Annotated in this window: 55 protein-coding genes and 1 pseudogene (2 of these 56 only partly in view); 27 read left to right on the top strand and 29 right to left on the bottom strand. The window is 44.9% G+C overall.

The features are described from left to right. Positions 1–1612 carry the 3' portion of an RluA family pseudouridine synthase gene (locus ATB78_RS15320; RefSeq protein ID WP_061009109.1) on the top strand. Its footprint begins 68 nt before the window's first position, so the window shows 1612 of its 1680 coding nt (coding positions 69–1680); the start codon falls outside the window, past its left edge; its stop codon occupies positions 1610–1612. An 84-nt stretch (positions 1613–1696) separates the two neighbouring features. On the opposite strand, the gene ATB78_RS15315 is transcribed toward ATB78_RS15320, so the two are convergent. The 9 genes from ATB78_RS15315 to ATB78_RS15275 all read right to left on the bottom strand — a co-directional run bounded on the left by ATB78_RS15315 (position 1697) and on the right by ATB78_RS15275 (position 12834). Then, positions 1697–3037, bottom strand: coding sequence for an MATE family efflux transporter (locus tag ATB78_RS15315; protein WP_005434790.1), 1341 nt, complete (start codon positions 3035–3037; stop codon positions 1697–1699). Between the two features lie 210 nt (positions 3038–3247). Then, positions 3248–4270, bottom strand: coding sequence for a substrate-binding domain-containing protein (locus ATB78_RS15310; protein WP_061009108.1), 1023 nt, complete (start codon positions 4268–4270; stop codon positions 3248–3250). 134 nt (positions 4271–4404) lie between these two features. Further along, the gene (gene ugpC, locus ATB78_RS15305; RefSeq protein ID WP_061009107.1) at positions 4405–5499 is read right to left on the bottom strand and encodes a sn-glycerol-3-phosphate ABC transporter ATP-binding protein UgpC; all 1095 of its coding nucleotides are present in this window, start codon (positions 5497–5499) and stop codon (positions 4405–4407) included. Continuing rightward, a complete protein-coding gene (locus ATB78_RS15300; protein WP_061009106.1) occupies positions 5499–6848 on the bottom strand; it encodes a GH1 family beta-glucosidase in 1350 nt (449 codons plus the stop codon). The genes ugpC and ATB78_RS15300 overlap by 1 nt, the downstream gene beginning before the upstream one ends. Before the next feature lie 23 nt (positions 6849–6871). Beyond that, positions 6872–7756: a carbohydrate ABC transporter permease gene (locus ATB78_RS15295; protein ID WP_005434781.1), complete on the bottom strand. Its 885-nt coding sequence runs from the start codon at positions 7754–7756 to the stop codon at positions 6872–6874. Position 7757: 1 nt separating this feature from the next. Then, on the bottom strand, positions 7758–8747 hold the full coding sequence (locus ATB78_RS15290; protein WP_020195084.1) for a sugar ABC transporter permease: 990 nt from the start codon (positions 8745–8747) through the stop codon (positions 7758–7760). Between the two features lie 60 nt (positions 8748–8807). Then, on the bottom strand, positions 8808–10055 hold the full coding sequence (locus ATB78_RS15285) for an extracellular solute-binding protein (RefSeq protein WP_005434765.1): 1248 nt from the start codon (positions 10053–10055) through the stop codon (positions 8808–8810). Positions 10056–10077: 22 nt separating this feature from the next. After that, the gene (locus tag ATB78_RS15280; protein WP_020195082.1) at positions 10078–11082 is read right to left on the bottom strand and encodes a LacI family DNA-binding transcriptional regulator; all 1005 of its coding nucleotides are present in this window, start codon (positions 11080–11082) and stop codon (positions 10078–10080) included. Between the two features lie 423 nt (positions 11083–11505). Further along, a complete protein-coding gene (locus ATB78_RS15275; RefSeq protein ID WP_061009105.1) occupies positions 11506–12834 on the bottom strand; it encodes a carbohydrate porin in 1329 nt (442 codons plus the stop codon). Between the two features lie 447 nt (positions 12835–13281). On the opposite strand from ATB78_RS15275, the gene ATB78_RS15270 reads away from it, so the two are divergent. Beyond that, a complete protein-coding gene (locus ATB78_RS15270; RefSeq protein ID WP_061009104.1) occupies positions 13282–14472 on the top strand; it encodes a GGDEF domain-containing protein in 1191 nt (396 codons plus the stop codon). Positions 14473–14544: 72 nt separating this feature from the next. Here ATB78_RS15270 and ATB78_RS15265 read toward each other — a convergent pair whose 3' ends face one another. After that, positions 14545–14826 carry a hypothetical protein gene (locus tag ATB78_RS15265; protein WP_038894988.1) on the bottom strand — a complete coding sequence of 94 codons (282 nt, stop codon included), beginning with the start codon at positions 14824–14826 and terminating at the stop codon, positions 14545–14547. A 139-nt stretch (positions 14827–14965) separates the two neighbouring features. After that, entirely contained in the window at positions 14966–15250 is a 285-nt protein-coding gene (locus tag ATB78_RS15260; RefSeq protein ID WP_005434752.1) for a pyrimidine/purine nucleoside phosphorylase, read from the bottom strand. Between the two features lie 220 nt (positions 15251–15470). Between ATB78_RS15260 and ATB78_RS15255 the strand changes: the two genes are divergently transcribed. Next, complete coding sequence (locus tag ATB78_RS15255; RefSeq protein ID WP_061009103.1) at positions 15471–15974, top strand: DUF2850 domain-containing protein; 504 nt, start codon at positions 15471–15473, stop codon at positions 15972–15974. 405 nt (positions 15975–16379) lie between these two features. Then, the gene (locus tag ATB78_RS15250) at positions 16380–18920 is read left to right on the top strand and encodes a glycosyl hydrolase family 18 protein (protein ID WP_061009102.1); all 2541 of its coding nucleotides are present in this window, start codon (positions 16380–16382) and stop codon (positions 18918–18920) included. A gap of 118 nt (positions 18921–19038) precedes the next feature. On the opposite strand, the gene ATB78_RS15245 is transcribed toward ATB78_RS15250, so the two are convergent. Beyond that, a complete protein-coding gene (locus tag ATB78_RS15245; protein WP_038894993.1) occupies positions 19039–19893 on the bottom strand; it encodes an alpha/beta hydrolase in 855 nt (284 codons plus the stop codon). Positions 19894–20015: 122 nt separating this feature from the next. After that, a complete protein-coding gene (locus ATB78_RS15240) occupies positions 20016–20606 on the bottom strand; it encodes a TetR/AcrR family transcriptional regulator (RefSeq protein ID WP_061009101.1) in 591 nt (196 codons plus the stop codon). Between the two features lie 628 nt (positions 20607–21234). Here ATB78_RS15240 and ATB78_RS30120 point away from each other — a divergent pair. From ATB78_RS30120 to nhaD, 11 genes and pseudogenes are all read left to right on the top strand, one after another. Continuing rightward, positions 21235–21400 (top strand): annotated as a pseudogene (locus ATB78_RS30120) (IS110 family transposase); the annotation flags it as partial. Between the two features lie 541 nt (positions 21401–21941). Then, positions 21942–22097 carry a hypothetical protein gene (locus tag ATB78_RS29470; RefSeq protein ID WP_155647813.1) on the top strand — a complete coding sequence of 52 codons (156 nt, stop codon included), beginning with the start codon at positions 21942–21944 and terminating at the stop codon, positions 22095–22097. Between the two features lie 129 nt (positions 22098–22226). After that, a complete protein-coding gene (locus ATB78_RS15230) occupies positions 22227–23150 on the top strand; it encodes an HEXXH motif-containing putative peptide modification protein (RefSeq protein WP_061009099.1) in 924 nt (307 codons plus the stop codon). Then, complete coding sequence (locus ATB78_RS15225) at positions 23131–24087, top strand: ThiF family adenylyltransferase (RefSeq protein WP_061009098.1); 957 nt, start codon at positions 23131–23133, stop codon at positions 24085–24087. Before ATB78_RS15230 ends, ATB78_RS15225 begins: the two co-directional genes overlap by 20 nt. Further along, complete coding sequence (locus ATB78_RS15220; RefSeq protein WP_061009097.1) at positions 24065–25096, top strand: YcaO-like family protein; 1032 nt, start codon at positions 24065–24067, stop codon at positions 25094–25096. Before ATB78_RS15225 ends, ATB78_RS15220 begins: the two co-directional genes overlap by 23 nt. Next, positions 25083–25865: a hypothetical protein gene (locus ATB78_RS15215; protein ID WP_061009096.1), complete on the top strand. Its 783-nt coding sequence runs from the start codon at positions 25083–25085 to the stop codon at positions 25863–25865. The genes ATB78_RS15220 and ATB78_RS15215 overlap by 14 nt, the downstream gene beginning before the upstream one ends. Before the next feature lie 9 nt (positions 25866–25874). Beyond that, positions 25875–27050 (top strand): HlyD family efflux transporter periplasmic adaptor subunit, encoded by a 1176-nt coding sequence (locus ATB78_RS15210; RefSeq protein ID WP_081096603.1) that lies wholly within the window; start codon positions 25875–25877, stop codon positions 27048–27050. Positions 27051–27054: 4 nt separating this feature from the next. After that, on the top strand, positions 27055–28728 hold the full coding sequence (locus tag ATB78_RS15205; RefSeq protein ID WP_061009094.1) for a peptidase domain-containing ABC transporter: 1674 nt from the start codon (positions 27055–27057) through the stop codon (positions 28726–28728). Between the two features lie 39 nt (positions 28729–28767). Continuing rightward, a complete protein-coding gene (locus ATB78_RS15200) occupies positions 28768–29262 on the top strand; it encodes a GNAT family N-acetyltransferase (protein WP_061009093.1) in 495 nt (164 codons plus the stop codon). Positions 29263–30100: 838 nt separating this feature from the next. Further along, entirely contained in the window at positions 30101–31126 is a 1026-nt protein-coding gene (locus tag ATB78_RS15195; RefSeq protein WP_061009092.1) for an acyltransferase family protein, read from the top strand. A 420-nt stretch (positions 31127–31546) separates the two neighbouring features. Beyond that, positions 31547–32977 carry a sodium:proton antiporter NhaD gene (gene nhaD, locus ATB78_RS15190; protein WP_132698209.1) on the top strand — a complete coding sequence of 477 codons (1431 nt, stop codon included), beginning with the start codon at positions 31547–31549 and terminating at the stop codon, positions 32975–32977. Positions 32978–33003: 26 nt separating this feature from the next. Here the strand turns inward: nhaD and ATB78_RS15185 are convergent, their stop codons facing one another. Next, positions 33004–33399 (bottom strand): GFA family protein, encoded by a 396-nt coding sequence (locus tag ATB78_RS15185; RefSeq protein ID WP_061009091.1) that lies wholly within the window; start codon positions 33397–33399, stop codon positions 33004–33006. A 218-nt stretch (positions 33400–33617) separates the two neighbouring features. On the opposite strand from ATB78_RS15185, the gene ATB78_RS15180 reads away from it, so the two are divergent. Beyond that, positions 33618–34226 (top strand): YitT family protein, encoded by a 609-nt coding sequence (locus tag ATB78_RS15180; protein WP_061009090.1) that lies wholly within the window; start codon positions 33618–33620, stop codon positions 34224–34226. 83 nt (positions 34227–34309) lie between these two features. Here ATB78_RS15180 and ATB78_RS15175 read toward each other — a convergent pair whose 3' ends face one another. From ATB78_RS15175 to ATB78_RS15165, 3 genes are all read right to left on the bottom strand, one after another. After that, positions 34310–35131 carry a hypothetical protein gene (locus ATB78_RS15175; RefSeq protein WP_061009089.1) on the bottom strand — a complete coding sequence of 274 codons (822 nt, stop codon included), beginning with the start codon at positions 35129–35131 and terminating at the stop codon, positions 34310–34312. Positions 35132–35239: 108 nt separating this feature from the next. After that, entirely contained in the window at positions 35240–35722 is a 483-nt protein-coding gene (locus ATB78_RS15170; RefSeq protein WP_061009088.1) for a methylated-DNA--[protein]-cysteine S-methyltransferase, read from the bottom strand. Then, complete coding sequence (locus ATB78_RS15165) at positions 35719–37086, bottom strand: AlkA N-terminal domain-containing protein (RefSeq protein WP_061009087.1); 1368 nt, start codon at positions 37084–37086, stop codon at positions 35719–35721. Before ATB78_RS15165 ends, ATB78_RS15170 begins: the two co-directional genes overlap by 4 nt. A gap of 203 nt (positions 37087–37289) precedes the next feature. On the opposite strand from ATB78_RS15165, the gene ATB78_RS15160 reads away from it, so the two are divergent. The 3 genes from ATB78_RS15160 (at position 37290) to ATB78_RS15150 (ending at position 39006) form a co-directional block, all read left to right on the top strand. Next, positions 37290–37493 carry a hypothetical protein gene (locus ATB78_RS15160; protein ID WP_020195070.1) on the top strand — a complete coding sequence of 68 codons (204 nt, stop codon included), beginning with the start codon at positions 37290–37292 and terminating at the stop codon, positions 37491–37493. A gap of 349 nt (positions 37494–37842) precedes the next feature. Further along, complete coding sequence (locus ATB78_RS15155; RefSeq protein WP_061009086.1) at positions 37843–38286, top strand: DoxX family protein; 444 nt, start codon at positions 37843–37845, stop codon at positions 38284–38286. A gap of 24 nt (positions 38287–38310) precedes the next feature. Beyond that, positions 38311–39006 (top strand): pirin family protein, encoded by a 696-nt coding sequence (locus ATB78_RS15150; RefSeq protein WP_061009085.1) that lies wholly within the window; start codon positions 38311–38313, stop codon positions 39004–39006. A 126-nt stretch (positions 39007–39132) separates the two neighbouring features. On the opposite strand, the gene ATB78_RS15145 is transcribed toward ATB78_RS15150, so the two are convergent. Further along, a complete protein-coding gene (locus ATB78_RS15145; RefSeq protein ID WP_009696587.1) occupies positions 39133–40026 on the bottom strand; it encodes a LysR family transcriptional regulator in 894 nt (297 codons plus the stop codon). A 148-nt stretch (positions 40027–40174) separates the two neighbouring features. On the opposite strand from ATB78_RS15145, the gene ATB78_RS15140 reads away from it, so the two are divergent. Beyond that, positions 40175–40528, top strand: coding sequence for a DUF413 domain-containing protein (locus ATB78_RS15140; RefSeq protein ID WP_005434702.1), 354 nt, complete (start codon positions 40175–40177; stop codon positions 40526–40528). Between the two features lie 145 nt (positions 40529–40673). Here the strand turns inward: ATB78_RS15140 and ATB78_RS15135 are convergent, their stop codons facing one another. Next, positions 40674–40925, bottom strand: a complete 252-nt coding sequence (locus ATB78_RS15135) for a DUF3081 domain-containing protein (protein ID WP_009706732.1) — start codon at positions 40923–40925, stop codon at positions 40674–40676. 375 nt (positions 40926–41300) lie between these two features. On the opposite strand from ATB78_RS15135, the gene nagB reads away from it, so the two are divergent. Further along, positions 41301–42101, top strand: a complete 801-nt coding sequence (gene nagB / locus ATB78_RS15130; protein ID WP_005434699.1) for a glucosamine-6-phosphate deaminase — start codon at positions 41301–41303, stop codon at positions 42099–42101. A gap of 118 nt (positions 42102–42219) precedes the next feature. Here the strand turns inward: nagB and ATB78_RS15125 are convergent, their stop codons facing one another. The 8 genes from ATB78_RS15125 to ATB78_RS15090 all read right to left on the bottom strand — a co-directional run bounded on the left by ATB78_RS15125 (position 42220) and on the right by ATB78_RS15090 (position 49281). Next, a complete protein-coding gene (locus ATB78_RS15125; RefSeq protein WP_050913769.1) occupies positions 42220–43086 on the bottom strand; it encodes a glycerol kinase in 867 nt (288 codons plus the stop codon). A 151-nt stretch (positions 43087–43237) separates the two neighbouring features. Then, a complete protein-coding gene (locus ATB78_RS15120) occupies positions 43238–43666 on the bottom strand; it encodes a hypothetical protein (protein ID WP_005434695.1) in 429 nt (142 codons plus the stop codon). Between the two features lie 183 nt (positions 43667–43849). Continuing rightward, the gene (locus ATB78_RS15115; protein WP_005448899.1) at positions 43850–44731 is read right to left on the bottom strand and encodes an L-ribulose-5-phosphate 3-epimerase; all 882 of its coding nucleotides are present in this window, start codon (positions 44729–44731) and stop codon (positions 43850–43852) included. 8 nt (positions 44732–44739) lie between these two features. Further along, positions 44740–45387 carry a 3-keto-L-gulonate-6-phosphate decarboxylase UlaD gene (locus ATB78_RS15110; RefSeq protein ID WP_005434690.1) on the bottom strand — a complete coding sequence of 216 codons (648 nt, stop codon included), beginning with the start codon at positions 45385–45387 and terminating at the stop codon, positions 44740–44742. A gap of 5 nt (positions 45388–45392) precedes the next feature. After that, positions 45393–46214 carry a Cof-type HAD-IIB family hydrolase gene (locus ATB78_RS15105; protein WP_005434688.1) on the bottom strand — a complete coding sequence of 274 codons (822 nt, stop codon included), beginning with the start codon at positions 46212–46214 and terminating at the stop codon, positions 45393–45395. A 4-nt stretch (positions 46215–46218) separates the two neighbouring features. Then, on the bottom strand, positions 46219–46911 hold the full coding sequence (locus ATB78_RS15100) for an L-ribulose-5-phosphate 4-epimerase (protein ID WP_061009084.1): 693 nt from the start codon (positions 46909–46911) through the stop codon (positions 46219–46221). Between the two features lie 9 nt (positions 46912–46920). Then, positions 46921–47397 (bottom strand): PTS sugar transporter subunit IIA, encoded by a 477-nt coding sequence (locus ATB78_RS15095; protein ID WP_061009083.1) that lies wholly within the window; start codon positions 47395–47397, stop codon positions 46921–46923. A gap of 123 nt (positions 47398–47520) precedes the next feature. Beyond that, positions 47521–49281 carry a PTS ascorbate-specific subunit IIBC gene (locus ATB78_RS15090; protein ID WP_005434683.1) on the bottom strand — a complete coding sequence of 587 codons (1761 nt, stop codon included), beginning with the start codon at positions 49279–49281 and terminating at the stop codon, positions 47521–47523. A gap of 387 nt (positions 49282–49668) precedes the next feature. Here ATB78_RS15090 and ulaR point away from each other — a divergent pair, with 387 nt between their 5' ends. Together ulaR and ulaG are read left to right on the top strand one after the other, a co-directional pair. Continuing rightward, complete coding sequence (gene ulaR, locus ATB78_RS15085; protein ID WP_005448893.1) at positions 49669–50424, top strand: HTH-type transcriptional regulator UlaR; 756 nt, start codon at positions 49669–49671, stop codon at positions 50422–50424. A 124-nt stretch (positions 50425–50548) separates the two neighbouring features. Beyond that, positions 50549–51616 (top strand): L-ascorbate 6-phosphate lactonase, encoded by a 1068-nt coding sequence (gene ulaG / locus ATB78_RS15080; RefSeq protein ID WP_005448892.1) that lies wholly within the window; start codon positions 50549–50551, stop codon positions 51614–51616. A 282-nt stretch (positions 51617–51898) separates the two neighbouring features. Here the strand turns inward: ulaG and gltS (ATB78_RS15075) are convergent, their stop codons facing one another. Then, complete coding sequence (gene gltS, locus ATB78_RS15075; protein ID WP_061009082.1) at positions 51899–53125, bottom strand: sodium/glutamate symporter; 1227 nt, start codon at positions 53123–53125, stop codon at positions 51899–51901. A gap of 447 nt (positions 53126–53572) precedes the next feature. Here gltS (ATB78_RS15075) and ATB78_RS15070 point away from each other — a divergent pair, with 447 nt between their 5' ends. The 4 genes from ATB78_RS15070 to ATB78_RS15055 all read left to right on the top strand — a co-directional run bounded on the left by ATB78_RS15070 (position 53573) and on the right by ATB78_RS15055 (position 56349). Beyond that, complete coding sequence (locus ATB78_RS15070) at positions 53573–53944, top strand: GntR family transcriptional regulator (RefSeq protein WP_009706721.1); 372 nt, start codon at positions 53573–53575, stop codon at positions 53942–53944. Beyond that, positions 53941–54798, top strand: a complete 858-nt coding sequence (locus ATB78_RS15065; protein ID WP_005434679.1) for an ABC transporter ATP-binding protein — start codon at positions 53941–53943, stop codon at positions 54796–54798. The genes ATB78_RS15070 and ATB78_RS15065 overlap by 4 nt, the downstream gene beginning before the upstream one ends. Beyond that, on the top strand, positions 54798–55628 hold the full coding sequence (locus ATB78_RS15060; RefSeq protein ID WP_005448888.1) for a hypothetical protein: 831 nt from the start codon (positions 54798–54800) through the stop codon (positions 55626–55628). Before ATB78_RS15065 ends, ATB78_RS15060 begins: the two co-directional genes overlap by 1 nt. A 202-nt stretch (positions 55629–55830) precedes the next feature. Continuing rightward, positions 55831–56349, top strand: coding sequence for an RNA methyltransferase (locus ATB78_RS15055; protein WP_005448887.1), 519 nt, complete (start codon positions 55831–55833; stop codon positions 56347–56349). Positions 56350–56439: 90 nt separating this feature from the next. On the opposite strand, the gene gltS (ATB78_RS15050) is transcribed toward ATB78_RS15055, so the two are convergent. After that, on the bottom strand, positions 56440–57671 hold the 3' portion of the coding sequence (gene gltS, locus ATB78_RS15050) for a sodium/glutamate symporter (protein WP_005443440.1). The gene runs 4 nt beyond the window's last position; the window shows 1232 of its 1236 coding nt (coding positions 5–1236); its start codon lies off the right edge, out of view; it ends in the stop codon at positions 56440–56442.

Genomic DNA, 57671 nt, shown 5'->3' with positions numbered 1-57671 from the left:
GTTTACGTTTCCGTTCTACTACACGCCTCACCCATTGTGTGTGTTGGCTGCCGAGCAATTGCAGCAGCACCTAATGACACAAACTGATTTCGAACACGATTTCGGTCTTGAGGATGAGCAAAACGGACGCGGTAAAATGTTCGGTGTTTTGCTAGTACGTAACCCGCAAGGTGAGCTTGGCTACTTCAGTGCTTTCTCTGGCAAGATTGCCGATCAAAACTTGCTTCCGGGTTTTGTTCCACCCGTATTCGACATGCTGACAGAAGAAGGTTTCTTCCGAGGTGAGACAGATGCCATCAATGCTGCGAACGCGGAATACAAAGCCTTTGCTGCCAACCCAGAACTGGCACAACTAAAAGCAGAAATCAAAGCAGACCGTGAAGCGTACCAGCAAGAAGAAAATGCCCATCGCCAAGTGATGATTACCGGTCGTGCCGAACGCAAACAACAGCGCAAACAAGGCGAACAAACACTGAATCCAGAAGAATTGAAAACACTACTGGATGATTTGGGTAAACAGAGTGTGGCTGAGAAAAATGTCCTCAAGTACCTCAAACAAGCTTGGGACGAAAAGCTGGCAATCAAAGAAGCACGCTTAACCGAGTTAGAGCAAAAACTGGCGGAACTTAAAGAGCAACGCAAAGACTTGTCTAATGCTCTGCAGCACAAACTGCATAAGCAATACCGCTTCTTGGACAACCTCAGCGCCGAGCGCGATTTGGTGGATATTTTTGCTCCTACCACCAATCCAGTACCACCAGCAGGTGCAGGTGAATGTGCAGCGCCAAAACTGCTTCAGTTCGCATACAAATATGGTTATCAGCCACTTGCCTTGGCGGAGTTTTGGTGGGGCGTATCGCCGAAATCTGAAGTACGTCAGCACAAGAAGTTCTACCCATCTTGCAACAGCAAATGTCAGCCGATTTTGGGGCACATGCTGCAAGGCTTGGATGTGGAGCCAAACCCATTAGCAGAGAACTGGGCGGAAGATAAAGAGCTGGAGATTCTCTTCCAAGACGAAGCCATGGTGATCGTCAACAAGCCTTCGGGCCTGCTTTCCGTTCCGGGCAAAACCATCAAGGATTCAGCGTACACACGCCTGCAAGCGATGTTCCCAGATGTCGAAGGGCCGTTCGTGATTCACCGCTTAGATATGGCGACGTCGGGAATTCTCGTATTTGCCTTAACCAAACGCGCCAACAAGAGCCTGCAAAAGCAGTTCATCACTCGCGGCGTACAGAAGCGCTACATGGCACTGCTAGAAGGTGTATTAACCGAGCCTGAAGGTGAAATCTCGCTACCGATGCGTGGCGACCCAGATGACCGTCCACGTCAACTAGTGTGCTTTGAACACGGTAAGCCTGCTGAAACTTACTGGCAGCTGATTGAAGTAAAAGACGGACGCAGCAAGGTGTACATGTACCCGAAAACAGGACGAACCCACCAGCTCCGTGTACACAGTGCTCACCACATGGGTTTGAACATGGCGATGGTTGGCGACGGCTTGTATGGCGAGAAAGCCGACCGTCTGCATTTGCACGCGGAGATGTTGGAGTTGGACCATCCGTACAGCAAAGAGCGTATGTGTTTCCAAGCAGAGTGTGAGTTTTAAAGCGACTTATCCATGCAGAATAAATAGCAAAAAGGCACTGAATTTCAGTGCCTTTTTTACGTTTTAGAGCGAGAAAGGATAAGGTTAACTTACCTTAAACTTGGTCCACACTTGTGAGCGCCAGCGTCTTGCCATGATGATGCCGCGTACCCATTCATCCAAAGCAATCGCCATCCACGCACCAATCACGCCGTAGCCCAAGTGAATACCCAAGATGTAAGAGAACACTACACCCAAGCCCCACATGCTGAGAATACCCATCTGTACTGGGAACTTGATATCACCAGCGCCTTTCAGTGCCGAGATGAAGATCAAGTTAAACACGCGGCCAGCTTCTAACACGATAGACCCCATCACTAAGGCACCTGCCAATGCCAAGATTTCTGGCTGATCGGTAAACACGCTCAAAATCTCTTCGTGGAACAGGTAAATCAAGCACGTTGCCGCCGTTGATGCAGCAAAGCCGACCAAGAAGTAGATCTGCACGCGTTTCAGAATGCTGCTTACCCAACCTTTACCGATGTAGTAACCCGTCTGGATTTGAGCCGCCTGACCGATTGCTAGCGCAAACGCGAAAGAGAAACGGGCGATATTTTGCGCATAAGTAAACGCGGCTAGCGACGATGTACCCATTTGCACCACAAAGTAGACGATACAGATCTGCGCCATGTTGTAAGACAGCACTTCACCCGCGTTCATGCCACCGATTTTTAGGATCTTCTTGAACACGTCTTTCGGCACTTGTTTGAGCTTGGACATTGGTAATTCAATGCTGCTGCGTTTCAAAATCACGCCCAACAATAATGTACCAATGACTTGGCTCACGACTGTCGCTACAGCAACACCTTCAACGCCATACACAGGCAAACCAAACGGCTGGTACAGCGCAATGTAGTTACCGATGATGTTGAACACACCAGAGATTAGGTTCACCACCATTGGCGAGCGTGAATAACCGTGGCTACGCAGAATCGTGGTAAAGACAATACCGATAGTGACGTTGAACGTCATCGCACCGCTGATCAGCAAGTATTCACGCGCATATTGCTCAACTTGAGCCTCTAGCCCGTAATACGGCAAAAAGAACACCGCGCCAATCACGGCCAACACACTCAAGAAGGCACCTACGATCACCGACAAAGCGATACTGGCAACACCGACATCAACGGAGTCTTTCTCACGCCCTGCGCCATTGTATTGCGCGATCAAGATACCCGTGCCGCTGCTGACAAAGGTAGAAACGATGATCAGGAAAAACGTTAATTGTGTGATTACCCCAACCGCAGACACGGCTTTGTCTGAGTAACCACTCAACATGAATACGTCACTGGTTCCTAAAGCCGTCCGTAGCAAAATTTCGACAAGTATCGGCCAAGCCAATGCCACGATGGACATACGTTGGTTGATATTCTGGCTTTTAGGCATGTGTTTTGGACCTTTCCTACAACTAAAACTGCCCCACAGATAACTGTGAGGCAGTTCAAAAAATTAGATTTCTTAGAATTTGGCTATTTTGATAATTGTGCACTTAATCACCAAAATGCAGGCGCGAATTCTAGACGGAGTTTGGTCACAAATACAACAAGATTTCGTCGAGTTTCGGAAAATATTTTCTAATGGGTTTGGCGACTTATCTCAACTTGATTGACGGAACTTAGACACCGTTGATTGGCGGACAATCAGATCGATCGGCGGTAGACGCACTTCATGCCTTTCACCACTCAATAAATTGAGAATGGACTCGGCACAAATGGCTCCAACTTCTTCAATCGGCTGTCTCAGTGTGGTAAGCGCAGGCGTGAAATATTGTGAGGTCGGTAAGTCATCAAAGCCGATCACAGACACATCCTCTGGCACACGAACGTCGTGGTCATGCAGAGCCTTTATCGCCCCGTAAGCCGTTTGGTCATTGGCAGCAAACAACGCAGAGAAATGCACTTTAGATTCGAGCAATTCCACCGTTTTTTGATAGCCAGACTCACTGCTGAAATCACCTTGTTTGACTAATTTTGGCATCACCTTAATGCCTGCCTCTTGCAGAGCGTTCTTGTAACCAACAAAGCGAGCAACCGCATCTGGTTGATTCAAAAGCCCTTTGATATGAGCGATGTTCACGTGGCCTTGTTGCATCAAATGCAGTGTCGCCATGTATCCGCCCAATACATTATCTATATTTATGGATTTAACCTTATCCCCAATGACATTGTATCCAACCGCGACAACAGGAATTCGCTGGGCATATTCCAAAATCTGCTCTTCCGTCAAACTGCCCGTCACGATGATCACCCCATCCACATTACTTTTCGCTAAATACTCCAAAGCGTGTGATTCGAGTGTGCGCTGCCAGTGCCCGGTAGCAATCACCAATGAGTAACCCTGCGCATTAAGCACCTTCTCCATATCGTTCAGGATTCGACTGGTGTGTGGACTCTCAGGATGTTGAATAAGTACGCCAATGGTCATCGAACGCGTATTGGTGCCCTGACCCATTTGATAATTTGGTTTATACCCCAGTGACTTGATCGCTTTTTCTATGTTTTGGCTTTTATCATCAGAGACAAAGGTCGTGCGATTGAGGAAACGTGATACGGTGCTCGGTGACACACCCGCCAACTTGGCCACATCGTAGATGGATGCCGCTCTTTTTTTCTTTTTCATTGTAGGAATTTCCCCAGCAAGCTAATAACAAAAATATAAGTTGCAGCGGGGGACGAGACAACATTTTGATATGGGAAATGAGAGCTAGATAAGTCGCCAGTACGCAAGCGCGCACTGGCTTTCATATCGGGGATTTAGAATGTCGCGAGCGAGTTTTCACTCAGTGCATCAAATAGGTGAATCGCATCCAAATCCAAGTACAGAGTCAGCGTATCCACATCCACTTCTGCCGCTTGCGTTTCAACCATAAGCGGCTGACCTGCGATTTCTGTTTTCAGTAGGATACTCGCGCCCAATAGCTCCTTGTCTTTGATTTTGACTGGGAACGGCAACACGCGGTCGTGATCGACCTGTTCGGCACGCAGATGGATGTCGGTTGGACGAACACCAAAGTGCAATGCTAAATTCTTCGAAGCGTGTGCTTTGAAACGCTCAGGCAGAGGAATACGAACATCACCCAGTTCGACTTCCCAATTGCCCTCTTCACCAACCAGCTTTGCATCCAACATATTCATTGATGGGTTACCAATGAACTGCGCCACAAACTTGTTTGCCGGACGTTGGAACACTTCTGTCGGTGTGCCGACTTGAGCCACGTAACCGTCTTTAAGAATCACGATGCGATCCGCCAATGTCATCGCTTCAATCTGATCGTGAGTTACATAAATTGTGGTGGTTTTCAGCTCGCGATGCAGTTGCTTGATCTCTTCACGCATCACGCCACGTAGCTTGGCATCTAGGTTCGATAATGGCTCATCAAACAAGAACACCTTAGGCGTGCGAACCATGGCGCGTCCCATGGCAACACGTTGACGTTGGCCACCAGACAGCTCTTTTGGTTTGCGATCTAACAGTGCGTCCAACTCAAGCATCTTCGCCGCTTTACGCACTTCTACATCGATTTGGTCTTTTGGCATGCCTTTCAGTTTCAGTGCAAAAGCGATGTTCTCGTAAACCGTCATATGTGGGTAAAGCGCGTAGCTTTGGAACACCATGGCAAGGTCGCGGTCTTTGGCATCGATTTTGTTCATCAGCTTATCGCCAACGTAAATCTCACCGCCAGTGATGCTTTCCAAGCCCGCTAGCATGCGTAGCGTAGTCGACTTACCGCAGCCCGATGGACCAAGGAAAACCACAAACTCACCATCTTGCACTGTGAAGTCGAAGTGTTTCACGACCTCGACATCATCGTAGGATTTCTTGATGTTTTTGAATTCGACTTTTGCCATTACTGGTTCTCCTCTGCTCGATCCAGCAGCATATTACGGTAAGCAATTGCGCTCGCTTTTAAGGTGCGCTTTTGCGTTTGGTAATCCACGTGAACAATGCCAAAACGCTGCTTATAACCGTAGGCCCACTCGAAGTTATCCATTAGGCTCCAAGCGAAGTAACCATCCACATTCACACCCGCTTTAATCGCAGCATCCAACGCTACTAGGTGCTGCTGGAAGTAACGCACGCGCTGCTCATCATTCACTTCACCATCAATGCAATGGTCATCACCTGCTGCGCCGTTTTCAGTGATGTAAAGTGGTGGCAAGTTCGGGTAACGGTCGTTCAAACGCAGAAGCAAATCTGTCAGTGCTTGAGGGTGAATCTCCCAACCAATGAATGTGTGCTCTTGTTCTGGTTGAGGTACCGTTTCAATATCGCCATTTTCGTTGTAGCGCACCACACAACGGGTGTAGAAGTTAATGCCGATAAAATCCAAATCGGTCTGGATGATGTCGAGATCGCCTTCCAGAATCATTGGCATGTTGTGCGATTGGCGCTCTAAGACAAGCTGCGGATATTCCCCTTTCAATACCGGATCCATAAACCAGTGGTAACCTTCCGCATCGCTGTACTCTGCCGCACCGATGTCTGCTTCGCTGTATGGGTAAGCGGGTGTCGCGTTGAACACACAACCGTGCATCGCATTTGGTGCGTTCTTGCGCATGTGTGGAATCGCCAGACCATGTGCCAGCATCAAATGGTGCGCAGACAAGAAACCTTCACGCTCGCCCTTAAGGCCAGGAGCATGTTCACCCCAACGGTAGCCTAGATAAGCAGAGCAAAACGGTTCGTTCAATGTCGCGTATGAATCAATCTTATCACCGAAGTAAGCACTAACTACCTTCGCGTATTCCTCAAACTTGTAAGCCGTTTCTCGGTTTAGCCAACCACCTTTGTCTTCTAGGTATTGCGGTAGATCCCAGTGGTAAAGCGTAACGAAAACCTTCAAACCGCGAGCGTGACACTCATCGATGATTTGCTCGTAAAACTTCAAACCTTCTTCATTCACTTTGCCATCTTCAGGAATGATGCGCGGCCACGCCATTGATAGACGGTAAGCGCCCACACCTAAGCCTTGAATCATCTCGATGTCTTGCTTCCACAAATGGAAGTGATCACATGCCACGTCGCCATTATCTGCGTTATCAACTGCGCCTGGCTTATTGCAAAACGTGTCCCAAATCGAAGGCGTACGACCACCTAGCTGAGCACCACCCTCAATCTGATAAGAAGAGGTTGCGACACCAAATAAGAACTCTGGGCTACGTAATTTTGAATCTTGTGGTAGTTGGAATTTATTCATTGTTATAAAACCTTTTGTTTCGCTTAGCCCTTGACGGCACCAGAGGTCAAGCCGCTGATCATCTGTTTTGAGGCAAATAAGTAAGTAATCACTAACGGTAAAATGGAGATGGTGGTTCCGAGCATCACCGCTCCCCACGGCGTATTCGGAATACCTTGCACGCTTCGCAGTGCCTGCGTAATCACGTAGTTTTCTGGCGTTGTCAGTACCACAAGTGGCTGCATGAACATGTTCCAGAAGAAGACAAACTGCACGATAGCTAGGGTTGCGAGCGCAGGTTTCATCAGTGGCAATACCACGCTCCAGTAAGTTCTAAATTCACCCGCGCCATCGAGCTTCGCCGCTTCTAACAGCTCTTTCGGAATCGATGCCACTACGTGTTGACGCATCAAGAAGATGCCAAATGGTGTGGTCGTGAACGGTAACCAAACGGCAAGGTGGTTATCGAGCAAGCCGAGGAATTTCACGATCATGAAGTACGGGATCAAGCTCAGTACAGGTGGAATCATCATCGAGCCAACCAGCATGCCAAACAGCAAGTTTTTGCCCTTGAACTTGTACACCGCAAACGCATAACCGCCCATGCTACAAAACAGCAGTGAAATCGTGGTACCTAGGAAAGCAATGTAGATGGAGTTAAACATCGCCTGCCAAAACGGCATGATTTCCAGTAGCTTTGCGTAGTTCACCGCAAGGCTGTCACCAATCGCAAAGCTGATGCCTGTACCAAAGATTTCAGTACGGTCACGCGTCGATAGCAACGCAGACCAAATGAACGGGAACACGGTCATGATGGCAGACACCACCAACACAGTGCCGAGCATCACCATCAATATCTTGGTAAAGATCTCGATGCTGCGGTCGCTTGGACGCCAACGCTGCGCCGCAGGTAAGGTAGTAGTGTTCATCTTATTGCTCCCCTAGACCTTTCTTACCGAAGAAGAAGAATTGAATTGCTGTACAGCCTGCAATCAAGGTAAACAGCAGCCATGAAATCGCTGACGCTGTGCCCATCTCTAACCATTCCCAACCCACTTTGTAGAGGTACATAGAGATGGTTAAACCAGACTGACCTGTACCACCCGTACCGCGCGTTAGGACGAAAGGTTCTTCGAACAACTGCAAGTTACCGATGATGGTCATGGTGACCGCAAAGAAGATGAATGGACGAATCATTGGCAGCGAAATGCTCCAGAATCGACGCCATGCGTTTGCACCATCCATGCGTGCCGCTTCTAAGATGTCTTTAGGAATCGTCATCAAACCCGTGGTGTAAAGCACGATGTTGAAACCGGTGTATTTCCAGAACACCATGATGGCGATAGAAGGCTTCACCATGGTTGCATCATCTAACCAACGGATTGGTTGGAAATCGTTAACCCAAGAGAATGCCCAACCAAAGAGCGTGCTGTCCGCCAGAGCCATTAAGCTTTGGTTGATGATCCCTGAGTTTGGTGAGTACATGTTGAAGAAGATAAGCGACGCTGCCACCGTAGATGTGATGAACGGTAGGAAGTAAGCCGATGTTAACCAGTGGCGGAAACGGTCACCCAAAGACACCAAAATGTACGCCACAGGTAGAGCAACCAAGTGCTGCGCGACGCCCGATGTAATCGCTAGCCAAAGGGTGTTCTTCAGTGAGCGCCACAGCCACGGGTCAGTCAGCGCGATGTGGTAGTTCTCTAGCCCGACGTAATCCATCGCACCCAAGCCTTCGACTGGGTTCCACTCATGGAAAGAAAGAAAAATAGAAAACAGTAACGGGAAGATCCCGAAAACAGAAAAAATAATCAAAAACGGCAGTAGGAATCCATACGGTGTAAGCGCTTTCAAACTTAGACGAGAAAAAATGCTCTCACGCTCTGATGTTTCCATAACCTTGCTCGCTGCATGATTCATAGTAACGACCTCTAATCAGGAGGGCACGTCGCCCTCCTTGCTTACCAAATGGCGAATTGCTTACAAATTACGGGTGCGGCGCTTAATCATGCGTTCCGCTTCTTTCAATGCCGTTTCAATGTCTTTGCCTTCATCCAACACTTCCATCAGTGCGTTTTCTAGGATGATAGAGCGAGCAACGTGGTCGCCTTTTGCCGGTGCCACTGGCTTGATGTTTTGTGCCACTTCAGCAAACAGTAGGCGCGCTTGCTGACCACCAAGGAATTCGATTTTCTCTTCGAACATTGGGTCGTCGTAAGTCGTGGTGTTTGCTGGGAATGCAGCGATGGTTTCGAAGTGTTTAAGCTGAATATCACGCTTAGTTGTCATGTATTCAATCAGCTTCCAAGCTTCGTCTTGATGCTTAGATTGAGTTGGAATCGATAGGAATGAACCACCCCAGCTACCATAAATACCATCAGGAAGGTTAGATACGCCCCAACTACCTGCTGTTTCTGGCGCGATCCAGTTGTTTAGGTGACCAAGTAGCCAAGCACCAGAAAGCTGAGTGGCGAATGTGCCGTTACGGAACCCTTCGTACCATTCGTTTGACCACGCAAGGATGCGGCCATCCAAACCTTTGTCACGGATCTCTTTCGCCACTTCAAACGCGTGAACAAAGCGCTCAGAGGTCACAACTGGGTTGCCGTCTTTGTCGAAGTAAAGACCTTCACCTTCAGGAACTGTAGTGAAGATGATCGCTTGTGCCACATCCGCAGCCGACGCGATCAATTGAACGTTTTGCTGCTTAAGTTTTTCACCCGCCGCGATGTAAGAATCCCAATCTTTGATTGCTTCGTTGATATCAATGCCCGCTTTTTCAAAAATGTCTGTGCGGTAGTACATGACACCTGGACCTAGGTCGACTGGCATCCCATACACATCACCGTCAGCACCTTTACCTTGTGCCCATGCATAAGGCGCAAAGCTTTCTGCGTATTTGTCTGCGCCGTATTTTTCAGACAGATTGACTAAGCCGCCTGAAGCAACGAATGGACCAATTTTTTCTACATCAACAACAATCACATCCCCTGCGCCAGAGCCCGTCGCCAAGTTAGTAGTCAGCTTCGTGTGGTGGTCACCGTGGTTATTCATCAGGTAATCCACTTTAATGCCGGTTTCTTTCTCGAAATCCGGTAGCAGAACTTTCAAGCTGCTATCGAAATCAGGGAAACCATCGAAGCGAATTTTGGTTTCGTCAGCCGCGTTTACCGTTGCAGCAACACCCAAGGCAGCGGTCATCGCAAGCGTCAAAGTTTTCAGTTTCATGTTGTTGTCCTTAATTATCGTTTTATAGGGTATGCAGTTCCTTGACTGAACTTCTCGGCACCAAGTTCGGCGACAGTTTGAAGTTCACATCTCGTTTGTTTTTATTGAGAATTTGAATCACGAGCTGGACAGCCTCAGCACTCATTTGCTCAATAGGGAAGTTAACTGTGGTTAGGGCTGGCGTGAGGTAACGCGCAAACAATATGTCATCGAACCCCACAAGGGAGATTTGCTCTGGAACGTCAACACCATGAGCTTTCAGCACTTCGTAAGCACCGAAAGCCATGTGATCGTTACAGGCAAATACGGCAGTAAAATGACAATCGCGCTTCAACAGCTTGCGCATTGCGCTTTCCCCAGACTCTTCGGTAAAACCGGCCTCGGACACCAACGCTTCGTCATACTCGATTCCCGCTTCTTCAAGAGCCTTGCGGTAACCTTGTAGACGCCCCCGTGCGTCAGATTTGTCCAGAGGACCGGTGATACACGCTATGTTGCGATGCCCCATTCGCAACAAGTATTCGGTCGCCAACTGGCCACCAAATTCGTTATCGATCTCAATACAGCTTTGCGCCATTTCAGGGATGAAGCGGTTAACTAACACCACTGGAATGCCCTTCTCTTTTAGATCGATGAGATAATCATCAGTCAGGTTTTGTGCGTGCAAAATCATGGCATCAACACGACGTCCAAGCAGGAACTCCACAGATTCACGCTGGCTTTGCTCCGAGTTAGAACCTGCCGTCACCACAACGTGATAACCAAAACGACGCAGACGTTCTTCCATGCTGTGCAGAATGCCAGAGTAAAAAGGACCACCAAGCTCTGGCACGATGATGCCAATGCTGCCGGTGCGGCTAGACGCTAATGCCTGAGCGATCGAGTTCGGACGATAGCCAAGTTCTTGAATCGCTTTCTCGACTTTCAGCTTCTTATCGTGACTCACTCGGCTGGTGCCGTTGATCACGCGAGAAACCGTTGCCTGAGAAACCCCTGCGTATTCAGATACATCTTTAATCGTCGCCACAAGAAACCTCTTCTACCTGAGCCTCAAGATTCAATTCTGCTTCGAGATAACTTGCTCGAAACCGCTTTCATGGCAGCTAGTATTTCTGATCCACCTAGGGGTTATCGTGAGAGAAATCACACCGAAATCCCTTTAAATACGGGCAATGTCAGAAAGAATGAAGCGGTTGGCAGTTTCGTTTCATGCCATGAAACTGTTTCATGAGATGGTTATTTCACGCTCAAATAAAACCAAGCAAAGGCATTGATTTCACAACTCTTTAATATCGATTCATGAATCAAAAACGGCGAACGAGAAACAAAAAAAAGAGCCGCAAATGCGGCTCAAAATAGGGTTAAGAATGGACAGTTTGGCGCTCAACTGGCTGCAATGAGCGCCATGACTAAATAGAGAGAGTTAAGATTGTAGTTTGAGATGGCTGGCTTACCACCAAGCTTCCCACATCGCGCCTAGGCTAACCGTATCTTGCTTAGGATCGTTGTTGGTCGCTTTGTTATCCACTTCACCCACTGTTGCGTAGAAGCGCAGCATCGGACGAGCACCCGCGCCCCAGTCAAACGCGATGTTTTGAGATAGCGTCACTTTCCAACCAGTGTTGTCATCATCCGCACGTGCGTAATCAACCATTTGGTAACCCGCTTCTAACCACGTTGAGTGCACATCATTCCAGAAGTACATCGGACGTACGATCGCACTGTAGTTGGTACGCTCGTCTTCCAAAGCATTTGAGCCGTCAATTGAGTAATCGTGGTACGCCAATAGGTATTCAACCGCAGCACTTTCACCGATGTCTGCGTTACCTTCGAAACTCGCGTAGATGGTTGTTAAGTCTTCTGTTTTCCAGAATACGCCGTTGTCGGCATTGTCAGAGTAACGCAACACTAAGCGGTTTGAACCACTGTCATGTGCACGAGAAATCACCGCACCCAATTGGTATGCGTCAATGTGTTCTGAGCTTTCAATGGCTTCAGAATCAAAACCATAGTTCGCGTAAAGTTCTAAATCAGCAAAGCCCATATCAATGCCGTGCAACTTAGAAGTGAATGCATAAGCGCCGCTGTCACCCGTTCCTGCACCACCGGTACATGAGATAGAAGGGTTTGAACCCGGGTCGACAATTTCTGGGCTACAATTTTCTACCGCTGCAACCACACCGAAATCCAGTTTTACAGAGCCAAGTTCAAGGTTGTTGATACCGCCGCCTTGGCCATCATGCATCATCCAGAAGTAGTCATTGATGCCTTGTTGTGGACGTTGGTGGAAATCACGACCCGCCCAGATGTAAGCATTAGGTTGGCTCTCAAGCACATTGGTTACGCCTGCGTACGCTTTTTTCACGTTCACTTCGTCGCCCCAATGGTCGAACATCACCACCACATCCCAGATCGCGCCGCTGTCGCTCTTGAATGCCTTACCAAACTGGAATTCGCCGCCGTTGCCTTCGTTACCCAAACGACCAATTGCCGATGATCCATTGAACGAACCATCCACCATTACATACTTCTCGTCGCCAGCTTGGTAATGTGCGCCATAACGCGCATAACCAGAGAAAACAACGCCAAGTGGAATCTCGATTTCTGGAGTAAGAACAGCAGGTTGCTGGTTGTCCACATAAGTTGGGTCAATGCGATTTTCCAACTCCTGAATTCGTTTTTCCAAAGCTTCTACATCAGAATCGGCAGCAAAAGTTGAGAGAGAAGCAAGCGAAGTGGCCACTGCAAGAGCGAGAGGTAAAACCTTTAAGTTTTTCATGTGATTTCCCTAAGTTTTTTGTAGGTGTAATTATTTCAATAGGGATCTTAAGGAATGAAACGTTTGAAAAGCCGCTACCGCTTCACATGGCAATCGCATTCAAAATGACATGAAACAACGCATGAAACTCAGAGTGATTTTTCTTGATTAAAATCATTCATTTATAAACATCCAACTTGTCGTTCACATTTTGAAATCGCTTTCATTTCACCAAATTGTTTAAGTGCTATCACGTAAATCTGTTCAAAATAAGTGCAATTTATGCCTGATCGTATGAAACGTTTCATAATCCTGAAAATTTTCACGCACCGTAAATTTCTTACAAATTCAACAACTCACACCAATAGTAAACATGACTCATATCACATTTAAACGCTTTGCTATTCCATATAGCACTAAATTACCACCTAGAATAGGCACTAAGTAATTCTTAAGTAGGGAAGCATAATGTCGAAATTGGCCGGAGCACGCCTAGAGGAAATGGCGGATATCCGATCGACAAGAAAGAAGAAGATCGTATTTCTCTGTTCTAGCATTGCCACCGCCTTCTTAGCGTACGGGTCCATCGTACACTATCTGCAAGGGAATTGGGGACTCAGCTTGTTAATCGGGCTGTGCTCTATTGCGTGTCTCACCATCAGTTATCTGATTAAGGTTCGAGGTCATCACCAATACGCCGACTTGTTGCTCACTGGCGTATTGATGTTCGATGGTCTTCTGTTGCTGCTTTATAACGACGCGCCATCGGGTCGCCTGTTGTGGCTTTACCCCATTGTTGCCGCCATTATTCTGATTAACGAATTCAAAGTCGGTTTGCTGTTCAGTGTCACCTACACTCTCATCATCTTTTTCGGTTTAACCTTTTTAGAGAGTGTGCCAACTGCTAGCGAAATGACCGAACGCCGCTTTATGTTCACCCTTGTAGCGATTTGCTTTGTTTGTCATACCTTCTCTTACTACTACTCAAAAGTAGTGAACTACATTCAGACCCTTTATCGCGAAGGGATTGAAGAACTCGCCTATCTCGACCAATTAACGGGCCTTGCCAACCGTTGGAGCTTTGAAACCTGGGCGCGTGCGAAACTGGAAGAGTTAGATCAAACTCAAAGCAATACGGTCACTGCTCTGGTTTTCCTCGATATCGATAACTTCAAGCACATTAACGACAACTACGGACACGATGTCGGCGACCGCGTGTTAAAACACTTTGCGACACGCCTGAAAAACAACATTCGTAATAAAGATAGAAAGACGGATAAACACGACTACTCTATTGCGCGCTTTGCTGGGGATGAGTTTGTGTTGATGCTTTACGATGTGCGCAGCAAGAAAGATTTAGACCGAATCATGGATCGCATCGTCAACTTGTTCCAAAAGGGCTACCACTCGGAAGACAACATCAACGAGCTGACCATGAGTATTGGGGTCGCGATTTACCATCAAGATGCCAATGATCTGTCTGAGCTAACACGCTGCGCCGATAAAGCCATGTACGCAGCCAAGCACACAGGCAAAAACCAGTACGCGTATTATGAGCACTGCTCACACGCAGAAGAGTTGCGCCATCAAAGGCACTCTTTGGTTGGAGCAATGGGCAGTGAAAACGTCACGTCTATTCAACGTGACGCAAGTTTGTAAGAAATGTCGATTGGCGTGTATTTGCGAACTGGCTTGTACTTGCCAATAGAGGAAAGGCAACAACCACTTACATTAAGCGAACATGTACATCGCCCACAAACCGCCAAGTAGAAAGGTCAGCAACCATATCACTTGGCGCGTTTTACTCGGTTTGTCTTCTTTTGGTGGAATAACAGGCTTGAGCGCTCGCTCTTTTATTTTACCGACCAAGCTGTTTTCGATCGCACGCTTATAGAAAGCACGGCGCTTTTGAGCTGCGTTGGCCACTTTCGTAAAGCGGTGTCTCTGCTCAGTTGTAAATTCTGTCGCCTCATAGCGAGGAGGGAGATCAGAATGTTTAGGTTGTACTGCCATCACTTCCTCCTTGTTGATGGGTGCACCTATCTTAAGTATATACAAAGTTATCAGTTTGTTGCTAAAAACCTTTACGTCTGAATAAGATGCATGAAAAAAGCCACCCGAAGGTGGCTTTCATCTCAATTCTGTTTGTCGCTTATAGATACTCACACAAGTACGCTGTTGCGTCTTTTACTTGCAGCTCAAATGATGAGTTGCCTTCTACCTCAAAGAACTCACCGCTGTTGTATGTTACCCAATCAACGTCGCCGGCTTTCTTTACGATCAATGCACCTTTGACAACGCTCATGCGCTCTGGCGCTTGAGTGCCAAACGTATACTCACCTGGCAACATCACACCAACACTAACGTCCTGTCCTTGTTGGTTAAAACCCAGTGACTTTACGCCACCAGCAAAATAACTGTTTTCCTTAATACTCATTATTGGTTTCCTTATCAAAAATCAGCTCTTTTTTACCCTGTTTCGGTTTACGACTCAAGTCTCTACATTGACCTTTCGTTAAAGGCTAAATTCTCAATAACTGTGTTTCGGAATGTAAAAGTGGACATCAGATCATAATTTCACCGTCTCAAAGGCAAGATTGTTTGTTTTTGCGGCTCAAGCTTCTCACCATAATAAAAAAGGAAAGTAAGCAGGGATCATGACCACCACACCGCGCCGTAAACGCAATCAGAAGCCAGAACCGCAACCCTCATTTTGGGCTCGTCATCAGTTCAAAATCATCAAAGGGGGCTTTGCTCTGTTCGGCTGCGCATTGGCTGGTGTGATTAGCTATCAGCTTTATGCTTCTTATTTGGATTACATTGATCCGCATAAAGTCTATGGGGAATGGATTGAGATTGGTGCGCCGCCATATCAAACCGAGCAGCTTTCTTTTACACCCGACGGAGTTTTTCGTAACCATCGCCTCATCGCAACGCAATTCGAGTTTGACGGCAAAGTGGTCACCCTCAACACAGGATTGGGAATGACAGAGTACCAGCTGTCCGGCTCCCACCTCTCTCCACAAATTCGCCGCATTGAACCACGCTTGCCCGACCAACGTTTTATTCTCAAAGGCTATGAACACACTGTTCAAGGTTCAGAAACAGGAGCAGCGTCGAAACGTCGCGCCGCTCTGAGTGAACATTTCAGCCGCAAATAGCTTTTGGTCTATCAATTAGCCTTCGTCTACAAATCGCTTTTCCCAACAAAACATCTTCTGTATACGAAACAAACACTTTTGCTCGTAACCTGCTCTATTGCATAATAAAAATTTAATTTCACTCGCAAAATAACGCATGCGAACTGAGTAAGCGATTAATTAAATACATGCAAAATATTTATAAAATCTTGGCTCGATATTGAATTTTCACTGCAAAAGTATGTATCTTGTAGTGAGATTTAGGTAACACGGTCGAAACTTGATTTATTTTTTTTTGAAAAAAAATAAGCCTCTGAAATGCTCAAAGGGATGCTTTTGCACAGTGTGTGAATTGGTTGTCTTTTCTGTCGCAGGAGCAGCTTATGTTCGTCAATGAACATGAATTCAAGGATTGAGAGAGAAGTTATGATTCGATTTAACCTATGTGCAGCTGGGGTTGCCCTAGCATTATCTGGCGCTGCAAACGCGGCTCCTACCGCACCAAGTATCGATATGTACGGTTCCAACAACCTGCAATTTTCTAAAATTGAGTTGGCAATGGAAACCACATCTGGCTACAACGACATGGTTAAGTACCATGAACTAGCCAAGATCAATGTGAAATTCAACCAGTGGAGCGGCACATCTGGCGACACTTACAACATCTACTTTGATGGTGTTCAGGTTGCAACTGGCCCTATCACTGGTAGCCAAACCACAGCGTCGTTTGAGTACGGCCAAGGTGGTTTGTACCAAATGGAAATCGAAGCGTGTGATGCAACAGGCTGTGCCAAGAGTGCACCTGTAGAGATTACTATCGCAGATACCGATGGTTCTCACTTACCACCTCTAACCATGAATGTTGACCCGAACAACAAAACCTACAACACAGACCCAAGTGTCGTGATGGGTACGTACTTTGTTGAATGGGGCATCTACGGCCGTGATTACACTGTCGACAACATGCCAGTCGACAACCTAACGCACATCCTTTACGGCTTCATTCCAATTTGTGGTCCAAACGAATCTGTGAAATCGGTTGGCGGTAACAGCTTCAACGCGCTGCAAACAGCATGTCGCGGTGTGAACGACTACGAAGTGGTTATCCATGACCCATGGGCAGCGTACCAAAAGAGCTTCGCGCAAGCAGGCCATGAGTACAGCACGCCGATCAAGGGTAACTACGCAATGCTAATGGCGTTGAAACAACGTAACCCCGATCTAAAAATCATCCCATCTATCGGTGGTTGGACACTGTCTGACCCATTCTTCGATTTCGTTGACAAAGCTAACCGTGACACGTTTGTCGCGTCAGTTAAGAAATTCCTGAAAACGTGGAAGTTCTACGACGGTGTGGACATCGACTGGGAATTCCCAGGTGGCGGCGGCGCTGCAGCTGATAAGGGCGACCCAGTAAACGATGGCCCAGCATACATCGCATTGATGCGTGAACTGCGTGCAATGTTAGATGAGCTAGAAGCAGAAACTGGCCGTACTTACGAGCTAACTTCAGCAATCGGTGTGGGTTACGACAAAATTGAAGACGTTGATTACGCAGACGCAGTTCAGTACATGGACTACATCTTCGCGATGACTTACGACTTCTACGGCGGTTGGAACAACGTTCCTGGTCACCAAACAGCACTTTACTGTGGCTCATTTATGCGTCCTGGTCAGTGTGACGGCAGCGGTGTTGATGAAAACGGCGAACCGTACAAAGGCCCAGCTTACACGGCTGACAACGGCATCCAACTACTACTAGCGCAAGGCGTTCCTGCGAACAAACTTGTTCTAGGTACAGCAATGTACGGCCGTGGTTGGGAAGGCGTAACTCCGGATACGCTAACCGATCCAAATGACCCAATGACAGGTACTGCAACAGGTAAACTGAAAGGCAGCACAGCTCAAGGTGTTTGGGAAGATGGCGTGATTGACTACAAAGGCATTAAGTCATTCATGCTAGGTGCGAACAATACGGGTATCAACGGCTTTGAATATGGCTACGATGCTCAAGCAGAAGCACCTTGGGTGTGGAACCGTTCGACTGGTGAGCTGATCACATTTGATGACCACCGCTCGGTATTGGCAAAAGGTAGCTACGCAAAATCTCTAGGTCTAGCAGGTCTATTCTCTTGGGAAATTGACGCAGATAACGGTGACATCCTGAATGCAATGCACGAAGGCATGGCAGGCAGTGTCGTTCCTCAACCAAACCGTAAACCAACGGCAGCAGCAGGTGCGGACCAAGCAGTAACAGGTCCTGCAAGTGTTGTACTTGATGGCAGCAACTCAACAGACTCTGATGGCACAATCGCAAGCTACGCTTGGGAACAAGTATCTGGTACTGCAGTGGCTCTATCTGGCGCGAACGCAGCGACAGCAAGCTTCGATGTAGCAGAAGTTGCCGCTGAAGAGCAGCTAACGTTCAAGCTAACTGTCACTGATAACGAAGGTGCAACCGCTTCTGATCTTGTTGTAGTAACGGTTAAGCCAGCAGGCGTGATTGATCCACCAAACACTGCGCCAGTTGCACAGGTTTCTGCACCAGCAACAGCAAACGCAGGTGACGTGGTTGTGATAGACGCTTCGGCTTCTAGCGATGCAGACAACGACACGCTAACGTTCGACTGGACGCTACCTCAAGGTCTAAACGCAACGGTTAACGGTGCAAAAGTCACGTTCACAGCAGCAGAGTACCCACAAGACACTAGCCTAAGCTTCACTGTAAGCGTAAGCGATGGTCAAGCGGCCTCCACAGCGACAGCAACCGTTGTTGTTGCAAAACACACCACTGGCGGCGGTACATGTACTAACGCTTGGGATGCTGGCACAGTTTACAACGGCGGTGACCAAGTGACGCACGCTGGTAAGACTTGGGAAGCGAAATGGTGGACTCAAGGCCAAGATCCTAGCCAATCTGGCGAATGGGGTGTTTGGAAAGAAGTTGGTCCAGCTAACTGTAACTAAGCACTGCTAAAAGCGTTGTGATTCAACATCACTCGCTTTCAATAGAGTTATAAAAGAAAAGGACAGCTTCGGCTGTCCTTTGTTGTTCTATCAAAATCTAGGGAATGCTTTTCAATAATCAGCTTGCTTCAATTAAACGATCGAAGCTCTGAAATACCTCATCACACTTCATCACGCGTCCATGGCCTTGCCCTTGGGTCGTCACCAACTCCACTCGCTCAATCTCACTTGCCGCCTGCGCAGATACGCTGTGCTTAGTAAACTTGTCTTGCTCATCGTGAACAATGATGGTTTTCGCTTCACGTTCGGCTAAGCGTCTCTCTGGGTCAATCGACTGCAATGGGTAGTTAAACTGATCTTCCACTTCAGAAACCACCGCTTTGAACAGCTTCATTGAATAACCCGAACGAGCAATGCTGCCAAACAGGTTTTCAACGTAGTTCAATACTGGCGCAATCAATAACAAAGGCTTGTTTTCTAATTTGCTGTGACGACACTCTAACGCCGACGCCGTACCCATGCTGTGTCCAACCAAACCGGCCACGTCTTCCACCGAATCCAATACATCCTCTAGGCCACGAACAAACGCAGGGATGTGCCCGTACTGACCATCACTCTCACCATGCGCAGGGTGGTCGTATGCTAGTGCGGTGTAACCCGATGCGGCAATGTGTTCCATCAAAGGGTAGAACTGGCTCGCTGTCCCCGACCAACCGTGAGTCAACACCCATACTGGGCCGCTACCAAGCTGATAGGTTTTAATTGCTCCAGCATGACCTTGGATTTCACTTTTGATAAGCCCCTGTGGCTCGGCATTTTTTGGCTGCGTACGCGCAGGGGTAAGCAGCAATTTACGCGCAGTCTTTTTTGCGTGTGACGGTGCTAGCGTGTGGTGCAAACGCGTGCTGATGTTGATTAAACTGCGCTTTACGCTGAATTTCTGCGAAGTATTGAAGTAAATTTTCTCACTCATGATCGTTTCCTTAGCTATCAGCTTTGCACAAAATAGAACGGTCGTGCTTTTTAAGCTGATAAGAAAGAGCGCTCTCCGTCGCCCTTTGTTATGAATCTCTTACTATGCCCGTTACCGCGGGGCTAGCGCTTCCATCGAATAAACAAGTTATCGATGCCTTGCCAGAACAATCTCTGGCTCTCTTCTTCCCCTTTGATCGAGTAAAATACGTGTGCACTTAAGTACTGCCCGTATAGATCAAAGGTCGCTTGTCGCGTATCTAAGTCCGCCACAAACTCTTGGTTTTCTTTGCCTTTCTTGATCTGAATTTCTAGGTAATTCAACCAAGTATCAATTGATTTACGCAATGCTGCTTGCAACGTACAACCTTCTTCTGCGGTGTCGTTCCAAGCATCGAGGAACATGCAACTGCCTTGAAAAGAGTGGTTCCACGTCATCCAAGCATCCAACAACCCACGCACTTTACGCTCGATGTTGCTATCACCCAACTCACGCGCGGGCGCAATTACGCGCTCAGCAAACACTTGGTTGGCAAACTCCAATACCGACAGCTGTAAGTTCAGCTTGGAATTGAAGTGAGCAAATAGGCCGCTTTTCGACATACCACACTGCTTTGCAAGCTCACCAATAGTGAGGCTCTCCAACCCGTTTTCACTCGCGAGTTGGAATGCACGCTGCAGTATCAGCTCTTTGGTTACTTTTCCTTTTTTCATAAATACATTTTTAGCACGGTCGTACTATTTTGCAAATCACCAATTTACTGGTCAAACCATCCTATATGTAGGAAAAAGTTTCGTTGGAACTATTTCCACTAAGTTGAAACTCACGGAAGCTGGGGTAAAAATTAAAGATTCAACCTTTGAAGTTAATAAGATGGTAAGTCTCTCCATGCCACTAAACTCGATAGTATCGAGTAAAAGAAAGGTGACCATCATGATTAATACACATATTATCGGTACCAACTTAGCAAAAAAATTGCTTTTTATCTGCTTGGCTATGAAACACTTAGTGAAAGGCTAGCTACCCTCAGATCGGTGTAAGCCATCGCGATTAAGCCACCAAGTAAGTTCAACATGAATCCATGTAAACCACGACAACGAGAATGTTCAATCTGAGATATGAAAAGCAATAATGATAATCATTATTTCACTTTCAGAAATTTGCCCTTTCCGGTAGTTCTCTCTGGTCAGCATGATCTGTTCGTAAAACTAACAACTAGTTCATCTCAATTTTTATCCTAAGCTCGAGTTAAGTAGGCTAGGTCAGTTCAACTACTTTTAGTCCCAAAACCTATTTTGTGGAAATGATGGATATCGCTGATTTGCCGAAAAGGAGAATAATTATCAGGTTAGTCTATTTCCCTAGCAATATGTCAAACCTTACATAAAAAATAAAAATGACTTTATTGATGCTGACGTAATAGCTTGAGACAGTACTGAGACCTAAGATGGGGTTTGTTTCCCCAAAGTGCGAGCAAGTACAACTTGGTATAGTCACCAGAAAAGTAGTGCCTTAGAACCAAGTCCTAGAAAGACTCGTCCAAAATGGAGTCATGATGCATATGACCCCTTAGCTATTGCAGTATTACCTAGAAGCTTTCGGACTAAATTTAACATTTTCCTCAAGGATAATCAGGATTACATGAGATAGCGCTGTCAATACGTATGCTCGAAAAAGTTCTTAGCTAAACCTATGACGACAACCTTAGTACATATGGATATTACTCCTAACCTTAGTGGCTGTACCTTGAGCGTGAGAAACGATGTTCGAAGGGAGGTGCGTACATCGCATCAAAGTCATTTAGATTGATTAAATCTCTTTAAGTATTAGACGTTTACTATTGATACCACCACTATAACTAATGGCAACATATGAGACAGAGATCATATTTAATATCAATACTTTAATAAAAAGTGAGACTCTAGTTAACCAAATGAAACAAAAACATTTCACAAAAAGGAAGTGTTTGTTAATTTTTTGGACGCGCACTGATAAATGTCGATATTTAAAAATTTACTTAAACTAACTAATTATCTGGAGAAATAGGAATGAGTAACGAAGCTCAATTACAAAAAATCCATGCTGGACTAGTTTCAGAAGAGGAACTAATTTTAGAAGAAATTCTTGAAGTATCAGATGTAGAAATTACAGCTTCAAGTATGCCGGCCATGCAGTTGGAATATTCAGACATCCAACAAAGATAATGGACATATTATTATAAGTATGGCTTTTGTCACAGCAATATGACCATACTTTTTCTTTTTATTATTCACACCCTAACTTGAGGGTGTGAATATAACTAACGCACATAAAGTAAAATTCGAAAAACAATTATGAGTATAGATATAGAATTTGGTGATGTTTTTTTTCCAACCATCAAAGAAATTGGTCAACTTGAAATAGAAACCAATGATAAATTAGTTAATAAGTTTCTAATTTTAAGTAATACTCTTGACGTTGACATTGAGCACCTTAACTTAAAGAATAATAAATTAAATTTGTCACCTGTTTACTATGAACTGTATAACAATGTAAAAAATTCCATTACATCTAAGAATTTTGAAGTAGCTAGAGAATTGTTAAGTAAAGAGTATCCACCATATTTAATACAAGAAAAAATTAACGACCGATTAGTTGAACGTAAATCTATACTAATGAACGGACACGCAGAACGTTGCTTGAACAATGTTGCTCTACAAGCCACTGAAGATTCTTCATCCATTGAGTTCCTCGAAGTTAACCAAAGAATGAGAAACGGATATACTAATACAATAGATACTCTTCTAAACAGATCTAATTATGCATTTTATTTTGTTGAAAAAACACTAAAAGAATTAGTTCCGTTTGAAGCCGGCAATGGAATAGGAGCTTCTTTCTATGGATATTCCGGTGGTGTTTTTTTGAACCCCAAATACCTAGAAAGACCATATTTAGCATCCGAACATATTTATCATGAATGTAGACACTCTGTTTTCAATCATATACTTATAAAATATCCTCTTTATGAAAATAGCCCCAAAGAAAAATTCACATCAGTTCTTCGAAAAGACAAGAGACCAATGTTCGGTTTGTTTCACCAATTATATGTTCTAGTTGGGTTAATTGAACTATTTAAAGAGAATGATGATGAAATGTTAAAAGCAGCAGAGAGTTCATTTTCTGATTGTATAAATATAATTCAGTCGAACGCAAAATTGACGGAGCATGGAAAAGAATTTATAGAGATGGCGGTAAAATATGATTGTAAAACTTATTAAACCTTCGGTAAATATATATAGAAGTAAAAACCAAATAGCATTACACTATAAAAACAAGCTCATAAAGGTTAAATCGAAAAAGAAAATTGTTCAAACAATTGATGCTCTATTATTTGATGGCATTAGTGATGAAAAAAAATTTTCCTCTGATTTCGTCAGAAAACTAGAATCGTATGATTTTATAACTAACTTTAGTAAAAAAGATATATCTTCAAGACTTGGCTCTTTCCTTAAATTAAACAATTGTGAAGTTGAAAATAAAAGAATAGTATTTTTAGGGTGTGGAAGCCTTGCTACACATATAATAAGTCAATCTCTGCACTTACCATTTAAAGACATTATTCTTATTGACTTTGATGTGATAGAAAAATCCAACATTGATCGGCAATCAATATTTAAACATAGTGATATTGGAAGAAAGAAAACTGAAGTATTATCAGACTATATACATGCCCACTCAGGAATTAGACCAATAATTTGTGACGCTCAAATTTCAAATAGTAACATAGAAAAATTGGAAAATTTGATTGATGGTAACAGTCTAGTAATTCAGACAGCAGATACTCCATCATTAGAAATAACAAAGTGGGTTATATCCGCATGTATTAATACCGGATCTTCACACATAAAGGCATCAAGTATCGGAATATCCCCATACCTAAGGTACCCATATAATGGCTCTTGCTCAAATTGTGCAACAATAGCGGCACACAGACATCTAGAAATGTCTATTGGTCCTGGCTTTATCCCTTTCAACTCGACTAAAAGATTCAGGGTAAGTGCATCCCACAATCTGTCTAAGACAGCCTCTGAACTTTTAAGTGCAATACTTGAGAATGAGCGAGAATCAGTGATGACAATTTACTGTAATGGAACAAACAAAGAAATATTAAATGTCACCAAAGAGGATTCGTGTGTCTGTCATCCCAAGCATTAATGTAGAAAGCTTTAACGTAAGAATAGAATCTCTAACAGATATATTCTTTGGAAAAAAAATATATTATAAGGAAGCAAGTGTAATATTAAAAAATGGATCTATTATCTACGGTGTTGGTATAAGTAAAAATGAAAACATAGCATTAAAAAAATCCAAATTTGAATTATATGAAAGGTGTGTTGGGATTGCATCTAATAATTATATCATTGATAAAGATAGAAGTGATTTAGAAAAGATACTGATTGATAGATTTTATCAAGAGCCAAAGGAGTGGTCTATTTGCAAAGACGAAAAAAATGGCAATAACGTTCTATTACCTTCACTTTATGTAGGGGTTAATTTCAATCAAAAAAGTAAATTTAAAGATTATAAAATAAAACCAGATGCTACAGGACTTTCTATTCATGAAACTATAGAAAAAGCTAAAGAACATGCACTTAACGAGTGTATAGAAAGACATTCAATAATGAACTCATCATACAAGGATAATTGTGGATTTATTTTAAAAAAAACAGTAAATCTTGATAAAGAATCATTTTATCACCTTTATATATCCAGTGAGGTAGTATGTAAGCGATATACCGCAATCTGTGTGCTATGCATCAACGGTAGAGCTTATGTAGGAAGTAAAGCAAGTACCGTGATTGAAGATTCATTCGATGGAGCCTTGAATGAATCAATGCAAAGTTACTTTGCATTCAAGTTGAGGGTAAATTGCATCCCTAGCCACCAAAAATATATTAAATCACCAAGAAACAGTCGAGAAAGATTGTTTAATAATTATTATCATTCAGATAAAACATTATCTCTTTTTTCTAATAGAATTGTTTCAAAATTTAATATTATTACATATGATATCGACATTTACACAAGATTACTGAGTAAGGTTGTGATAAATAATGAAACTTATTATCTCATACGCTTGATTTCACCAAATTTAAGTCCAAAATTCGCAGATGAATTTGAAAACTACTTTATTACATCAGGAGAAGCACATGTATTTGGGTAGGCCTAGTGATTTTCATTCCCTGTCAAAGCTCACTTCAATTAACTTTCCTAACTCAGAAGAAGTAATAGCCAATTCAATAGGGGATGTTGAATTTGATTTTTCTGAAAATTACTATGATATGTTTGTGAGAAATGGTGGACCTGGTTGTGGAAAAATTCATAAATATACCTTTAACGATTGGCTCAATGGCTTAGTTCCTTACCAGCTTTGCTCATCCGCAAAAAGGGCTCCAATTAATTTATTAAAGAAAATCCCGTTGCCAGTGTTACTTAAAGAAAGCAATGAAAAAGCTGTTTCTCAGTTTTTTTTGGGATATAAAGGCCAACGTGCGCACGCTCATTTTGATCAAGATTTTAAGGATGTAATTTTTTACAACTTAAGTGGACGAAAAAAAATATATGTTGGTTACCCCAGCTTAAAATACTACGAACGTTCTAAATCTAACTGGATAACCGATCACGATTGGTTCTTAAGAAATGCTGATGACATCATCGAGCTCGGTCCATTAGAAGTAGCATTTATTCCAATGAGTGTATGGCATGCTGTAGAGTATTTAGAAGATAGCATATCAATTAATTTTAGGTTTGTGAGAAAAAAAGAGATTACTAATTATTTCAGAAATAAACCTAGAACAAGATCTTCACAGATCGCAGCATGGATTCTTAATACTAATGATTGTACTGAACGTTTGGACATTGAGTCATCTTATAATAGAGATATAGATATTGAGATCACTAATTATTTAAATTTCAAACAACGTGATGTGTAGATATAGTTTATGAGGTTTTCTGAACAAGAGTTGAGTTTTAAGAATACATCTTACTTATTACTCTCCATGCTAATTACAACATTTATATTTCTAACTAATGTTTCATATACTAAAAAAGAATCTGTTTTAGGATACTTCGAGTTAGATAGTGGCATAACAAAAGTTTCTCCTTATAGAAACTCATTTGTTGAGGAAGTCTACATTACTAATAACCAGAAAGTAAGAAAAGGACAAAATATATTGAAACTTAAATTTGAACATGAAATCGATAACGATAAGTTATTAAGTGAAGTGTTTTCATTTGGGTTAGAAAGAATAAATGAAAAACTATTGAAAAGAATCGAAATAATAAAGGAAATTGATAATAGAGAACATGAGCTAACATTAAAAGAAATTAAAAGTATAAGTCAACTAATAAAAATGAAAGAGAAAGATATAGGTTTGAAAGAAAACTTAATATCTGTATTCTCTAAACGACTTGAGATGTACCTTGCCTCAAAACAAAGTATTCGACATTTAGAAATTGAAAAAACTAGGGAGAAAATAACTAACCTCAGAAGTGAAATAAACTCCATTCTTATATCGATCTCGAGCCATAAGTTTGATGCAAATTATAAAATGGAATCATTAGCTATTAAATCTGAAAAATACGAAGATGAAATAGTTTCTATTGAAATAGAGATTGAAAACAACTTGTTAAAGATAAGTGAAGTAAAAGATAGTAATACCGTCATAATAAGTGCATCTAAAAATGGTTATATTAGCGGTCTGAATGTTAACGCTGGAAGCTACGTCACTTCTAGTGATATCTTATTTAGCATAGTTTCAGAAGACACAAAAATAAAATCAAAGTTAGTTGTTCCTACAAGGTCAATGGGAAGACTCAATGAGGGCGACCTAGTTAGATTAAAAATAGATGCTTTCCCATATCAAAAGTTTGGAATTTATGACTCATTGATCTCTGTTATTCATAAGAGCTCTTACATTCCCGGAGAAATAGAGATACCAGTCAAGGCCTCCGAGCCATTTTATTTAGTAGAGCTAAATTTAGACCATCATAATTTGCTAAAAAACAATCTAAATATTAGACCAGGCATGACAATGAAGGCTGACATTAATATTGAAAGAAAGACCATATTTAATTGGGCGATAGATCCGATTGTAAAACTAGCAGAAAGGTTTTGACATTATGGATAAGAGAGCAAAAATATTTAATTTCATAAAAGGAGTAAGGTATCTAAAGAGATCTTTGTTGCAAATATTGATCCTTTCTATTATTGTTCAATTTCTTAATATAATAAGTCCATACTATGTTCAGATAGTAGTAGATGAGGCCGTTACAACCAAAGATACAGATTTATTAGTTATATTGGCTATTGGTTTTGCATTTGTTTCAATATTTAACTCAATTTCCATGTATATAAGAAGTCTTTGTATTACAATTTTTGGGGCTCGAATCAGTGAAACCCTATCAAAAAATGTAATTAGAATTTTGCTAAATCTCCCTTTGGAATATTATAATGGTAAACATGTAGGTGACATAGTTTCTAGATTTGGATCACTAAAAAATGTAAACAAAATAATATCAAAAACTATTGTTGAGGCTTGCATTGATATCTTAATGGTTGTAACTACATTAATAGTTTTGCTTATCTATAATTATAAGTTAAGTTTAGTCGTCATAATCGGAATTTTGGCTTATTTAATGATTAGATTAGCGTGGTATCGTCCACTTAGGATACAAGCAAAGTCAAATTTAGAAGTGTCTGCGCTGGAAAATAGTAATTTTATGGAGAACATAAGAGCTATTCATAGTATAAAATATTATAGCATGATTGATAATCGAGAACGTACTTGGCTTAGTTATTATATTGATTCTCTATCTGGCAACGTTAAACTTCAAAACATGCAATCTTCTTTCTCATTATCCAAAAATATTTTATTTGGTTTGGAGGGAGTTATTGTAATTTATCTTGGTGCAATTTTTGTAATTGAATCAAATTCAATAAATAATTTCACTATAGGTATGCTAATTGCTTTTATGGCTTACAAATCACAACTTACATCACATTCTAGCTCTTTAATTGATAAATTTATTGAATACAAAATGCTTGGAATGCATCTTGAACGTCTAGGTGAAATAACAGAGACTGAAACAGAAAACACAGGAGGATCTTTCACAAACCTAGAGATAAAAGGATGTATAGAACTTTCTAGAGTATCTTATAAATATAATGAATCACCAATACAGTTATTGGATGATATTTCAGTTAGAATTAAGCAAGGAGAATCTGTAGCAATTGTTGGTAAGTCAGGCTCAGGAAAAACCACCATCATGAATTTAATTATAGGCTCTGTACAACCGCAACAAGGTTCAATCGAAATTGACAACGTTGATTTGAAAACAATCAATATTAGTAAATATAGAGAGCAAATAGCTGTTGTAATGCAAACAGATCAGTTACTCAAAGGGACTATAGCAGAGAATATATCTTGCTTTGACTCTACCGTCGATATGGATCTAGTAAATCACTGTGCGGATGTTGCTTCGGTTAGCAACGATATCAATTCCTTTAAAGATGGTTATAGCACATATATTGGAGAATTGGGAAATACGCTTTCTAGCGGACAGAGACAAAGAATATTAATTGCTCGAGCTCTGTATAAAAGACCTAAAATAATCATCATGGACGAGGCGACATCTCATCTAGACATTTCGACGGAAAAAACAATTAGTTCTAATATTAAAAAATTGAATATAACAAGAGTAATAGTAGCTCATAGGAAAGAAACGATTATGAGTGCAGATCGAATTTACGAGCTATCTAATGGTAAATTAATGGAAATAAAAAATTATACATAAATTAAATTTTTAGAAAACTCAAAAGAGGAAGAAGAAAAAATGAGAATAAGAAGAATAGAAAAGCAAGATTTAGAACAATTTAAAATATTATGGAATTCAGTATTTCAGGAAGGTGGCTTTCTTAGAACAGCTCCCCCTTCAGACGAACGAATATTAACAGTAATTCGCAAAGTTACCGAGCGAAAAATCCCTCAGTTTGTTGCTATAGAGAATAACGAAATAGTAGGAAGTGTTGAAGCGTTTCCTGGTACTATGTGCGGATTTGACTCAGACAATACAGGTTATGTGGGTATTCAAGTCAAAAAGGAGCATCGACAAAAAGGAGTTGCCAAGAAATTACTTGAAACATTATTGTTTGATAGTCGAAATTTTGGCTTTAAGTTTTTATGTTTAGAGGTTTATTCTGATAATCTGGTCGCTAGAAAGTTGTACGAAGCATATAACTTTCAATATACGGGTAGTACAAGACTGGTGACTATGTCAGATGAAAGTAGCAGAGAAGCATTGGAAATGAAGATAGAGATATCAAGATAGAATATTATGCCGTTGTAGGGTGTGTCCTGGAATTCTGATCGTGAGACAATCATAAATCCCGTGTAACTATGTAAAGTAAATACTTAATTTACCAATACAACCTTACTCTTCCATACGGATTTCTACATTACTGGCATAGGGTCGGCCAGATAATCATTAAAGAGCGCTTCAGTAATTCCTTGGTAAGGGGTTACCAGTCTCATTGTAAGCGCTCCAAGCCAGCCGCCTACCCTCTACTTGGCAGAGTCTTCAAATATCGACAGCGCAAAACTGGAAGTTTTGTTCGATAGAATTGCTCCATTAATGCACCAAGCTGCGAATAACAACCCATTAACTCCCGCCTCTAGCCAGCCCTCTCTCTGAACACTCCGGCCAACCTGTTGACTCCGATTAACAGAGGCTAGACTTTCTGCTATCCTTTAGCAAATTGGTAGACATTTACGTCTATTTAGGCACTTTTAACCACTATATCAACGCTTTCAGTAGCACTTTCTCAGACCAATTTCAGCGTTAACTGGAAAATGAACCTCGAGTTCTAACTGTTAATTGGAATTTACTGCGTTTTCCTTACTTTCGTAACTGGAAATCAGATCAAAACCGATTGATTTGTTTAACTCACCAGTTTCATTCTTAAGTGGACACTACATATAGCCATCTGCACACTCTCGATCGCAATACATTGAGTAATCTTATGAATATGAATTTTCGAAATTTGAGATGGGTCTGAATTTCGAAAACTGGTCCCCTTCAATTGCACATGAGTTGATTTTTTACCGCGAGAACTGAGCCGTTACCTGCTAATTTCGCAGCGATTTTTCACTTTTTTAGGTAAGCACTTATGGCAACCACAAAGAAAATTGCCAGTTTAGAATTTGCCCGCATCATCGCAATGTTTGCGATCGTAGGGCTTCACTGTCAGATGGCTCTCACCTATTGGCAATGGGATGAGGTGCCTTGGGTCGGGTACATGCTCAACCAATTGGCTCGCTTTGCCGTGCCGCTGTTTTTCCTCATCTCCGGCTATCTAATCCAACCAAAGCTCAGCACGAATCCCGTGGAGACACTCAAAAACTACACCAAGCCTTTGCTTAAAATATGGTTAGTTTGGAGCGCGATTTGTCTCTTAGTGCCTTTCCGTTGGCCAGTGGTTGCAGAAGCGGGTTATCTCGCCGAGAGACAAGGTTATTGGGGCTACCTAATGTCCAACCCAATTAACTCACTGTTGGAAGGTGGTTTGGTGCACTTGTGGTTTATCCCAGCCCTGATCATTGCTGTGGCCATCATTGCGTTTCTGGTTCGTATTGGTATGGCTCAGTTGCTGCTACCAACAGCGGTATTGCTATACATCTACGGAGTGTTCGCAGGCAGCTACATCACGCTTACTGAGCTACCAGCCCCATTCTTCACTCGTAATGGTCCGTTCTTCAGTACCTTGTTAGTGGTGCTTGGTTACTTAGCGCGACAACACCAGTGGCAATGGTCTCGCAATAACACTATTCGCTTGATTTTGATCGGTATGGCGCTGCACTTTGCCGAAGCCTATTACTTGATGAACTACGAGATCGCCTTTAATTCACACGACTTCTTGTTCGGCACTGTGATCTGGTCTTTAGGTGTATTCATGTGGCTTCTTGCCCATCCAAACTTCGGCAATATGCCGTGGGTGTTTAAGTGGTCTCCGAGTATTTTAGGTATCTACGTCAGCCACCTTTTGGTGATCATCCTGATGATGAACGTCGCAGGCATGTTGGGGTTAGAAAACTTGGCGAAAGACGCTTTCATTTACCCAGCAACCATTGTGGTTACCCTGCTGCTTGTGAAGGGCATTGAAGCCACTCCACTGAAAAAACTATTGCTGCGCTAAATCCATTCAGCACTATGTATGGCTTGCTCTAACACTTTGGGGTTACAGCAAGCCTCTCAAAAATGAGAGCTCACTCTCACTCATCAAAATTATCATTCCTAATACCACGTAATTTGCTTTCTCTCACAAAAAACATTGTTCATTTCCATTAGATTCATTCGACATCAACAAAATGCTCATTAAACGGAGGCGGTATGTGGGCAGGTCAAGGACTCGTTCCTTTTTTAGAAATTAGCCATTGGCTAACTTATGGTTTATACGCTGCAGTAATCCTATTTGGCGCAGCGAGCATTGCGTCACTCAGAAAGTAGTGGCGCAAGCTACATCAATTCAAAACTCCTACCGTTAATTCGAGCTTACTCACACTTAACCTATTAATATGTGGCTAAAATTTCTCCAGTCAGACAAGGAGAAATGTCTATGCCAATCTATCCAATTGTCGCGTTTTGCTGTTTGATGTTTTCTAGCTCCGCACTTGCAGCTGCGACCAGTGAACTTAATCTCATCAATTCCACCGTCGGTTACGCCGCGCTGATCTTCTTCACCATTGCCTACATTCTGGTGATGTTGGAAGAATACCTACACATGCGAAAATCCAAGCCTGTGCTGCTCGCCGCGGGATTAATCTGGATTTTGATTGGTTACACCTTTACCCAACACAACCAAGCTGACGTCGCTAAAGCCGCACTGGAACACAACCTTCTGGAATACGCCGAACTTTTATTGTTCCTACTGGTGGCGATGACTTACATCAATGCGATGGAAGAGCGCAGATTGTTTGATGCTTTGCAGGCGTGGATGGTCGGTAAAGGCTTTGATTTCAAGAAGCTATTTTGGCTCACAGGTGGCTTAGCCTTCGTAATTTCTCCAATCGCCGACAACTTAACCACGGCGCTATTGATGTGTGCAGTGGTGATGAAAGTCTCGGGCGATAACCCAAGGTTTGTAAACCTAGCTTGTATCAACATCGTCATAGCGGCCAACGCGGGCGGTGCATTCAGTCCGTTTGGCGATATTACGACTCTGATGGTTTGGCAGGCAGGACACGTCAGTTTTGCTGAGTTTATGCCGCTGTTTGTGCCTTCACTGATCAACTACATTATTCCCGCGTTCATCATGTCGTTGTTTGTGCCAAACACCAAGCCAGATACGGTTCATGAGCACATCGAACTTAAGCGTGGCGCAAGACGCATCGTGGGTTTGTTTATCCTGACTATTGCCACTGCGGTGTCTTTCCACGCCTTGCTGCACTTCCCACCTGTAATTGGCATGATGATGGGTCTCGCTTATCTGCAATTTTTCGGCTATTTCTTGCGCAGAACCCTTCGACACTCCCTCGCCAAAAAAGCCGCGCGCGCGATTGCCAATGGCGACGACTACGCATTAAAACGCTTAGGCTCTGTCGTGCCATTTGATGTTTTCCACCGTGTGTCTCGCGCCGAGTGGGACACCTTGTTGTTCTTCTACGGCGTGGTGATGTGTGTTGGCGGCTTGAGTTTACTTGGCTATCTCGAACTGGTTTCTAACGTGATGTACACCGAGTGGAACCCAATTTGGGCGAACGTCATGGTGGGGATACTTTCCGCTATCGTCGATAACATTCCGGTTATGTTTGCTGTGCTCACCATGGATCCAAGCATGTCGATGGGTAACTGGTTATTGGTGACACTCACCGCGGGGGTTGGTGGTAGTTTGCTGTCGATTGGTTCTGCTGCAGGTGTGGCTCTCATGGGCGCTGCGAGGGGACAATACACCTTCTTTGGACACCTCAAATGGGCACCGGTGATTGCTCTGGGTTACGCAGCGAGTATTGCCGCACATCTTTGGATGAATGGCAGCTTGTTTACTTAAACTGCCTCAATCCATGCTACGTATCTTTATCGGTCTGATGGGTGGTTTACACCATCCATCACCTCTATCTCTCCCAATTCATACGGATTTACGTCTTCTAAGCAGCCAACGTTGTAGCCATATTCGCTCGGGTTAGAGCGGCGCTGATGGTGGGTATAGATGCCACATTCACTACAGAAGAAATGCTTAGCCGTGTTGGTGTTAAACTGGTACAGCTTGAGTACATCCTCACCTTGGATTATGCGAATCCCATTCAAAGGCACCGATGCCACAATCGCGCCACGACGTCGGCACATAGAACAATCACAACGTCTAGGCTTCTCGATTCCATTTGGTAATGACAGTTCAATTTGCACTTTTCCGCAGTGACAAGAAAGCTTATGCAAAGGCTGAATTATCGTACTACCTACTTGTTTAATCATGACATTTCCTCGCTCCTTCCGTGTTTGCCTAGCTTAATGTGTAAAGTCTGTTAAACAGTTAACATCCGCGCAATCTAGGTCAAAAACTCGACATCAATCACTTTTCACGACATTTTATTCAGCGATTTATCACTATTTGGTTGGCGTTTTGCTAACCGCGTCCGTTTTGGTTGCGCGCTCGCAGTTAAAACGGTTTTAAAACCAAGGAAAATACTTTTATGGATAAAGATCATAGCCTTAGAGAGAACCTCTTGGCTCTGACGCTCGGTAGTGCGTTGGTGTCACTTGGGGTTATCTTCTTCAACAAAGTGGGATTGCTCACTGGCGGAACAGCGGGTTTAGCAATCTTCCTCACTAAGATCAGTGACTTCAGTTTTGGTCAGGTGTTCTTCGTACTTAACCTACCTTTCTACATTTTGTCTGTGATGCGCATGGGTTGGCGTTTTACCATCAACACTTTTATTGCGGTTTCGATCGTGTCCTTTGCGGTAGACCACCTGCACCATGTGATTGAAATTTCTCGTATTGAACCCATTTATGCCGCACTGCTCGGTGGTGGTTTGATTGGTATGGGGATGCTAGTGATTTTCCGCCACAAGATGAGTTTAGGTGGCTTTAACATCTTGGCGCTTTACCTTCAGGAACGCTTTGGCATTCGTGCAGGTAAAGTACAGATGGCACTCGACTGCACCATCGTTGTGATGTCGCTATTTATCGTCGATGTTTACTTGATTGCCCTTTCTGTACTAGGCGCTGTGGCGACCAACTTAATCTTGGCCATGAACCATAAACCAGGGCGTTATCAGCCCAAGCCACAAGCTGCGTAATAGCACAGAGTCACGATGAAAAAACAAAGCCCCGAGCCATTAACTCGGGGCTTTTTGTTTGTTCTAATTCGCTAATGAAAACATTACACCAATGGCGAACTCTCACAGTATTTCTGATCATCTGCCGTCAGTTTTTGCTTGTTCGCTTGGCTTAAGTGATAGTGCACCAGCATCAGCAAATCATGCGCGTAGAAAAGCTCGAAAGCGTCCTCACCATTTTGTCGACAGATAGCCTCACAGCGTTCAGCGTGCACTTTGGCTTTGAGCGGGTTACCAGCTTTAAGCAGACTCATCGCTAAGCGATATTCTGCGCGCTCTTCTTGCATCCAACCACCAGCAACTTTCCAGTATTCAAGCGCCAATGTGGCAGCCTCTAGCATGTGTTTTATTTGCGCTTCAGAGCGTGTTTCAAGCTCTTCATATTGGCAGGCAAGGTTGTTTCCCGTAATGGCAATTGAACGCGCTAAAGGCTCGGCAGCTTGATCTGAATCTATACCGTTAGCTGCTTTTACCAACCATGTGCTAGCTTGCTCTAGCTCGTTCATTGCTGACAGCTCGTTGGCAATTTGAGCAAACACGCGACGCTGATCGACATCCTCCAAATCAGCGATATGGTTTGTATTTTGGTCAACAAAGTACTGCGCAACGACTTTGGCTCTCTGACTTGCCAAACTCTGGCTCACAACGATGTTTTCGAGCTTATTTAAACTGGTAAGAAACTGGCTTGGGTCTTGCAGATGACCAATGGATGTGTGCAACATCAAAGGTAAGATGCGCTCAGCATGGTTAGTGTCTTCTACCTCGCTAAGCGCTTGTTCTAATTGAGTGTATGTTTGTTGTGGCTTCGCTTCATGTTGCTGCCAGCTTTGGTTTATGAATGCATCAAAATCCGTATTGAAAGACATATCCTTATTATCCTTTTTCATTGCTCTGGATTGCTTATTAGCTCAACAACCCTACACAAAATCGAAGCAAATAAGGTAAATCTTGCCGGATTCTGAGAATGGCCTCACTTAAAGTGATGAGCCCTTCTCCAAAGCCAATAATCGCTGTTTACGCTCTACCCCGCCCGCATAGCCTGTAAGCTTGCCACTTTTGCCGATGACACGATGGCAAGGCACTACAATCGAGATTGGGTTTTTACCATTCGCCAGTCCCACCGCACGTACCGCTTTCGGATTGCCGATGGCGTTCGCCAGATCTTGGTAACTCCATGTTTCACCATAAGGAATGGTCGTTAGTGCATGCCATACTTGAGTTTGGAAATCCGTACCTGTCGCTGCAAGGGGCAAGTCAAATTCGTTACGCAGCCCAGAAAAATATTCTTCCAATTGAGTAACAGTCTGGCTGAGCACGGCATGTTGATCATCACGCTCGCCCAAATCGTCTGGTTTGGTGGTACACGTTTCAAACCAAATTCCTAGCAAACCTTGATCGTTAGCTTGAATGGTCACTGCGCCTAACGGACTTGGCATTACCGTATAAAGTGATTTCATGATTGATTCCATAAGTGAAAAGTCGCGTAACTGCCCCAAGGCGACGCAGTATGAGCATTCAATGACGGATAGTTTGGCATGGCTTTCTTCACCACCAAGTCTTTATCTAAAAAACAATTAGGCTGAGATTGGCCACGCAATTGCGCATAGCTTACCGTCCACGGCCCAATGCCTTTTAATTCCAGCCATTGCTGCGGATCGGCTTCTGGGTTTTGCTGCATGTACTGAGCAAATCGCACGAGTGTGTCTTTACGACTTTGCGGCATACGCAAAAAGCTAACATCAGCATTCGCAATGGCTTCTGGCATCGGAAAGTGACGTGCTTGCTGCTCGTTACTGAGCGTTGCTACCAACAAGTTAAGTTGTCCGATAGCCGCTTTGACCGACACTTGCTGCCCCAACACAGCACGTACACCGGCTTCCCACGCGCTCCAGACGCCCGGAATACGAATCCCGTGGGTTTTCACCAATCCCGGCGCGATGTATTCCAGATGCTGCTCTACCGTGCAAATATCCGCATCAAGGTCGAACATACGACGCACACCAGACACCAAATTCTGCAATTTAGTGACGTCTTCAATGTCGAACTCCATCTCAAGGTACCCCTCACCTTGAGTGACCTTAAATCGTGCATGGCAATCATCGAGTAAAACATTGCGCTGGTAAGCGTCTTGTGTAACTTCTTCCATTCCTTCAATCGCACGCAGACGATAAAAATCGAGCATGTGCTGCCAGTTCAAAGCCCCGCGATAAGGGAGCACAATTCGATTTGTCCCCACACCATCAAACTCCTTTCTGCGCACTTGAGAAGGCGTTAGCTGAAGGATCTTTTGAAACGCATCATTGAAACGTCGAGTGCTGTTAAAACCTGCAGCAAAGCCAACTTCAGTGACTGACATCGAACTCGAATGCAGTAGCTGCTTGGCAAACATCAATTGCTGATACTGCGCATACTGCTTTGGTGACATCCCCAAATATTGCTCGAACAACATGCGTAAGTAACGATCCGAAATCCCGAGACGCTCAGAGAGATCCGCAAGGGACTGATGATGCAATGCGCCTTGATCGATCATGTTGATCGCACGTTGAAATGTGGTTTCAACCCCTTTCCAAGCCCACGATCCTGGCGCACTGTCTGGGCGACAACGCAAACACGGACGGTAACCCGCCTTCAAGGCTTGCGTCTTGTCAGTGAAGTACTCGACGTTTTCCTCTTTGGGCAAATTAGCTGGGCAGATCGGGCGGCAAAAGATTCCTGTCGTTTTCACCGCAACGTAAAAGCGCCCATCAAAACGACTGTCACGAGCCATGCGTGCTTTTTGACATTGTTCGAAGGTCAACGATGTGTGTGGGTGGATGAGCATAGTGCTGTCCTTGCGTACACAGTGGGTGTTTAACGAGTGGGTAACTTGCTCGCCACTCGATCGGTATAACTTCATTGTAGAACGAGGAGTTACTGTAGATTAGCCATTTTCGGAACTCAATATTGAGAAATTTTGGCATTAGTAAATTTGTGCACTAAAGTTAAATCAGAACAACACAACAACGTCGGCTAAAGGGAATTGGCATGGACTTACATACGTGCGTGATTGTACTTAGAAATCACAAGGTTATTACCAGTAAATCAGTCGAGCACTCGATAGGGATTATCGAACGCGACTCTGATAACGAGATTTCAGAAATTCAAATCAATGCGACTGATGGTGTGAATATTCGCACTTATCACTACCGTAGTGTGGAAGACTCGCTTGAAAGCTTAATGAATCTATAAAAACTCCTTTCTCCCTTGTTAATCGTAAAAGCAAAAGAGCACTGGTTACTGTGCTCTTTTTTTTGCTCTGCATTTACGGAATTCTTGTTTCAAAATACAAAACACGTTCGAAAAGTTATTCGAAATTTTGCGATTTCCATAATCAAAACCACCACAGCAACAACCAATAAACAACGCCTAACACCAACCTAAGCATCTGTATTTATTGAGTTAAAAACGTTCCATCGAATTTATCGAACGAGAACATCAAATTGCCCCGATTTTTTCTTTCTCTCCTCCTACCTACACTGATTTCAACAGCAAGGGAGTCACCACTCCTCATCAGAAAAATTCGAGAAAGGATAAAGTCATGAAAGCACTACTACAGAAAATCACCACTTCAAACGCGGGCTACAGCGCACTCGCACTTCGCATTCCAGTCGGCATCATCTTTATGGCGCACGGCGCACAAAAACTTTTTGGCTGGTTTGGCGGTTATGGTCTTGAAGGTACAGGTCAATGGATGGCATCGATTGGTTTGGGCCCTGGCATGCTGATGGCATTTTTAGCAGGTAGTGCAGAGTTTTTTGGCGGCTTGTTCATCTTGCTTGGTCTGCTTACCCGCCCTGCAGCGGTGGCTTTAGCATTCACCATGGTGATCGCCATTTTCTCAGTTCACTTTGAAAACGGCTTGTTTATGTCGAACAACGGTTACGAGTTTGGTTTAGCACTACTGGCAGCAAGCGTTTCTCTCGCTTTCTCTGGCGCAGGCAAAGCCGCATTGGATGAAGCACTTCGTAAGAAACTAGCGTAAGACGATCACTAGGAGGAGATGATTATGATTACCGTAAGACATGCAAATGACCGTGGTCGCGCGAATTTTGGTTGGCTCGACAGTAAGCACAGTTTCTCTTTCGGCAGCTACTACGATCCGCAACACATGGGCTTTTCAGAGCTACGTGTGATTAACGATGACGTTGTCGAACCTAATGCAGGGTTTGATACACATGGCCACCGCGACATGGAGATCATCAGCTATGTTTTGCAAGGCGTTATCGCTCACAAAGACAGTGAAGGCAACGTAAAAACCTTGCCTGCTGGTGAATTCCAACTGATGTCGGCTGGCAAAGGGATTTACCACAGTGAATACAATGCTTCAGACAGTGAAACACTGCGCTTTCTGCAAATCTGGATTCAACCAAACACGTTTGGCAATAAGCCAGGTTACCAACAAAAAGACTTTGGTCAGGAAAAAGGCTTAACCACCATTGCGACACCAACCGGTGAGAATGGCACGCTGCACATCAAGCAAGATGCCACACTGCATCAGTTGATTCTCGACGCTAACTCCGAGTTAAGCTTTGCTATCGAATCAGGTCGCAACGTGTATGTTCATCAAGTGGAAGGTGTGCTTAAGGTCGACAACACCACATTGACCAGTGGTGATGGAGCGAAAGTAGAACAGCAGAGCACCATAGTGTTCCGCAATGATTCGGACAAACCAACAACCGCATTGGTGTTCGATCTGCCATAACTCTCGGTTCAGCCATTGCTTGGCTTTATAAATACTTAAAGATTTATGCAACCTCATATAAAAAACCCCTTGGCATCACACCAAGGGGTTTTCGTTTAAGTTTGCTCTGGATCGCAAAAGCAGAAATTACTCGTCTGCTGGAATGTCCGCAATTTGTTGCAAGCTGTACGCCGTTAACGGGTCAATCTCTTTTACGATTTCTTCAACCTGCTTAATCGCTTCTACAGACGTGCTGGCTTTGCGATAGCTCAAATAGATAGGACGGTACCAATCTTCTACGCCAGACACCTTGTGGAGCTGCCCGCTTGCAATAAACGGCTCTACCAGAGACGCTGGTAGGTATGCACTGCCACCTTTCTCTAAAACGAAGTCTAACGCGATACGAGCGGTAGAAGTGCGAAGGTAAGGCGCAGGGATTTTCGGGTGACGTTCCGCGTGTTCTGAAGCGAAGCGCGTACCCCAATCTACGTAAACGTATTTCTTGTTAAACACCGTATCAAGAGAATCTTGTTCGGTAGACACCAGCACCAACACCACGTCAGCAACTTTCTTGCAGTTAAGCTCATCCGCTTTGATTTGATCGAAGGCAAAAGCCATATCGAGTGTACGTTCCAACAGGCTGCGGCTTAGCATCTCACGTCCCATGACTTCCGCCATAAAACCGTAACCACCAAACGAGTCCGTTACGACACTCAAGCAGTTTTGCAGGTAAGCATCCCAAATGTTCGGCGTACCACCCATGGTGAGCTGTAACGCTTTGCCATCTTCGAGGGATAATTCGAGTTTGGCTTGCTGCAAAGTGGTGACCATCACCTCTGCATAGCCTATTAAACGCTCACCTGCGGAGGTCAACTTTATGTTATTTCGATCACGAATAAACAACTGCGTATCGAAATAACTTTCGAGTTGTTTGATGCGTGCGCTCACTGCGGCTTGAGTAATGTACAAGTTCTCAGCAGCTCGTCCGAAGTGACGAACCTTTGCCAGCTCTAAAAATGTTCGAAAGACCTTTACATCCATAAACCATCTCCTGGTCAATATAAAACCAGATTAACAACTAATTAAAATTTTGACGACAAAAAAGTTTTGTTTTTCTTTTGTTAGCTTTGCGCCTAATTTTCGCCGTAATTCATCACATTCATCAATAACGGTTACAGAGGCTGTTGATATGTCTGACACTGAATTTCGTCATGGCAAAAAACGTTTTTACGACAACGTAAAATTCCCACGCGGCTTTGCAAAGTCTGGCGATTTTACTCTTTCGGAAGAGGAAATCCTAACAATTTATGGGGATACTATGCTTGGCCTAGAGTCAGGCGAGTTGACACCTGAGAACAGCGAAGAGAAACACTTCGTAAAAGTTCTGGAAAACCCAGGCAAAGCGAAAACTAAGATCGAGCGCACTTGGTTAAAATACACACAGTTAGCTCGTGGTCGCAAACGCTTCCACACGCTAAATGGTCGTAACAAACCAGAGGCGTCAGATGACTACGCAGAAGAGAGCCTAGCAGAAGACGATTAACCGACTCTGCCAAGCCTTAATGCTTGGTTAATCCTCAGAGTGTTTCATTCTGTGGAGTTGCAAAAATTTTTCTTTTCCAAAAGCCCAGAGGTGTTTCACCAAAGGGCTTTTTCATTTTTTAGTAAACCTATTGTACGGCGAGCACTCATTTCGCCAACATAGCGACCTTCTTCAAGAAGCTGTCTTTAAGATGCTCTTGGTCGTACTCCAGCTGATAGGTGTTGTGGAAACCCACTTTGAGCTCCACGCCATTGCCTCTCAGAAACACGTTATAGCCGTCGTAATCAGAAAAGGCTTCTACCCCTTCATACATCTTGCCAAACTCGGTAGGCGTGCCGTTGTTCATCACACATTCGTATGCTTGCAGCACTTTGGTTGCGTCTAAGTCGTTTTTCATTGCGATTCCCTCAGCAATAAACACACTTTAAGTATGGTTAAGGAAGAAGCGCCGTGCCACACCATAGATTGCGTAAGATCATAACTTCGGCATTTTTCTTCTCTTTCTCCTACGCAACTCGGTTCAATTTAGCTCGCTCATTCAGCCAAAAAACTTTTTTTCAGTCATAAATTTTAAACGCTAATCAACTAGTCTAACGTCCTCTATATAAGAGGGTAATCGCAAGAAGCAAACGTGAAAACTGTTGAGAAAAGCAACATTGGTTAAAGAAAAAGCAAAATTTTGACCTAAAACAATAGCAGATCGCCATTACTTATTTTATAATGCGAATTAATGTTTCAGGACATCTTAAATTCCAATAACTAGGGGCACAAAATGAGACTTATCCCGTTAGCTCAAGCAGCACAAGTAGGCAAGTGGGCAGCAGCACACATCGCTAAGCGCATCAACGACTTCAAACCAACTGCTGAGCGTCCGTTCGTTCTGGGTCTACCTACTGGTGGCACTCCTCTAGCAACTTACAAAGCATTGATCGAACTTTACCAAGCAGGTGAAGTGAGCTTCGAACACGTTGTGACTTTCAACATGGACGAGTACATCGGTATCCCTGCGGATCACCCAGAATCATACCGTTCATTCATGTACAACAACTTCTTCAACCACGTAAACATTCAAGAAGCGAACATCAACCTTCTTAACGGTAACGCGGAAGATCACGAAGCGGAATGCCAACGCTACGAAGACAAAATCAAGTCTTACGGCAAGATCAACCTATTCATGGGCGGCGTAGGTAACGACGGTCACATCGCATTCAACGAGCCAGCATCTTCTCTGTCTTCTCGCACTCGCATCAAGACACTAACTGAAGACACTCGTATCGCGAACTCTCGTTTCTTCGATGGCGACATCAACCAAGTTCCTAAATACGCACTAACTATCGGTGTTGGCACGCTACTAGACGCTCAAGAAGTGATGATCCTAGTAACTGGTCACAACAAAGCACTTGCTCTACAAGCAGCAGTAGAAGGCAGCGTAAACCACCTATGGACGGTTTCTGCACTTCAACTACACCCTAAAGCAGTGATCGTTTGTGATGAGCCTTCACAACAAGAGCTTAAAGTGAAGACTGTTAAGTACTTCTCTGAGCTAGAAGCGGAAAACATCAAAGGTTTCTAATCCTTCGGGTAACAACCAAAGATAAACGCTGAATACACAAAACCCGTGAGTCATCACGGGTTTTTTCGTTTTTAAAGACGGGAAAGTTTAGGAATTTAAACAACCGTTAGCGAAGCGTCTAATAAGCTTGAATACCAAACTGGCGCAGACGTTTTGGCAATACCTCATCGAGCTTATCTAATTCGCTCGGCTCGACCTCAATGAGGTTGAAGTTATGCTGCTCGTACACCGCACGAATCTTCTCTCGCTCCGCTTCTAACATCTCGCCAGAATCGCTGCCCCAAAACTGCAAATAGACCTTACCGCCTGGTAGGTAGAAATCGCTTGTCACATCTTGGTCGATCGGCAGTTGACGCTCATAAGCGTGCACTACTCCTGCCAAATACAGCCAGTTATCGATCAGCAGTTCTCCTTTAGAACGAACATAATGCCCGTCTAAAGTGCGGTGCTTAGCTTCAAACTTCTGGCGAAAACTAGAAAACGACTTATCTGTCGAATGGGACTCGGCATCTTGACCTAAAAACTCAATCACAGACTGCTTGAGACGCTTGTTACGTAGCACTACGTCGTGCCACACCACAAAGGTATTCTGCGACTCTTTATCGGTTCTCTGCTGCCCACCAGCGCGGATTCCGGCTTCGGTTAAGCTCCAACCTTCTTCGGATTTACTGATCCAGCCTAATTCACTTAACAGCTGGTTCATACGCTTGGCATTGAGCTTAAGCTTCTCACCCAACTGGGTTGCGCTGTAAGTTTTGCCAGACGTTGCCGCAAGCTCGATGTGCAAGTTGGTCGGCCATACGATGAACTGCCCAAATTTGGGATGATCGACATACTCACCGCCAAACTTGGCACCCTCTTCGGTCAAAATCCATTTCTCGTCTTGGCGAACGATGTAACCAGCGCGTTTGAGATCAGCAAACAGCAGCTTGGCCTCTATCTGACGCATTTTTGCCAGCGCCGACGTCGATATTTTTTCAGACACGATTCATGCCTCCTGCTACTGTTTGGAATAAGGTAATGACTTGGATATTAACGCATTGATTTCATTGCTTGAAGTAAGAATAGTTGGGATTTTCTATCCACAACAAAAAAGGAGCACTTTGGCTCCTTTCTCTACATCGAATTGAATCGGCTTAATTATTCGCGAGTTTGGCAAACTTGCTGTAGGTGCTGATTTTGCCGTTGATGTACTCAATACCACTGTGCACATTGTTTTCTGTGTGACCAACAATTTGGTATTCGACGATGAATTCTCCGCTGATGACTTTGATAAACAAGAAGCCGTCGCTGACCTTCCATAAGCCCTGTAAACCACGCTCACTGAACAAGTCTTTTTCCACCAACGTGCCATTTGGTTTGAGCTCCAAAATCGACGAGAAACCGTCGACGTTCACTTTTACCCAAGGTTGTTGATGCACTTCGTAGCTGAGGATTTTGCGGCGTGTTTTCGCCCACTCACGCAGTTCTTGCTCTTGCGCTGGGGTGAGAATTGGCAGGTCTTCCATCTCCAATAGGGTGTGATGTTTTTCGTACCAGAAAAGTTGCAGATGGAGTAATTTCATTCAGATTAACGGGGTTTTATAACGACAAAGCGCAACTTTGCGCCAACCCTGATGGTAAGTCAACCAATGAAACGAAAGAGTGCAGTTTTCACGAGGGTTAAAAACTGCACGTTCCCACGATGGGAAAACGGTGCCCAATAACGAGCACCGGAGCATGTAAGTGTTTATACGGTTTAGAGAGAATTATGCGGCAAACAACCTTGGTAATTCCGCATGATCACACGCTTGATTTAAGCGCTGTTGGGCGGTTTGAATGTGCGCACGCCAATGTTCATCATGCGCCCACATCTCAATCACCAGTGGCACGACGCAGTCTGTCTCTTTGAGTGTGCGGAAGATGGCATCGAAGTTCACTTCACCATCGCCAATCACTAGATCGCGGAACTGACCTTTGTATTCTGGCGTCACGCGATACGTGTCTTTAAGGTGGATTTGGGTAATGTGTGGCTTACTCAATTTCAGCTCAGTACACACGTCATAGTTCCAACCAGAGATATTGCCCACGTCTGGATAAGCAGTGAAATACGGCGAATTCACTTCGCGATTAAGCACCTCAAACTTGCTCAATGAGTTGAGGTAATCGGTGTCCATGATTTCAACAGCAAGCATCACGCCTGCGCGCTCTGCCAGTTTCGCCGCTTCCTTCATACCTTCAATAAAGCGCAAATGCGTGGCACGGTTTGCTGGCTCATAATACACATCGTAGCCAGCTAATTGAATGGTACGGACGCCAAGTTTGTACGCCAATGCGATCGCCTTTTCCATGTGCAGCACGGCTTGCTCGCGTATCTTCGGATCAGCCGAGCCAAACGGGAACTTGCGGTGCGCGCTCAAACACATCGACTGCAATGGCATACCATAACGTTCGCACTGGTGACGCAGGGCGTAGATCGTCTCGTCGTCCCAATCTAAGCGGCTGCGGCGCTCGTCTGATTCATCCACCGAGATCTCAAGAAAGTCGAAGCCCAACTCTTTGGTCACGCTGAGTTTTTCTTCCCAACTCAACTCGTTCGGCAACGCTTTCTCATACAAGCCAACACGATGACGTTGTAGGTTCTGATACATGTCGCCCCCTAGTTCCAGTAACGGTCGATTTGCGCTTTCAGTGCTTCTGCGGTCTCTTGCCCTTTGTCACCCGCCAATGCGCGACCTGCGATAAAGGTTTTCGCTTTGATACCTTCAAACAGGTAGATGTCTTCTGGCACGATACCGCCCGTGATAGAGAGCTCGATACCTAGCTCAGAGAGTTGACGCATCTTGCTGATGTCAGCATCTGTCCAACCAATACCGGCCAACTCTGCATCTCGAGAACGGTGGTAAATCGCTTGAGTGATGCCAAGATCCACCCACGCTTGCGCATCTTCCATCGTCCAGTTGCCGTAGATTTCGATTTGGATTTCGCCACTAAATTCATCCGCGACTTTCTTACACGCTTCAATGGTCGCAATGTGCGCTGCGGCTGAAACCGTAATCCAGTCAGCGCCTGCTTCAAACGCCATACGAGACAAAATCGCGCCGCCATCAGTGGTCTTCATATCGCACACTAGAATATGGTCTGGGTGGTTCTTACGCAGTGTTGAGACCGCATTCATCCCCTCTGCGAACGCGAGAATGGTGCCCACTTCAATCACATCGACATAGCTGTGTACATTGCTTGCAACCGCCACGGCATCAGTTAGGTTAGTTTGGTCTAGAGCGATTTGAATCATTGGTTTGGTCATGATGCTTATCCTTGAATTTTTTCACGTATCAGACGAGCTAAGCCGTCGTTATTGTTATCGGTTTCGCACACCAAACGGGCGCTTGAACGTACCGTCTCGTCTGCGTTATTCATGGCAACGCCTAATCCGGCGTAACGGAGCATGGAAATATCATTGTGGTTATCGCCCACGGCAATGACATGATTCGGGTGATAACCCAGCTCAGAAACGTATTCCGCCAGTCTTAAACCTTTGCTGTTGCCTTTTGCTGCGAAGTCGATGCGATTCGACCACGAGCGTTCGCCGTTGAATTTCTCTTTCACCCATGGGTTTTCAATCAAGCGTTCTACCGAGCTTGGTAAACCTTCCACTACGAATTTCCACACGAACTCGGTATTGCGCACTTCTTCGCTGAACGAGTCGATTTTGTAGATCTTCGGTTGAAGATGCTCAGGCGCGGTTTTCGCCCACTTTTCCAACGCTTCCATGTAATGAATTGGGTTGTAGTTTGAGTACGTCATGGCATCGGTTACATACATAACCATCTTGACCTGAAACTCCTTCGCCAAGGCGATAAACGTCAGCGCATCTTCCTTATCGATGGAGTTGTGCTTGAGCACTCGGTCATTGTGGTAGTCATAAACATAAGTGCCGTTGCAGCAGATGATAGGCGTGGTAAGACCCAACTCATCGTAATACGGGCGTGCCGCGGTGTGATGGCGTCCGGTGACAATCACCACGTGACACTTCTGCTGCGCTTCTTGAATCGCTTTTTTCACCTCTGGGTGAATGCTGTGGTCATCGGTGAGGACGGTTCCGTCTAAATCTAAAGCAAGCACTTTGTACATGTCGTTACCTCTGCCCGTAGTAGGCGTTTTCACCGTGCTTACGCAGGTAGTGTTTGTCTGAAAGCTCAGGCTGGATCTTGATGCCGCTATTGAGTGAACGCGTTGCTAATGCCATGGCAGAAATCTCTTCTAATACCACTGCGTTGTGCACGGCATCGTCAGCGTTGGTTCCCCAAGAGAAAGGCGCATGCCCTGCTACAATCACGCTTGGCACAGCCATTGGGTCGATGCGGCGTTGACGAAACTCTTCCACGATCACCAAGCCTGTGTTCTTCTCGTACTCTTCGGCAATTTCACGTTGTGAGAGCTTACGAGTACACGGAATGTCGCCGTAGAAGTAGTCGGCATGAGTCGTGCCCAGTGCAGGAATATCAATCCCAGCTTGCGCCCAAATCGTTGCGCTGCGTGAGTGGGTGTGCACCACGCCACCCACTTGTGGGAACGCTTTGTAAATCTCAATGTGGGTCGCGGTATCACTGGATGGATTCATATTGCCTTCCACTACATTGCCGTCTAAGTCGACCACCACAATGTGCTCAGCGCGCATGCCATCGTATTCCACCCCCGACGGTTTAATCGCAATCACGCCGCGCTCGCGGTCAACCTCAGACACGTTGCCCCAGGTGAAGGTCACCAAGCCGTATTTCGGCAGTTTGAGGTTGGCTTCGAGCACACGTTGTTTCAGTTCGCTGTACATGATTTCTCCTTAGGCAGTAACAGCCAGAGCTTCATCAATCACGTTGAATACATCGGTTTTGCTGCGGCAACGGCGAAGCTTGTCCAAATCCACGCCCGTTTCACTGTCTTCATCATCCAACACTTGGGTCACTTCCATCAGACCTTCCATGTGCTCGTCTGAAGAGCTACCCGCTAGCGTGATTAGCACATCAACTGGCTCATCTTCGCCTTCAAAGTAGATTGGAGCTTCTAACGTAACCAGTGCGAAAGCAGTACGAATCACGCCGTTTTCTGGGCGTGCGTGTGGCAGAGCTAAGTTAGGTGCGATGCAGATGTAAGGACCTAACTCTTCCACGCTGCTGATGATGGCGTCGTGGTAAGAAGACTGAATCGCACCAGAGGCAATCAACATGTCCGTACCAATCTTGATGGCTTCACGCCAGTTAGAGGCTTTTGCTTGCAGTTTGATTGAGTTGTTGTCGATCAGTGATTGTTTTAATCCCATTGTTCTATCTCCAGTTTGGGTGCCGTGACTTTAGCTTTTCGAAGCCCGGCACCACTGTTGTTATCCGCTGTTTGTTATTGGTTTCTTATCTCTTCATTGAGAGAAGTATTTGGTCATGCCGTTTTATTTTGCTGGTACAAAGTTTTTATTGATGATGTCGAGTAGCTCGTCACCGAAGGAGTTAGGGTTAAGCATGTTTTGCACCCCGAGTACAAACTTGCCTTCGCCTGGTTCCATCTCCGCAGACAGGTGCTTCGACGATACGATGATGTCTGTGCTCGCAAGCTTCGACTTGTAGTCCGACACTGCGCATGAGTCCATCACGTGAGGAATGCCTTTCTTCTCTAGGTATTTACCGATCTTCATTTTCATCATCATGGATGAGCCTTGACCGTTACCACATACCGCTAGGATGCTTACTGGGCGCAGACCGTCGCTCGCTTTGATTGCTTGCTCTACCGCTTCAATCACTTCTGGCTCTTCACTGATTTCTACTGTGCCTTGCGCGTCTTCTTCAGCACGTAGCTTGCGAGAAGCGAAGAACATGTAAACCAGAGACAGACCAACAAGAACGAAGAAGAACATTTTCGATGCAGACAAACCTTGCATGATTGGTGGGAATACTAGTGCCCAGTCCGCCATGCCCATCCAGCCGTTGAACTCTGTGCCGTGTTGGCTAAATAGGTGGATAGCCCAAGCAGAACCTAGAACCTCGATGATGCCCATCACGAAACAGATCTTCATCACCGCTTTCCAGCCACCGAAGTGGTTAGCAAATACGCCGATGGTCGCGTTAGAGAAGAACATTGGAATGAAGCCAGGGATGATCATGATTGGCGCATCGAATGCCAACATCGCCAGTACTGCAGCGAACTGACCCAGCGCACCCCACATGAAACCAAATACCATTGCGTTAGGAGAGAATGCGTAGATAGCTGCACAGTCAATCGCCAATACCGCATTTGGAATCACGCGCTCAGAGATGCCTTTGAACGCTTCAGACAGCTCAGCAACGAACATACGTACACCGGCAACAATCACCTGAATCGCAACAGCGAATTTCAGACCCGTTTCTAGGATGTAGATAGTCCAGTGTGTGGTGCCCGCCATTTCTTGAAGGTTATCAAGACCGAATGAAAGCAGAATGATGCCGAAGAACACCGTCATCACGATCGCCGTTGCTGCGATGCTGTCGTGGAAGATGTGTAGCCATTTAGGCAGTTCTAGGTGGTCAACGCTGTCGTTCTTATCACCCAGTTTTGGCGCTACTTTTGTTGCAATCCAAGACGCGACCTGTTGTTGGTGACCAATAGAGAACCCCGCCCCGCCGGTGACTTCTTCCGTTGGCTTGAACATGATGTTGGAGGAGATGCCCCAGTACAGCGCCATTAACACCGCAGAGTAAATGATGGTTTCCCACATGCTTGCGCCAAGCACAAAGTAGAACACGGCGATCAGACCTGCTTGCTGGAACATGATGTGACCAGTCAGCATGATGGTGCGGATACCCGTGTAGCGGCGGAACAGTACCAAGAGGATGTTGATACCTAATGCCAATAGAACGGCGTAACCCACCCAAGAGTAGTTGTCGCCCATCGCTTCCATGGTAGACATCATGGAGGTGTAAGGGTCAATGACTGAGCCGGTTAGCCCGTGGTATTCAGAAAGTTTGGAAATCACAGGTTTGAAGCCAGCAACTAGGGTGCCCGCACCCACTTGAACCAGCATGAAACCCACGATCGTTTTGATGGAACCTTTAATGATGGTGGTGGCGTCTCTTCTCAGCAACCAATAGCCAATGCATGTTACCAAACCCAGCAGTAGTGGGGCTTTGGTCATAACTTGGCTGTAAAAAATATAGAAGATGTCGTACAAGAACTCCATATCTTTACCCCTAGAGTGTTTTTTATTTGTAATCGTATGTAGGTCAGAGTGATTCCATCTGATGTCGTAGAATCTACTCAGTTTTTGCTCACGAAACAAACTCTAACAATCAAAAGTAATCACGCAATGCTCATTTGTGATTATTTTGATATTTATCAATTTTGCCCTCCAAAAAACCCTACAAATGGTAAGCGGATCACACAAAAAAAATTAAATCACCAATAAATACAACAACTTATAAACTCTTGTGATGAGGTTCAGATTTTCATCAGTCTTGAATTTGACAATCAAGAGCGTGATTAATAGAATCAAAACAAATCACAAGTAATCACCAAATAATCACTAGATACACATTTCGGTGAATTTGAATCAAATAGGGTGATGGGTATGAATGAAGTACAAAGACACAATGGCATTCTGTCTTTATTAGAAGAAAATCAGACGATTAACGTCTCACACATTATTGAGAGCTTTAACGTCTCTCCAGCGACGGCTCGCCGTGACATCTCTAAGCTGGATGAACTAGGCAAACTGCGCAAAGTACGCAACGGCGCAGAACGCGTAGAAGCAGAAAAGAAAAAATGGTCACCGCTGAATATCAACAGCACTGAGCATTACGAAGAAAAATCCTTGATTGCGATGCAAGCCGCTGAACTTTGTCAGCCTGGTGACAGCGTGGTCATCAACTGCGGTTCGACCGCTTTCCTACTTGGGCAGAAGCTATGTGGACAAGACGTGCAGATCGTCACCAACTACTTCCCATTGGCAAGCTACCTAATCAATGAAGACCATGACGATGTGATCATCATTGGCGGTCAATACAACCGTTCGCAAAAACTGTTCTTAAATCCGGCACCCAACTCGCTTGGCAGTTACGCAGGCAATTGGATGTTCACCTCGGGTAAAGGGTTAACCGAAGCCGGACTCTACAAGGCTGACATGTTAACTGCGGTGGCAGAGCAGCAAATGCTTGAGCAAATCGACAAGCTCGTCGTCGTGGTAGACAGCTCCAAAGTGGGTCACAGAACGGGCATGTTGTTCTGTCCTACCGAGAAAATCGACATTCTGATCACTGGCAAAAACGCCAACCCAGAGGTCATCAAAGCGATAGAAGCGAAAGGGACACAGGTTATTCTGGTCTAACGCGCCCTAGCCTCTTTCTCAAATAAATAAAAATAATTCAGCTCAGTGCCTTAACTACAAATTAAGGCGCTCGGCTCCCTACATCCCAAATTTAATAAAAATTGTGAAACAAAAAGGTGTTGCTATGAGTAAAGTAAATGAAATCACTCGTGAATCTTGGATCCTAAATACATTCCCTGAGTGGGGTACCTGGTTAAACGAAGAGATCGAAAACACGGTGGTAGAACCGAATACATTCTCGATGTGGTGGCTAGGTTGTACAGGTATCTGGTTGAAGAGTGAGGGCAACACCAACATCTCTATCGACTTCTGGTGTGGTACGGGCAAAAAGACACAAAAGAACGCCTTCATGAAGAACCAGCACCAAATGATGCGTATGGGTGGTGTCGAAGCGCTGCAACCAAACCTGCGTACCGCTATCTTCCCGCTTGACCCATTTGCTATCAAAGAGATCGACGCTGTGATGGCATCCCATGACCACGCAGACCATATCGACGTGAACGTCGCGGCAGCGGTACTGCAAAACTGTGGTGACCACGTGAAGTTCATTGGTCCACAAGCGTGTGTCGATTTATGGATGGGCTGGGGCGTACCAGAAGAGCGTTGTGTGGTCGCGAAAGTGGGCGATGTGCTTGAAGTCGGCGACATGAAGATCCGCGTACTGGATTCATTCGACCGTACTGCACTTGTCACGCTGCCAGAAGGCACTTCTTCTTACGATAAAGAAATCCTCGACGGCATGGACAAACGCGCAGTGAACTACCTGATTGAAACTTCAGGCGGCTCGGTTTACCACTCTGGAGACTCACACTACTCGAACTACTACGCAGCGCACGGCAACGAATACCAAATCGACGTGGCACTGTTGTCATTCGGTGAAAACCCACGCGGCGTGACTGACAAGATGACGTCTTCTGACATCCTACGCGCAGCAGAATCGTTGAACTGTGATGTCGTGATGCCATTCCACCACGATATTTGGGCGAACTTCCAAAACGACCCACGCGAAATCGAAGTGTTGTGGAACATGAAGAAAGACCGTCTGCAATACAAGTTCGCACCGTTCTTCTGGCAAGTTGGGGGCAAATACACCTTCCCGACTGATAAAGGTCGCATGCACTACCAACACTTCCGTGGCTTTAGCGATATCTTCAAAAACGAACCAGAATTGCCATACAAAGCGTTCTTGTAATTCCGTCGCAACGTCCGTTTGGCAGGAATAAAAAAAGCCCGTCGCGATGATGGATGCGACGGGCAATTAGCTAGAGTCTTATAAGGAGAAAAGGAAATTACTGATGATAAATGTCCGACGATTTCTCATCAGTAACGTCCTCAACAAACCGAATATTAGTCATTGATAAATTTAAAGGACATGGCTCATTCCTATAATCTAAATTGTTGATGCCTATTGCTCTAAGCCGATCAAAAAAGCCAGTCTCTCGGGACTGGCTTTTGTTTTGTGGAGCGAGGCTGATTACTTAATAAAAGAAATACAGCCTTGCAGAATCACTAGGTTAACGATGTCGATAAAGAACGCACCAACGATAGGCACCACCATAAAGGCTTGTGGTGATGGACCGAAGCGGTTAACGATAGAGCCCATGTTCATGACTGCGGTTGGGGTTGCGCCCAGACCAAAGCCACAATGGCCACTTGCGATGACTGCGGCATCGTAGTTGCTGCCCATCACACGGAACGTTACGTAGTAAGCGAAGACCGCCAGAATCACCGATTGCACCGCCAGAATGATGAGGAACGGAATTGCTAGGTCGAAGATGTTCCACAGTTTTAGGCTCATTAGTGCCATCGCTAGGAACAAAGACAGCGAAACCGTACCAAGAATATCGACCGTCTCGACATCCACTTTGCGTACTTTGGTCACTTCCATGATGTTGGTGATCACCACACCGATAAACAGCGCGTAAACGAAGTCTGGAATCATCAACCATTTGATACCAAAACTGCTCACCCAACCTTCTAAGTAGCCAGCACCAGTGACACACAGCAGAATGATCGACAAACTCTCGACCACTTTCTTCGCGGTCACGCGGTCTTCTTCGTGCTCGTTGTAGGTAACCAATTCAGGGAAACGCTCGTGAGTTTGATTAGTACGCCCGTATTCAGATTCAAGGCTGTGCTTATCAATCAAGCGCTGCGCCACAGGACTGCCGATGATGCCACCAATCACCAAACCAAAGGTGGCGGATGCCATTGCCACTTCTAAAACATTTTGCAAGCCGTACATGTCTTGGAAGGTTTGTGACCATGCTGCGCCCGTACCGTGACCGCCAGACAGCGTAATCGAACCTGCAATCAAGCCCATTAGCGGGTCTAAGCCAAGCGCCGTTGCCAGAGAGACACCAACCGCGTTTTGGATAAGAATGTACACCGATGCCACGGCTAAGAAGATAAACACCTTAGCGCCGCCTTTAATCAACTGGGTGTAGTTCGCTGCTAAGCCAACGGTAGCGAAGAACATCAACATGAAAGTGTTTTGCAGCGGTAAATCGAAAACTAAATCCACGCCATTGAAGTGCATCGCGGTGATCGCACAAGCGACAATCAAACCACCCACGATTGGCTCGGGAATATTGAATTTCTTTAAGATCGGTAATTTAGCGTTAACGAATTGTCCCAAGAACAACACACAAATAGCGACGAGAAACGACTCTTGTGGACCGACAGAAATGACCTGATTCATAAAACCTCTTTGCCTCCTTTTTCTCATCCGTTGAGTAACAACTCGCCGGCTGAGCGGTATTTAGGCAGGTCAGAGTGCCTACTGAACGTGTGGTTTTCTAGGGTCCAAACCCACTAAATTCTCATTAAATAAGAAAGTAATAACTCGAATATTCACCCAATTCTCACTCAATGAAAAAACACACTTTTTCACCAAGTTTTGTGGCGCAATTTTCTGGTTTTTATTGCCCTTCTCAACTTATGAGAAGTGAACAATTTTTTGCCAGTTTTTAAGGGCAAAAACGTATGCGATTGCGTGCAAATTTTGCGTGAAACTCTGGTGCAAACTTTGTCGAATTTTCGTCAACAAAAGTGATTGAGAAAACAGCGCAAGAAGATTGGCGCTTTCTATCCCATCGCCAAGGTGTTATACATATATATAACACCAACTCAGCCAAGGAAACCAATCATGACGCATTGGCATGATCGCCAACCGATTTTCCGTCAGTTGGCTGACCAGATCACCCAGCAAATATTGCAAGGCATCTGGCAAGAGGGCGAAGCTTTGCCTTCGGTACGCAGTGTCTCTGCGGATATGAAGATCAACCACCTGACGGTCATGAAGGGCTATCAATTATTGGTTGATGAAGGATTGATTGAGAAGAAACGTGGGCAAGGCATGTTTGTCGCCCAAGGAGCAAAAAAACAGCTGCTTGCTGATGAAAAAGCCCGTTTCCTTGAACAACAAATTCCGCAGATCGCCGACACACTACAACGTCTGGATATGTCTCTTGATGAATTTATCCAACAAATCCAAACACATATTGAAGGTGACCAATGAGCGCATTAGTCAGTGTAAAACACGTCTCCAAGCAATATCGTCAGCAGGGTGAAGCGCTGCATGACGTGAGCTTTGATCTACAAGCGGGTCAAGTGCTTGGCTTGCTAGGTCATAACGGTGCGGGTAAATCGACTCTCATTAACGCCCTACTCGGTGCACACGAATATCAGGGCACCATTCGCATCAACGGCTTTGAGCCAATCATGCAACGCGACAAAATCATGCAGAGCTTGTCTTACATTTCGGATGTGAACGTTCTGCCAAACTGGATGACCGTTGCTCAGCTGCTCGATTACACCGAGGGCGTACACCCTGGCTTCAATCGCAGCAAAGCCGATAGCATGCTACGTCAAACCGACATCAAGCCGCGTGCACGCATCAAATCCCTATCGAAAGGCATGAAGGTGCAATTGCACTTGGCTGTCGTCATCGCGACCAATACGCAGATTCTGATTTTAGACGAACCAACGCTCGGTTTGGATTTGGTTTATCGCGATACCTTCTACCGTCATTTGCTGGAATGGTTCCACGATGGCGAGCGTGTGCTGATCATAGCGAGCCATGAAGTATCGGAAATCGAACACTTATTGACGGACGTGCTGATCCTTAAACACGGTCGACCTGTTCTGCAAACCTCAATGGACAGCATCAGCGAAGATTATTTCATTCTTGATGCCAGTGATGAGCATCGCGCACAAATCGAAGCGCTGAAACCACTGTCATCGCAAAAGGGCTTAGGCACGACTAAATGGTTACTGTCGTCTCAATACGCAGAGCAAGTTGCTGGGCTAGGTGATGTGTATGGCGTCAAGCTTGCGGATCTGTTCTTGGCATTGCAGAAGGAGGCAGCATAATGAAATCGATTGTCGCGATGTTGCGTAAAGAATGGCTAGAGAACCCATTGGTTACGCGCGTGCCATTATTTATGTTTGCCTGTGGCGTGCTGCTGTTTGTCAGCTTAATGAGTAGCTCGACACTGCAACACAATATGTTCTTCCAAATGAGCCTTGGTGGTGATGTCAGTGACATCCACAAAGAACTCGGCGATGACGTCAACATGCTGATCACCGGCGGCATTGGTTTGTTGTCTATCCTGCTTGGCACTCAATACTTCCCGAGAACGCTGCGTAAAGAGCGCTCAGAGGGCAGTATCATGTTTTGGCGCAGTATGCCTGTCAGTGACGTGAAAACCCATCTGGTGAAGCTGACGTTTGGTTTATTGGTGATTCCATTGGTGTGCTCGGTATTGGTTTTCGCTGCCGACTTTATGCTGTGGATGTTGAATGTTTCAACCGACCACCAGCTGGCGTTATTGTATCGCCAAGCATCATTGGGCTTCGTGCTGCTGAATTGGATTGAATTCTTGCTTCGAATGGTGGTGGCAGGCGTGTTGTTATTGCCGCTCGCACTAACCGCAATGGCAATCTCACAGAAAGTGAACTCACCACTGTTGGTCATCTTGATTGGTATTTACGCGCTACGTTGGATGCCAATTGCGATGTTTAACTACTATGGTCTGGATGATTTCTTCTCAGCAATTTTCTATCTACCACTGCACGCGATTCTGGCGCCAAACCCGTTCAGCGCGATTCCAGATGCAGGTTGGATGAACGTTGGGATTTACGCTTTCATCGGCGTGCTTGCTTGGACGGCTAGCATCAAGTTCAGCCGCACCGTGAACTAACAAGCACAAGCGAAACCACACAAAAAGCGAGGTACTGTCCTCGCTTTTTTCATTTTCAGCACCATCCATCTTCACTCTGTTTGCTTCAACGCAAAAATAATCCGCCTATAGCGATAGCGCTTCTGCGTGGTTAAGTTCATAATCCCCCGCTTAATGCGCCTAGCGCTGTTATCTAGAATTTTTGAAAAGCAGAACACCAACCATGACCACCAAGCCAACAGCCATTATTGGACTGTACAACCCAAAGAGTCCAACCAACGTTGGCGCTGTATTGCGAGCCGCTGGCTGCTACGACGCTGCGCAAGTTCGTTACAACGGCACACGCTACAGCCGCGCAGTAAAGTTCCAGACCGATACCCAGAACTCACAAGAACGTATTCAGTTAGTAGAGATGGAAGACCTCACCGCTAATGTTGCCGACGATGTGGAAATTGTTTGTGTAGAGTTAGTGGTCGGCGCAACAGCCCTGCCGCACTTCACTCACCCAGAGAACGCGATTTATGTGTTTGGACCTGAGGATGGCTCACTGCCTCAAGAGATGGTCGATAAGGCGCATCATGTGGTGTACGTGCCGACTCACGGTTGTATGAACCTAGCCGCGACAGTGAACGTTGTGCTTTACGATCGCATGGCGAAAACACTGGGGACGATTGATGACCACCAGCAAGTGCTTGCTAATCGCGACAACAAGAACCGCTTGAAAATGAAAGCTTGCGTTTAGACAGACGAAGCTCATCGTTGGCAAGCGCCAGATACAAAAAAGGTCACAGCAACACTGTGACCTTTTGTTTTATTTGGCGTCTCAATCTATCTAGCCAAGGAACGAGATGTAGCCTTGTAGAATGATCAAGTTAACGATGTCGATGAAGAAGGCACCAACAATCGGCACAACCATGAACGCTTGTGGTGACGGACCAAAGCGGTTAACGATTGAACCCATGTTCATTACCGCCGTTGGGGTTGCACCCAAACCAAAACCACAGTGACCACCAGAGATAACCGCAGCATCATAGTTGCTACCCATCACCTTGAACGTTACGTAATAGGTGAAGATAGCCAGAATCACCGACTGCACGCCCAGAATCACCAAGAATGGGATTGCTAGGTCGAAAATGTTCCACAGTTTTAGGCTCATCAATGCCATTGCTAGGAATAGAGACAGTGATACCGTACCTAGCATATCGACCGTTTCTGTATCTAGCTTACGAACTTTAGTCACTTCCAAGAAGTTAGTGATGATCACACCAATGAACAACGCATAAACGAAGTCTGGAATCATCAGCCATTTAATCTCGTAAGTGCTCACCCATTGCTCTACGTACTTCGCACCTGTTACACAGATCAATAGGAAGAACAGTTTCTCAACCACTTTTTTCGCGGTTACTTTGTCTTCTTCGTATTCGTTGTACGTCACCAACTCTGGGAATTTTTCGTGGGTTTTGGCATCTCGGCCACCAGGCCCATACTCAGATTCGATCTTGTTCTTTTCGATCAATCGCTGAGCAACCGGACTACCGATGATACCACCGATGATCAAACCGAATGTTGCTGACGCCATCGCGATTTCCAATACGTTGTTCAAACCGTAAACGTCTTGGAAAGTTTGTGACCACGCCGCCCCCGTGCCGTGACCACCTGACAGAGTAATCGAACCCGCGATAAGCCCCATCAGTGGATCTAACCCTAATGCCGCCGCTAATGAGACACCGACACCGTTTTGTATGATGATGTAGAACGACGCGACTGCTAAGAAGATGAATACCTTCGCGCCCCCTTTCATCAACTGAGTGTAGTTTGCTGCTAAACCAACAGTAGCAAAGAACATCAGCATAAATGTGTTCTGCAACGGTAAATCGAATTCCAGATCGATACCGTTAAAATGAAGAGCAGTAATGATGCAGGCGACAATTAAGCCTCCCACAATCGGCTCAGGTATGTTGAATTTCTTTAAGATCGGTAGCTTAGCATTAATAAAATGCCCCAGGAAAAGCACACTGATCGCAACCAAAAAGGACTCCAGTGCACCTACAGATATTAAATGAT

It is taken from the genome of Vibrio sp. CUB2, assembly GCF_001557945.1.
Taxonomy (GTDB): domain Bacteria; phylum Pseudomonadota; class Gammaproteobacteria; order Enterobacterales; family Vibrionaceae; genus Vibrio; species Vibrio owensii.
This window is presented reverse-complemented; position numbering and strand designations above follow the sequence as displayed.

Coding starts and splice junctions, on each gene's coding strand:
- ATB78_RS15315 (WP_005434790.1), bottom strand. CDS start 3,037: ATGCCTAAAAGCCAGAATATCAACCAACGTATGTCCATCGTGGCATTG.
- ATB78_RS15310 (WP_061009108.1), bottom strand. CDS start 4,270: ATGAAAAAGAAAAAAAGAGCGGCATCCATCTACGATGTGGCCAAGTTG.
- ugpC (WP_061009107.1), bottom strand. CDS start 5,499: ATGGCAAAAGTCGAATTCAAAAACATCAAGAAATCCTACGATGATGTC.
- ATB78_RS15300 (WP_061009106.1), bottom strand. CDS start 6,848: ATGAATAAATTCCAACTACCACAAGATTCAAAATTACGTAGCCCAGAG.
- ATB78_RS15295 (WP_005434781.1), bottom strand. CDS start 7,756: ATGAACACTACTACCTTACCTGCGGCGCAGCGTTGGCGTCCAAGCGAC.
- ATB78_RS15290 (WP_020195084.1), bottom strand. CDS start 8,747: ATGAATCATGCAGCGAGCAAGGTTATGGAAACATCAGAGCGTGAGAGC.
- ATB78_RS15285 (WP_005434765.1), bottom strand. CDS start 10,055: ATGAAACTGAAAACTTTGACGCTTGCGATGACCGCTGCCTTGGGTGTT.
- ATB78_RS15275 (WP_061009105.1), bottom strand. CDS start 12,834: ATGAAAAACTTAAAGGTTTTACCTCTCGCTCTTGCAGTGGCCACTTCG.
- ATB78_RS15270 (WP_061009104.1), top strand. CDS start 13,282: ATGTCGAAATTGGCCGGAGCACGCCTAGAGGAAATGGCGGATATCCGA.
- ATB78_RS15265 (WP_038894988.1), bottom strand. CDS start 14,826: ATGGCAGTACAACCTAAACATTCTGATCTCCCTCCTCGCTATGAGGCG.
- ATB78_RS15260 (WP_005434752.1), bottom strand. CDS start 15,250: ATGAGTATTAAGGAAAACAGTTATTTTGCTGGTGGCGTAAAGTCACTG.
- ATB78_RS15255 (WP_061009103.1), top strand. CDS start 15,471: ATGACCACCACACCGCGCCGTAAACGCAATCAGAAGCCAGAACCGCAA.
- ATB78_RS15250 (WP_061009102.1), top strand. CDS start 16,380: ATGATTCGATTTAACCTATGTGCAGCTGGGGTTGCCCTAGCATTATCT.
- ATB78_RS15245 (WP_038894993.1), bottom strand. CDS start 19,893: ATGAGTGAGAAAATTTACTTCAATACTTCGCAGAAATTCAGCGTAAAG.
- ATB78_RS15240 (WP_061009101.1), bottom strand. CDS start 20,606: ATGAAAAAAGGAAAAGTAACCAAAGAGCTGATACTGCAGCGTGCATTC.
- ATB78_RS29470 (WP_155647813.1), top strand. CDS start 21,942: ATGAGTAACGAAGCTCAATTACAAAAAATCCATGCTGGACTAGTTTCA.
- ATB78_RS15230 (WP_061009099.1), top strand. CDS start 22,227: ATGAGTATAGATATAGAATTTGGTGATGTTTTTTTTCCAACCATCAAA.
- ATB78_RS15225 (WP_061009098.1), top strand. CDS start 23,131: ATGATTGTAAAACTTATTAAACCTTCGGTAAATATATATAGAAGTAAA.
- ATB78_RS15215 (WP_061009096.1), top strand. CDS start 25,083: ATGTATTTGGGTAGGCCTAGTGATTTTCATTCCCTGTCAAAGCTCACT.
- ATB78_RS15210 (WP_081096603.1), top strand. CDS start 25,875: ATGAGGTTTTCTGAACAAGAGTTGAGTTTTAAGAATACATCTTACTTA.
- ATB78_RS15205 (WP_061009094.1), top strand. CDS start 27,055: ATGGATAAGAGAGCAAAAATATTTAATTTCATAAAAGGAGTAAGGTAT.
- ATB78_RS15200 (WP_061009093.1), top strand. CDS start 28,768: ATGAGAATAAGAAGAATAGAAAAGCAAGATTTAGAACAATTTAAAATA.
- ATB78_RS15195 (WP_061009092.1), top strand. CDS start 30,101: ATGGCAACCACAAAGAAAATTGCCAGTTTAGAATTTGCCCGCATCATC.
- nhaD (WP_132698209.1), top strand. CDS start 31,547: ATGCCAATCTATCCAATTGTCGCGTTTTGCTGTTTGATGTTTTCTAGC.
- ATB78_RS15185 (WP_061009091.1), bottom strand. CDS start 33,399: ATGATTAAACAAGTAGGTAGTACGATAATTCAGCCTTTGCATAAGCTT.
- ATB78_RS15180 (WP_061009090.1), top strand. CDS start 33,618: ATGGATAAAGATCATAGCCTTAGAGAGAACCTCTTGGCTCTGACGCTC.
- ATB78_RS15175 (WP_061009089.1), bottom strand. CDS start 35,131: ATGTCTTTCAATACGGATTTTGATGCATTCATAAACCAAAGCTGGCAG.
- ATB78_RS15170 (WP_061009088.1), bottom strand. CDS start 35,722: ATGAAATCACTTTATACGGTAATGCCAAGTCCGTTAGGCGCAGTGACC.
- ATB78_RS15165 (WP_061009087.1), bottom strand. CDS start 37,086: ATGCTCATCCACCCACACACATCGTTGACCTTCGAACAATGTCAAAAA.
- ATB78_RS15160 (WP_020195070.1), top strand. CDS start 37,290: ATGGACTTACATACGTGCGTGATTGTACTTAGAAATCACAAGGTTATT.
- ATB78_RS15155 (WP_061009086.1), top strand. CDS start 37,843: ATGAAAGCACTACTACAGAAAATCACCACTTCAAACGCGGGCTACAGC.
- ATB78_RS15150 (WP_061009085.1), top strand. CDS start 38,311: ATGATTACCGTAAGACATGCAAATGACCGTGGTCGCGCGAATTTTGGT.
- ATB78_RS15145 (WP_009696587.1), bottom strand. CDS start 40,026: ATGGATGTAAAGGTCTTTCGAACATTTTTAGAGCTGGCAAAGGTTCGT.
- ATB78_RS15140 (WP_005434702.1), top strand. CDS start 40,175: ATGTCTGACACTGAATTTCGTCATGGCAAAAAACGTTTTTACGACAAC.
- ATB78_RS15135 (WP_009706732.1), bottom strand. CDS start 40,925: ATGAAAAACGACTTAGACGCAACCAAAGTGCTGCAAGCATACGAATGT.
- nagB (WP_005434699.1), top strand. CDS start 41,301: ATGAGACTTATCCCGTTAGCTCAAGCAGCACAAGTAGGCAAGTGGGCA.
- ATB78_RS15120 (WP_005434695.1), bottom strand. CDS start 43,666: ATGAAATTACTCCATCTGCAACTTTTCTGGTACGAAAAACATCACACC.
- ATB78_RS15115 (WP_005448899.1), bottom strand. CDS start 44,731: ATGTATCAGAACCTACAACGTCATCGTGTTGGCTTGTATGAGAAAGCG.
- ATB78_RS15110 (WP_005434690.1), bottom strand. CDS start 45,387: ATGACCAAACCAATGATTCAAATCGCTCTAGACCAAACTAACCTAACT.
- ATB78_RS15105 (WP_005434688.1), bottom strand. CDS start 46,214: ATGTACAAAGTGCTTGCTTTAGATTTAGACGGAACCGTCCTCACCGAT.
- ATB78_RS15100 (WP_061009084.1), bottom strand. CDS start 46,911: ATGTACAGCGAACTGAAACAACGTGTGCTCGAAGCCAACCTCAAACTG.
- ATB78_RS15095 (WP_061009083.1), bottom strand. CDS start 47,397: ATGGGATTAAAACAATCACTGATCGACAACAACTCAATCAAACTGCAA.
- ATB78_RS15090 (WP_005434683.1), bottom strand. CDS start 49,281: ATGGAGTTCTTGTACGACATCTTCTATATTTTTTACAGCCAAGTTATG.
- ulaR (WP_005448893.1), top strand. CDS start 49,669: ATGAATGAAGTACAAAGACACAATGGCATTCTGTCTTTATTAGAAGAA.
- ulaG (WP_005448892.1), top strand. CDS start 50,549: ATGAGTAAAGTAAATGAAATCACTCGTGAATCTTGGATCCTAAATACA.
- gltS (WP_061009082.1), bottom strand. CDS start 53,125: ATGAATCAGGTCATTTCTGTCGGTCCACAAGAGTCGTTTCTCGTCGCT.
- ATB78_RS15070 (WP_009706721.1), top strand. CDS start 53,573: ATGACGCATTGGCATGATCGCCAACCGATTTTCCGTCAGTTGGCTGAC.
- ATB78_RS15065 (WP_005434679.1), top strand. CDS start 53,941: ATGAGCGCATTAGTCAGTGTAAAACACGTCTCCAAGCAATATCGTCAG.
- ATB78_RS15060 (WP_005448888.1), top strand. CDS start 54,798: ATGAAATCGATTGTCGCGATGTTGCGTAAAGAATGGCTAGAGAACCCA.
- ATB78_RS15055 (WP_005448887.1), top strand. CDS start 55,831: ATGACCACCAAGCCAACAGCCATTATTGGACTGTACAACCCAAAGAGT.